This window comes from Pseudoalteromonas sp. S2721 (assembly GCF_005887425.1).
In the GTDB taxonomy this organism is placed as follows: Bacteria; Pseudomonadota; Gammaproteobacteria; order Enterobacterales; family Alteromonadaceae; genus Pseudoalteromonas; species Pseudoalteromonas simplex.
The window spans coordinates 57,672-115,342 of record NZ_PNCZ01000012.1 but is presented as its reverse complement, the minus strand read 5'-3'; the positions used below and the strand labels follow the sequence as shown (position 1 = coordinate 115,342).

Sequence of the window (57,671 nt, the reverse complement as noted above, 5' to 3'; positions counted from 1 at the left end):
TCGCATCAACAACGAATAAGGTTTCGATTGGGTTAATCGCACTGTGAAGTGCTTTGATCTCGTCCATCATGTCGTTATCGACGTGTAAACGACCTGCGGTATCAACTAATACCACATCAATGAATTTCTTCTTCGCGTGCGAAATCGCATTGTTTGCGATATCAACCGGCTTTTGTGAAATGTCACTTGGGAAGAACTCAACACCCACTTCATCAGCCAGTGTTTCAAGCTGTTTGATTGCTGCCGGACGATAAACGTCGGCACTCACAACTAATACAGACTTCTTTTTACGCTCTTTTAAGAATTTAGCTAGTTTACCAACACTGGTCGTTTTACCAGCACCTTGTAAACCCGCCATCATCACTACCGCTGGCGGCTGTGCATTAAGGCTTAGCTCTTCGTTAGCTTCACCCATGGCTTTTTCAAGTTCTTCACGAACGATCTTAATAAAGACTTGGCCAGGGCTTAAGCTTTTTGTTACCTCAACACCTACGGCGCGTTCTTTAACTTGCTTAACGAATTCACGAACAACAGGTAATGCAACGTCCGCTTCCAAAAATGCCATGCGGACTTCGCGTAATGTATCTTTTATATTGTCTTCAGTTAGGCGTCCGCGGCCACTGATATTTTTTAAGGTTTTACCTAAGCGTTCTTGGAGATTCTCAAACATGTAAAGGTTCCGATAAAACGTGTTGCACCTGCAATGTACATAAATCAAACAAGTTTGGTGACAATACAGGCAATATTAAAATTTAATTCCTAGCAGTATACCGTAAATGGTGGTCGACAATACAGTGTTCAAGTGTGCAGTTTGAGTTTCTTTTTACAAACTCTATGCTTTTGCCTTGCTATAAAATACAATGGCATCAAAGAGACAAGGATTTATCGATATAAATTAAGTGGCCAAAACACGATGATTATTAGTTTAACTATTATTGCTAGTTTGTTTTATGTGTTAGCAACGTCACATGTGCTATCACGCCTTTTCCACAAACAAGGTCCAAGCCAAAAACTCACAGTGATTCTTAGCACTGTGGCTATCCTTGCTCATATGCTATTACTGGTTAATTCAGTTTTCCGTGCTGACGGCCAAGATTTAAGTATCGTCAACGTTGCTTTATTAACCTGTTGGGTCATTGTGGTGTCGGTAACTGCTGTGTCTCTCAAATTCCCTGCGACTTTATTGTTGCCAGTTGTTTATGGTTTTGCAGCCTTACTGACTCTTGCCAGCTTGTTTATACCACATCATGTGATTTTGCAATCAATCGATGTTGAGCTTGGTTTAGTTACTCACATATCGTTATCACTGCTAGCCTATTGTGTTTTGATAATCTCAACACTTTATGCTGTACAGTTCTACTTTATTGATAAGCGCCTCAAACGCAAAGACTTGGCAATTGTACACAGCCACCTCCCTCCTTTAATGGTGGTTGAGCGTCAGCTATATCAATTACTCACGCTGGGTACTATCTTACTGACTTTTGCTCTCCTTTCTGGGTTCATCTTCTTAGAGGGAATGTTTGCCAGTGAGTTTATCCACAAAACAGTCTTATCACTAATTGCTTGGCTCATTTTCACCGTGGTCACTGTAGGTCATTTACGCCAAGGCTGGCGTGGAAAGCCTGTGGTGTTTTCGATCATGATAGCCGCTTTTATCTTGTCACTTGCTTATTTTGGCAGCCGTTTCATCCAAGAAGTGGTTCTAAATAAGTTTTAACTTGACTCAGCAAGCTGTCTCTAGCTTAATATGCACTGATTTATAAAAAAAGGATCCATCCTTGGACGACATATCGACTAGTACCCTGTTTATTATATTGGGATTATTGATACTTATTTCTGCTTATTTTTCTGGTTCTGAAACTGGAATTATGTCAATCAACCGTATTCGCCTGCGTCATCTTGCTAAAGAAGATCACCGTGCAGCGAAGCGCGTCAGCAAACTATTAAGTCGCCCTGACAGACTCATTGGTCTGATCTTAATTGGTAATAACCTTGTAAATATCGCTGCAGCACAGGTTGCAACGATTATTGGTATTCGTTTGTATGGTGATCTCGGTATCGCTATTGCAACCGGCGCGCTAACGCTGGTTGTTTTAATCTTTGCCGAAGTAACGCCAAAAACACTTGCTGCGCTCTACCCAGAGAAGGTTGCTTTTCCAAGTTCAATTGTGCTTAAAGGCCTTTTGAAAATCCTTTTCCCGTTTGTGGTTATCGTAAACTGGATGACTAACGGCATGTTACGCTTGTTTGGTATTACCACAGCACAAATTGAAGAGCACAGCTTAAGTAAAGAAGAATTAAAAACTGTGGTGAACGAATCAGGTGCACTATTACCTGCTCGCCACCAAAGTATGCTGACTTCAATTTTAGATTTAGAGCAAGTCACTGTTGAAGATATCATGATCCCACGCAACGAAATTGTTGCTATCGATATCAATGATGACTGGAAGCTTATCAGCCGCCAACTTACTCATGCGCAGCACACTCGCGTTTTGTTGTATCGTGACCAAATTGATGATGCTGTTGGCTTTATTCACTCACGTGATGCACTGCGCCTATTAACTAAAGAGCAGTTTGATAAACCATCACTACTGCGTGCGGTACGTGAAATTTACTTTATTCCTGAAGGCACATCACTGAACACGCAACTACTTAAGTTCCAGCAATCAAAAGAGCGTATTGGCTTAGTCGTGGATGAGTATGGTGATATTCAAGGTCTAGTAACACTTGAAGATATTCTTGAAGAAGTTGTGGGTGATTTCACTACAACGCAAACGCGTACACCGAGTGAAGAAGTAACAGAGCAAGATGATGGCTCAGTACTTGTTGATGGCGGTGCTAATATTCGTGATTTAAATAAAGAAATGGGTTGGGAGCTACCGATTGATGGCCCGAAAACGCTAAGTGGTTTAATTGTTGAATACTTAGAGGACATCCCTGACTCAAACCTAAGCTTGCGTATTGCCGGCTACCCTATTGAAGTTATTGAGATAAAAGAAAATATGGTGAAGTTAGTTAAAGTTATTCCAAGTAAACGCACTGACTGCTAACTAAACTTAAACAAAAGGAGTAGCTTGCTACTCCTTTTTGTTACTTATAGCTTAATTACCTCTGAAGATTCACATTTTAAAAGCTAACCCGCACAACCAAACACAAATTCCTCTACTATTATTTTCTTTTGCATATATTGATATAAAAGGGAAAATAATGGACGAAATATCAATCGAGAAAATCTATAACCAAGCTATCGAATTGCTGATGCTTTACGGGCCGAAGTTTATTCTGGCAATTTTGGTTCTAATCATAGGTTGGTGGCTAATTGGTCGTATTGCCAATATGGCTGAAAAATCAATGAATAAGGTCAAATTCGAAGTTGGCCTTACGCACTTTTTAGTCTCTTTTATCTCAGTCATTCTAAAAATACTATTACTGATCTCTGTTGCTTCGATGATTGGTATAGAAACCACGTCATTTATTGCAATGCTAGGTGCTGCTGGCCTTGCGGTGGGCATGGCACTGCAAGGTAGCCTTGCTAACTTTGCAGGTGGCGTGCTTATTTTATTCTTTAAACCTTTTAAAGTGGGTGATGTAATCGAAGCACAAGGCTATATGGGGAAAGTTGTTGAAATACAAATTTTTGTCACCGTTTTACTCACCTACGACAATGAAAAAATCATTATCCCTAATGGCACGCTATCAAACGGCTGCGTTAAGAATAAGTTCACAGAACCTCTACACCGTGTTGCAATCGAATTTGGTATTAGTTACGGAGATGATGTTCATAAAGCACGTGATGTGCTTATGAGCGTGCTTGATGATTATGATTTGGTATTAAAAGACATTGAAGATAAGAAACCATCTGTTCATGTTAGCCAGCACGGTGAAAGCCATATCGGCATGTTGGTATGGGCGTGGGTGGAGTCTGATAACTACTGGCCAGTGTATTTTGGCTTGTACGAGCGAGTTAAAATTGCCTTCGACGCTGCAGATATCACTATCCCATTCCCGCAAAGGGATGTTCATATTCACCAGTTTCCTGGTAAATAACGAAAAAAAGCCCGCTAATTGATGCGGGCTTTTTATTTATGTATTAACTAAATAAACGCTCAAACCAGTTCTTATCTAAATCTGCTTCACATTTTTTAAGTTGAGCGCCATAGCGGCTTGCTCGATGTTTAACTTTATTTGCAACACTCATTAGCCACTTCTTACTTTTGTAAGTGCCTCGCTTATAGCCGCCCCACCCTTCGTGATAATTAAGGTACTGCGCATAGGCATCCCACTTTGATATACCATTTACTTTATGGGTTTTGTAAACGAACCAAGCCATAAAATCGATTGCATCGTCAAAATCATCTCTGTCTGCACCGCTATTACCTGTTTCGCGAATGTAATCAGACCATGTTGGGGTTTTTGCTTGTGAGTAGCCATATGCCGAGCTGGCACGGCCGATTGGAATTACCCACAAGAAGTACTCCATTGGCGGCGCTGCATCATGACGAAATGAACTTTCTTGATACATCATGCTCATCAGTACATGTTTTGGCGAGCCCCATTTTTCTTGTGCATCACGGGCATCGTAATACCAATCGGGTTTTTCTTCAAAAATTTTACAAATATCATGAGGTTGCTCAGGAGGAGCCGTTGCACAACCAGCCAATGATGCGGCCAGCGATAAAATAATTATACTTTTTTTCATTTTTTTATGGATCTCGCTGAACTTTTTCTCGTCAGGTCAGTCTGAACTTATGAATGCAGCAGTATAGCATTGTTTCATCCCTGAAGAATCTTTGACGCAGCCTCCCTAGGCTGCGTTTTTTTATGCCTACAACATACTAAGCTTTAGAAAAATAGTCATCTAAAAATGCAGTGAAAGATACACTGTCTGCCGCTTTAACTTCACGCTCTTTAAGCACCGAGTCAGCCGCTTGCTCTGCCAAAAATGCTTGATCATAAAATTGGTAATCTGCATCAAGGTGACTTTGCTTGTACTGCTGTGCAAGTGCTAAAGCGAAATGACCATTATCCTGGTTTTCATTTGCAAGTGCTGCTACATATCTACCAGAAAAGGTTTTACTAGGATCCTCGACCCAGGTTACCATTTCTTTTATAGTTTCAGAGTAATAGCTCACACCGTAAGCTTTATCCATGTACTGTGCTACTGGGTGTAATTTATCAAAAATAGCATGCGCCCACTCAGTTAAGCTAGTAGCCCGCCCCTCTTTTGTTAACATTAACTCTGGATCACGACCATCATTAACGACCGCATCTAAATTTGCAGTACTTAATTTTTGCTCTTGCCAATCCATTTCTGGAGATTCGCTTAATAGGCAATAGGTTAAGAAAACATCTAAGAAGCGAATTTGCTGTAGATCAATTCCAGTTTCACTAAACGGATTAACATCCAATGCACGTACTTCTATATATTCTATACCGCCACGTAACAACGCATCAGTCGGTGTTTCACCCGAAGCTGCATTACGCTTAGGACGAATTGGCGAGTAAAACTCGTTTTCGATTTGCAGTATGTTTTTGTTTAGCTGCTTTGGTTCGGCACTTTTATAATCATCAAGATGACCATACAAATCCGAAGATAAGTGGATTGCTTCTTTTAACCCAGCCACATATTCTTCTAATGAGTTATACATAACACGTAAAGACGATTGTGCACTATTTGTGTAGCCAAGATTTCCCAGACGTAGTGCTGTACCGACTTCTAAATAAAGCGTGCCTTTACCCAATTTTTTAAAGGGTAAATCTGTTTCACGCCCTTGTAGAAACGAATTACACAAAGCCGGTGAAGCACCAAACAAATAACTGATAAGCCAAAGCTCACGCTTAAAATTGCGGATCAGACCTAAATAACCTTGTGATATAAAGTCCGACAAGCTTACTTTACTTTCATTTAGCTGATATAAGCTCTGCCATAAGGTTTCAGGAAATGAAATATTAAAGTGAACACCAGCAATCGCTTGCATCATACTGCCATAACGATTTTTAAGGCCTTCACGATAAAGTGTTTTCATACGCCCTATATTTGAATCACCAAACTGCGCCAATACAATGTCGTCTTGATGCTCAATAAAACATGGCATACTAATCGGCCATAGAAGTTCATCATTCATATGTGACAATGTGAACTTTTGTAAGTCTTTTAGCTGGGCTAGGGTTTGCTCAGCTGATGTGCTCACTGGAGTGATAAATTCTAGCAAAGATTCAGAAAAGTCAGTCGTGATATGCTCATTAGTTAACGCACTCCCCACGCCTTTTGGATGACCCAGCTTTGATATGTGACCACTTGGTTTGATCCTTAAAGCTTCTCGCTCGATACCACGTTTAATCCCATTAATTGCGTTAGGAAATTGAGCTGTTAACGCTGCTAGCGTTTTATTTAAATCATGTTTTATCAAAAATGCTTCCTCGAGCCAGGTGGCTTTAATCCTAAGTGTATGGGGGCTAAAAATAATTACTCAAGAGCCAATTATAAGTTTCTGAAAAGTCCTTACACTGAAAGTTAATCTTGCCACTGTAAGTCATATTATACAATTGCTTTAGTGACCGCTGTGACGAGTATAAATTTTATTAGTGCAAACAAAGACCGAAACAAGATAACAATTCTTTCATCCAATACTAAAGAACTAGAGCAACCATATTTTTTCTGCTTCGTTATTGTTCTAGATCAATTCTCTTAAACAATTTTTAAAAGTTTAACAAAGATCAATCTTCAAGCTCTTCCCTTACATTTTTCTGAGTTTATAATCCGCGCACCATAAAAAAGTATATTTCAAGGACTCATATGCGTCGTGGGCAAGAAATCATTAATCAGGAAGTAACATACTCTGACAATCAAGAGCTTGTCTCTACCACTGACTTACGTGGTGTTATCACATACGTAAATAAGGAATTTTGTACTATTGCTGGTTACAGCGAAGAAGAACTCCTCGGAAAAAACCATAACATAGTACGCCACCCAGATATGCCTAAAGCGGCATTTAAAGAGATGTGGGAAAAACTAAAACAAGGTCACTCTTGGCGTGGCATGGTGAAGAACCGCTGCAAAGATGGTCGCTACTATTGGGTCGATGCGTTCGTAACGCCAATTTACGAACATGGGCAGTTAGTTGGCTATCAATCTGTACGTACCAAACCAACTGAGCAATTAAAGAGTCGTGCAAAAGCGCTCTATACTAAAATTAATGATGGTAAATCAATCGCATCATTGCGTGAGAATATTTCACTAAGACAAATAGTGTCTGCGATTTTATTAGTTGCAGGTATTGTTGGTTTAGCTGTGGCCGCGTCATGGATGGTTGCTTTAGCCGCATGTGCGCTTATAGCGCTACTTTTTGCTCTAAATTATGACGAACTGGTTGTTACGCCTAGCCATTTAAAGCAGCAACGTGCAGAGTTTGATTCAGTATCAAGGTATGTCTATTCAGGATCACATCCATTTAGCATTGCTGCCTTTAATCAGCAAATGCTGTTTGCAAAGCTCAGAACGGTGCTCGGTCGTGTTAAAGACTCTACTTACTCGTTTAAAAATATTGCCACCAGCTTAGATAAACAATCGTCACTAACTGAGCAAGGCATTGCTGCACAAAGTCAACGTTTGAGTGATATTGCCACAGCAATGACGCAAATGAGCGCAACGATTGGCGAAATTTCTGCTAATACTCATCATACAGCTGATAAGGTTAAGACAACTTATCAAAGCTGTAACGATATCAAACTGCATATTGAAGACAACAGTAGCATGGTGTCTGATCTAGCTAACCAAGTAGAGCAAGCAGCCACTACCGCTAACTCTCTTGCTAGTGAAGCTGACAAAATAGGCCAAGTAATGAGTGAGATTGAAGGCATTGCTGAACAAACAAACTTATTAGCGCTGAATGCAGCAATTGAAGCAGCACGCGCAGGTGAGCATGGCCGTGGTTTTGCAGTTGTAGCAGATGAAGTACGCGCACTTTCTTCACGTACTCAAAATGCAACTTCGCAAATTCACAGCTCAATTAAAGAAATTCAAGATACTTTATTTAGCTGGTCTAAAGTAATGCAATCAACTAAAGCGCAAGCAGATAGTTGTGTTGATACGACTGCTCACACTCAAACTGAGCTAGCGAGCATCTTCGCGCAAATTGATGAAATATCAGGCCTTGCGACTGAGATATCGACGGCTGCTGAGGAACAACAAGTTGTCAGCACCGATATACGCGAAAATGTAGAAAGCATAAAAGGACACAGCGAAGAGAACTTAAAGCTTAGCTACAACGTGGCTAAAGATGCAGCGGGGCTTGTTGAAGGCTCACGCAAAGTTAACGATATGCTGTTAACCTTTAAAGTTTAAAGCTGATTAATACAAAAAAGCCGCATCATAAATGATGCGGCTTTTATTTTTTAGGCAAATTAGCGACTCGAGAAAACAAGTCCATTCTCATCAGCATCAATATGGATGATGGCACCTGGTTGGTAATCCCCACCTAATAATCGCTGTGCTAATGGGTTTTCAATGGTATGTTGAATAGCACGTTTTAAAGGCCTTGCCCCATAGACTGGATCAAAACCACTTTCAGCGATGCGGTCTAAAGCTGCATCTGTAACTTCAAGAATGTAGCCTTTTTCAGTTAATCGCTCACGTAGCTTACTTAACTGAATATCAGCAATTTCTTTAATGTGCTCATTAGCAAGTGGGTGGAATACCACGGTTTCGTCGATGCGGTTAATAAACTCAGGGCGGAACTGACTGACCAATACACCCATCACTTTTTCTTTTAACCCGGCATAATCATTTGAACCTGCTTGCTCTTGGATAATATCTGAGCCCAAGTTAGAGGTCATGATGATCACCGTATTTTTAAAATCAACGGTGCGGCCCTGACCATCCGTTAAACGGCCATCATCAAGCACTTGCAGTAAGATGTTAAATACATCAGGGTGCGCTTTTTCGACCTCATCCAATAAAATGACTGAATATGGGCGACGGCGTACAGCTTCAGTTAAATAGCCGCCCTCTTCATAGCCAACATAACCCGGAGGTGCACCCACTAAACGTGCCACCGAGTGTTTCTCCATAAACTCCGACATATCAATGCGCACCATGGCATCTTCAGTGTCAAACATAAAGCTGGCTAGTGCTTTTGTCAGCTCAGTTTTACCCACCCCTGTTGGGCCTAAGAATAGAAATGAACCGATTGGGCGATTTGGATCAGCAAGCCCAGCGCGAGAGCGACGAATTGCATTCGCAACAGCGACAACGGCTTCATCTTGACCAATCACTTTGTGATGTAATTGATCTTCCATTTGCAGTAGTTTTTCACGTTCACCTTGCAGCATTTTCGATACCGGAATGCCTGTCCAGCGCGATAAAATCTCCGCAATTTCGTCTTCACCTACTTGGTTTTTAAGCAAGCTCATTTCTTGCATTTCAGCTTGCGAAGCAAGGTCGAGTTTACGCTCAAGCTCAGGTATACGACCATATTGTAGTTCAGACATACGCTGTAAATCGCTGGCACGACGCGCCACTTCTAAATCAAGGCGCGCTTGCTCAAGCTCAGCTTTAATAACTTGCGTGCCTTGCAATGAGGCCTTCTCGGCATTCCACACTTCGTCTAGCTCGCGGTATTGCGCTTCAAGTTCAGTGATCAGCTCTTGCATTTCGGTGCGGCGCTTTTGACTCGCTTCGTCTTTTTCTTTCGCCAGCGCATTGTCTTCCAGTTTTAACTGAATAATACGACGTTCAAGCTTATCTAAAGACTCTGGTTTTGAGTCAATTTGCAAACGAATTGAAGAACCCGCTTCGTCAATTAAATCTATTGCCTTATCTGGTAATTGGCGATCGCTGATGTAACGGTGCGACAACTGCGCCGCAGCAACAATAGCCGGATCGGTAATATCAACTGAGTGATGCAGCTCATAACGCTCTTTTAAACCACGTAAAATCGCAATGGTGTCTTCAACCGATGGCTCATCAACAAACACTTTTTGGAAACGACGCTCAAGTGCCGCATCTTTTTCGATGTATTGACGATACTCATCAAGGGTTGTGGCACCCACGCAATGTAACTCACCACGGGCAAGTGCAGGCTTTAACATATTACCCGCATCCATTGCACCGTCTGTTTTACCTGCGCCTACCATAGTATGAATTTCATCAATAAAAAGGATGACTTGACCTTCTTCTTTGGCAAGTTCATTCAATACTGATTTTAAACGCTCTTCAAATTCACCACGGTATTTAGCACCCGCAACCAAAGCACCTAAATCAAGCGATAATACTCGCTTGTTTTTTAAGCCTTCAGGTACTTCTCCATTGATAATTCGTTGCGCAAGGCCTTCGGCAATTGCTGTTTTACCTACGCCCGGCTCACCAATTAATACCGGATTATTTTTAGTACGGCGTTGTAATACTTGGATCGTACGACGAATTTCGTCATCACGGCCAATAACAGGATCAAGCTTACCTTGCTCTGCTCGCTCAGTTAAATCGATGGTGAATTTTTTTAATGCCTGACGAGTTTCTTCAGCATTTGGATCTTCTACTTTTTGGCCGCCACGAATGGCTTCAATTGCAGATTCTATCTTGCTAGAAGTAATATTCAGCGCTTTAAAAATGTCGCCTAAAGGGCCTTTATCATCACACGCGGCAAGAACAAACAACTCACTCGAAATGAATTTATCTTTTCGTTTTTGAGCATATTTATCGCATAAGTTAATTAACGAAATCAGGTTATTTGACAGCTGAACATCGCCACCAATGCCTTCAACTTTAAACAGTTTTTCGATTTCTTGGGATAACTTGGTATTTAATTCGTCAGCACTGACACCTGCTTGTGCAAGTAACGCACGCACACTTGAACCATTTTGCTGAAGCAATGAATACATTAAATGCACAGGCTCAATAAATTGATGATCGCGCCCAAGTGCTAATGACTGCGCATCTGAAAGCGCAGATTGAAATTTACTTGTAAATCTATCTAAACGCATAAAGGGTTTACCTATTAAAAAATCTAATTGCTTAATTAATGGGTATGCTTAGTGATTTGTTCAAGTAAAAGAAGAAAATTTAATCGTATAAAATGCGTATAAAGGCGTATTAATTGCGCCAGATCAAGCTAGCCATACGGCCTGTTTGTCCATCTCGGCGATAAGAGAAAAACTGTGATTTATCAGTGACAGTACAGTACTCACCACCATATATTTTAACCACGCCTAATTGTGCCAGTTGCTGACGTGCCAGTAAGTAGATATCAGCCATGTATTTTTCATGTTTGGCTGTAAAGGCTTGTTGATGCACAGGGTTTTGTAAGCAAAAGCTATCTTTAACGTCTTGCCCGACTTCAAATTGCGAAGGACCAATAGCAGGGCCTAACCAAGCAATAATATCGTTTGCTGGCGCTTGAAAATGCGAAACCGTGTTTGCCAATATAGCTTGCGCTAAACCACGCCAGCCACCATGTACAGCTGCGACTTCATCCCCTGAACTCGAGCAAAGTAATACCGGCAAACAGTCTGCGGTCATTATTGCAAGAGGCTGCTTCACTAAACGGGTGTAAAGCGCATCAGCAGCGCGTACTTGGCTTAAGTCAGACTTTTCATCAATCACGATTACATCACTGCTATGTGTTTGGTTTAACCACACAGCAGGATTCGGCAGCTGATTTGTAAGTAAGGCGCGATTTGCAAGCACGGCTTGCTCATCATCACCAACATGTAAACCCACATTAAAACTATCAAAGGGTGCAACTGAAACACCGCCCTGTCGGATGGTGCTCAGTGCGCTAACTGTGTTTGGGGCTGTCCATGCTGGTGTGATCATAACGCTTAAAACTCGATATTTGGGTTTGCTTTAGTATCAGCGCGTAATGCTTCTGTCATTGCAGCCATATCATCTGGAATGGGCGCTTGCCAGGTCATTAGCTCACCCGTGATTGGGTGCGCAATTGATAACTTAACAGCATGTAATGCTTGGCGTTTAAAGTCGCGTAGCATTTGAAACAGTTCAGGTGTAGCACCTTTTGGCGGGCGCGGACGACCACCATAAAGTTGGTCGCCAACTAATGGGTGGTTTAAATAAGCCATGTGTACACGGATTTGGTGAGTACGGCCTGTTTCTAGGCGTAAACGTAAGCGTGTATGTGCTCTAAACTTTTCTGCAACACGGTAATGCGTAACCGCTGGTTTGCCCATTTCATGAACGGCCATGTGGGTACGTTTTGTTGCATGACGACCAATTGGTTTTTCAACCATGCCACCAGCAGTCATTGTGCCATTACAAATTGCTTCGTATTCACGAGTGAAGTTTTCACGCTTTTGTAACGCAGACACTAAATGTGTTTGTGCCGGAATAGTTTTCGCCACTACCATTAAACCTGTGGTGTCTTTATCTAGACGATGCACAATACCCGCACGAGGCACATTAATGATGTCTGGGTAATGGTGTAGCAACGCATTTAATACCGTGCCATCTGGGTTACCCGCACCTGGATGAACGACTAATCCCATTGGTTTATTAATTACCAAAATATCATCGTCTTCATAAACGATGTTTAATTTGATATTTTGTGCCTCATATTCACGAGGGGCTTCGATGGTTGTTTCTACACTCACCATTTCGCCACCGAGTAGTTTTTCGCGCGGCGTGTTTAATATTTCGCCGTTTACAGTGATTTTATCATCCAAAATCCACGTTTTTATACGTGATCGAGAATAATCAGGGAACAATTGCGCTAATACTTGGTCTAGACGTTTACCGCCAAGGTCAATTGGAACCTCGGCTTGGAGAGAAATTTGCTCTGACATTAGTAACTTTACCCAATTTACCAGTGCAAGCTGTGCTCGACTGGGTTAGAATCGCTTTAATATAATACGTATAGTTTACTCGGTTTTCCTCACTTGGCCTAGCCGAAGACATCGAAGGTAAGAAATAAAATGATAAATAAAATAGGGAAACGTGCGTTCGCCATAGTTTTTTCAGTATCTGTACTTGGCTTAGGTGCCTGTTCATCAGCACCCGATCAAGAAGATATCCAACGCGTTCCTAATAAATCTGCGCAAGCTTTATATGAAGATGCAAAACAAACATTAGATTCTGGCTTATATGCGCGTGCAATTGAGCTATTAAGTGCGATTGATTCTCGCTACCCTTTTGGTCCTTTATCAAAACAAGTACAAATGGACTTAGTGTATGCGCATTATCAAGCAGGTAATACTGAGCAAGCACTCGCAACAATCGACCGTTTTATTCGCTTAAACCCAAACCACAAAGATTTAGATTACATGTACTACATGCGTGGCTTGGTAAACATCAAAGCCGATGAAAACGCATTCCAAGAATATTTTGGTGTAGACCGTGCTGACAGGGATGCAAACCGCACTCGTGTTGCGTTTACTGATTTATCGACGCTTTTAAAGCGTTTTCCTAACAGTGCTTATGCACCAGAAGCAAAAAAGCGTTTAGTATGGCTACTTAATAAAATGGCGCGCTACGAGTTAAAAGTTGCAGAATACTACTATGAGCGAGAGGCGTACCTTGCTGCAGCAAACCGTGGTAAATATGTGGTTGAGCACTACTCACAAAGCAGCTACCTTGATCAAGCACTGGAGATCATGGAAAAAAGCTATAACAAGCTTGGCTTACCTGAGCTAAGTGAACACGCTAAAGCAACGCGAGAAGCTAACAAACGTTAAAATAGACTAAAAGCAAAAAAGGCGCCTTTGGCGCCTTTTTTAATGTTTGCGATCGAATATACCCAAACCAGCTCAAGGTGCGAGTTTCAGTTGGAATTAAATCGCGTCTTCATCTTCTTCAGCGGTACGAATACGTACAACACGCTCAACGTCAGTGACAAAGATTTTACCGTCACCAATTTTACCTGTTTGCGATGTTTTAACGATCACATCGATAGCACGGTCAACATCTTCGTCGCTTAATACGATATCTAGTTTTACCTTAGGTAAAAAGTCCACCATGTACTCAGCACCGCGATAAAGCTCGGTGTGTCCTTTTTGACGGCCAAAGCCTTTCACTTCGCTTACCGTCATCCCTGTGATGCCCACATCTGATAATGCTTCGCGCACATCATCAAGCTTAAATGGTTTAATAATTGCTTCGATTTTTTTCATTTTCGGGTTACTTATTATTTCTCGATTGCGTCGATTTTAGACAATCCCATTGCTGATGGCAAACAAAGCTATGAATTACGGTGATTAAATCAGCAATCATGATATTATTAAACAAAGTGATTCAAAATAGAGACAACAATGAAATCATTGCAACAGGGTTTTACATTATTGGAGTTAATGGTCACGATTGCTATTGTAGGTATTATTGCAACTATTGCGATCTGGGATAGCTCAGACCTACTAGAAAATGATAGAGCGGAAAGCTATTTGCAAGAGCTTAAACGCAATTTAAGTTTTGCCAGAGCAAAAGCTACTACTAGCGATGCTGTTGTGGTTGTTTGTAGTGGAAACACGTCAAGAATTGAAAATAATAGACGAGTCCCTTGTCTAAATGATTGGAGTCAAGGCACTTTATTCGTATTTTTCGATTCGAATCAAAATGGTATATACAACCCAAGAGTTGGCGATATCATTTTAAGGGTAATGGAAGAAATACCTGATAATAGTCAGTTAGCATTTTCAGGGGATCGCTCTTTAATATTCGATACCAGCGGTATGCTCACTTCAAACGCAGGAAAATTCACTTACTGCCCTTCTAAAGCTAATGATGATAACAATAAACAACTTGAGATTTTAAAATCTGGTACTGCTTTATATCGCGGCAGTACGACAGATGGCTGTAATTAATGTGCTAAAATTGACAACCCCTCTACTGAGCATATAGTTAAAATAACAGTCATTATTGGGAGTCTTCAAGGATGAGGACATTACATTTTATACGCTGTTGTAAAGGCGCTACTCTCATAGAAAGCATGGTTTTAATAGCGATTTTATCCTTGCTGTTGCATTTTGCGTTATTTGAATTCAAGCCAATGCTAGCAAAAAACCGACTAGACAACCGAGTCCATGAAATTAAAAGAGCATTGCACTTTGCTCGATTAAAAGCACAATCTAGTGGAAGTCGTGTTACCTTCTGTGCGCTCAACAATAATCGCTGCGAAAAGAAACTTTGGCATAAATCGCTTACCGTATTTGTTGATAGAGGAAACATTGGTATCTTTGAGAATAGCGATACTATTTTGCTTGAGCTTGAAGCAATTAACTCACTGGATATGTTTACTTATCCCCGCAACTCGGTAACCTTTGGACCAAGTGGTATACCTATGGCACTGAATAACGGCACGTTTTTATATTGTCCTGAGTATAAAAAAGAAAGCCTCAAAGGGCTTTCTATAACAATTAGTCCAATCGGCAGGGCCAGAGTAATTGATACTGATAAGTGTTGAGGCTACTTGCCCCAACACGTACTCGAATCAGCAGAGCCTTCAGACTTTTTGAGACCTGTATCTGTGATTATTAACTTTGTGCATTCTGTATCCTTTAGAGGTGGCCCTGATTCAGCAGTAGCCTCAAATTCGAAGGTACCCGCATTATTATCAACACTCGCCTTTAGCTTATAAAAATTGTTTTCTGTTCTCTCAGCGACACCAAGATCTCCTAGAGAAGTCGTGTATTCACGATTATCTACAAAATATTGCTCTTGTTTATTTGCTGCATCAAGCAAAGCAGTGATCCCCTCTGTTCTCGCTGTTCGCTTAACATGTTCAAAATAGTTTGGAATAGCAATGCTCGCGATAATCCCTAAAATTGCCACAGCAATCATAAGCTCTATTAAAGTAAAGCCCTTTTCACTAGTGTGTTGTATTTCATTCATTCTTTATAACCTTATAATCTGCTGAATCCAAACACGATTCCATCATAGGTTTAACACCTACTCAAAGCAACTGACAAGTCACTTATTTATAGCCGTGTTGCAATTAGGCTATTTTGAGCCATCATTAACTTCTCTTTTATAGATAAAGGTTTGTTGAGTTTTAAAGCCAAAACCAATAGGAACAGCGTCACTAACAAGCTTAATTTTACCGTCTTCAACAGTTATACCTGGGCCTAAGATTTCTTGAACCTTAAATGGGTTTTCTTGCCCCTTAATACCAGGTCCAATTGTTAGAAATTGACTTAACTCTTCGACTTTATCTTCAGTATCTTTAATGACATCTGGATTGTCAGGATCAGGTAAGTCATCACAATAGCCATTATTATTATTATCAACACAACTATTCCCCACGCCAAAATACAACTGAGGTGTGTCCGGAACATCATTGGAAGTAGTAAATTTCAGGCTATCGTAAACCTTTGTGCCATAGTGTAAATGAAAGGCATATACGCTTCCTGAGCCACCAGTTAACGAGCACTGGTTAGTTGTCTCGGTTGCAGAAGCAGGGGTATAGCTTGTGAAATAGGCAACCCCCCCTATAACTGTACTCGCAGCAAGTGATTTTTCTCCCACTGACGGAAGGTTATAATACCAGCCTTTATAGGCTCCAAGTTCAACTTCTAGCTTGGTAAATTTATCGACATTATCAAGCGCATTACCAAATGGATCTGAGTCCATATTCATTAAATCAGATTGAGTAATTACCTTGGGTACGTCACTACCTACAAAAGATTGAGTAACTGTATTAATATCTCGAATCATGAAAAGTTGATCCTTAGTTACTGTTGAAGTTGGCTTTGAACGATTACCACTGCCAACTAAAACTGCATCAAAGGGTGTATCTCGTCGAGAAAATATTTTTTTCCCATTAATAGTTGTTTCTGTGACCTTGCTGAACATAGTTCTTGCTATCAGCGGTTTGTAGAAAAAACGCCTATCTTGCGTACTCAAAGAACTGCCCAAACTTGCAAGTTTGAAGTGAGTCCAAGGACTATCAGAGCTATTTGGTTTTTCACTCGGCATATCTATTCGCCAAATATCACCACCTGTGTCAGTTGCATATAAACGGTCAACAAAGCCATCATAATCCGAATCAAGAACACTAACATCAGCCGCAATACTGTGCTTACCTTTAAAACCGTTTTCGGTTGGAGTTAGTGCCCAAATTTTATTTCCTGTTTGCGCATCAACAATATAGATCCCGCGGCCTTCGTTATCATCTGTTCGGATCACGTTATCCTTGTTAGTGTCGTAACCCGCACCAAAAATCAATACAGGACGTTTTTTATAGCCTTCCATATTAATATAGGTAACCGTAGGCTTAGACCAAGTTTGACCTAACTCTTTGAAGTCACCGGAACCACCTTCAATAGGTTGATTCCACAGTAAACTTGGTGAGTCGGGGTTTGTAATATCTAAGCCATAGTAATAATTACCACCACGCCTCAAACCAAAAAATGCCCAAACACGATCACTTCCATCTACCACACCATCATTATTTTTGTCATCGAAAAATACAGATATTGGACCATCAACACCATATACTTTAGTGTTCGCTTGATTCTCTCGTAGCGGCTTAATTATTTTGTACAAGCTACTTGGAATAAATGCCCAGCTTTCTTTAAGAACGTCCTTTTTATCTTGGAAAAAGTGTAAAAAGCCTGCATTTGTACCAATTAAAATGCGAATGTCATCATTACCATAATCAATTGTAACGGGTTTAGAATGTAGCGGATCACCGAAAATATCTTGTCGCTGGTCCACTGATGAAGAATCTCCATCCTCGTTATCAACATCTATCCCGCGCGCCCAATCAATTGTTTTTTGTAATTGTGACTTATCAACCCCAAACAACTTCGCGGCTTTTTCATCGCCACCTAAGGCACTCGAAACATTTTCTTTTGTAAAATCTACTAGACTAGACTTACCCGCGTCTGTGTATAACTTTCGCGATGCTAGTTTAGTTAAATGTAGATTTACGCCACCACGTTGCACTGTATTTCCATCAGCTTCTTCATTAGTTGGTAGCCAGAACGTTCTCGCTTTATTAGAAATCAAACCATCTTCATTAAGTGCTGATTTACCTGTTGAATCAACAATTTGATCACCAGACACTTTTAATTTTTTCAAATTTCCACGCCAACGCGCACCCGTTTCAGGGTAAAACATAGCGTAGTAAATCGATTCGCGGCTACGGGTTTGATCAACATTGTTACTCGCGATTGACGGTGAAGTGAAACTATCATTTACTTCACGGATTTGGGTGATTGTATTTTTCAATGCCTCGGATAATTGCTCTGACGTATTCGCATGCAGGTACTGGCCACCGCCTAATCGAGCAGTTTCCGAAAGTAGAGTTTTACCGTTATTACTCATCCCACTACCAAAGCCGATGGTATATACACGCCCTGTTTCATGGATATCCGTTGTGGTTGGCCTTAAGTCGACTTCAACATCATCAGTGCCATGTATGATCTGAGCTAACTTGTGTAGAAGAACCCCTGCAATTTTATCGTCATTTGATAATGAGCTACCAAAATACGACTTATATAATGCGCTAATATTAGAGTCTTGCTCATTATCAGATCCTGCAGATGGGTCCCCATCTGTCATGTAGATAATATTAACGGAGTTATCACAGCGCTTTACTTCATCAGGATTATCAAATGGTGAAATATATGAGAAATTAGTGATGACTTCATTTTCCCAACGACACCCCCACCAGTAACATTTACGAACTCTGTTTGTTGTAGTTGATTTATTCTCTACGGAAGTATCACGTAAAAGCTCATTGACTTTTTCACCATAGAATAAGTTTTGCCCTGTAATATATAAGTATGCTTCCCACAAAGTTTCAGTCAGCGGCGTACCACCATCAGCAGGTAAATTGGCAATCGTCGTTTTCAACGTTGACATTGGCGAGCCAATACCAGCAAGTACATAACCACCTTCAGTACTATTAAAGCGCATTATGCCAAAATCAATATCATCGTTACCATCAACCAGTTTAGTAATAGCATCTTGTGCAACGCCTAACCGACTATCTGAACACGGGATATACAAACCATTTGAGAACCCACAACTGTTACCCGAACTAGTAGAAAAGGCCATACTTCCAGAAGTATCGAATACAATTAATACGCGAGGTTTCTCATCGAGATCAACATTATGATTTACATAAAGCTCTATATCTTCTGCTGAACTAGAAAAGCTAACCGCAGCAAAGGCACAAAGAAGTATCCTGTTTACTGTTTTACTAATTTTCATTACTTCTCCCGTCACCTTAATGCTATTAATTTAGCGATTAGCTTTGTTATTGCCGAACTTCTGCTTTGTGATTTTCTGCAGCAGTTGAAAACCTTAACAGTGCGATAAATTACAACACCCTTATGTTTGAGTTGCTGCAATACTTATACAGAACCATAAAAAAGGCTAAAAAGCATTTTATAAAATTCAAACACACTATAATTATTATAATAAAAAGCTACTACTATTCCACACTTTTCTTATCTAAATTAATAATAAAAAAAATAATTAGAGCATAAAAGAGAAATAAGAAAAAACGACCGGAAAAATAATCCTGAATGGATTGGCAAAATAGTGGAAATAAAAAATAAAAGTATAAAATAAACAGCAACTTAATAGAGAGTGGAAATATTAATTTAATATAGAAAAAACACTGACAATGAGTTCACCCAAGTTAAGCTTATAAAACGGGTGACTGAGAAAATAAATACTCAAAAACTCATAAAGCCAGTGTTCAAAAAAGGATGTTATTTAATCTAGTAACTTCTGTCGTTCTCTTCTTTTTTATATATGTAAGTTTGTTGAACTTTAAAACCAAGAGGTTCATCACTCACTAATTTTATTTCTCCATTTTCAATAGTTAAACCGGGTCCATTTACCCCTTTGACTTTAAATGGGCTTTCTTCACCTATGATTTTGGGCCCAACAGTCATAAACTGACTTATCTTTGTTTGCTCAATTTTATCTTCTGAGTCATCATCATATCCATCGCAATAGCCATCGCCGTTTGTGTCTTTACAACTCTCAGTCTCACCAAAAAAGAGTTTTGGGGTATCCGGTACATCTGTGCCAGTTATAAATTTCAAGTTCTCATATACTTTTGTGCCATAGTGTAAATGAAATGCATACAGACTTCCCATTCCAGCGCTCAATGAGCATTGGTTTTCTGTGCTATCGTCAGATGCTGGAGAAAAGCTAGTATAATAAGCAACACCACCAATTACAGTGCTAGCAGCAAGCGACTTTTCACCTGCAGAAGAGAGGTTATAATACCAGCCTTTAAACTTCCCTAATTCCACTTCAAGGTCAACAAAAGCATCTATATCTTTCAAAGCGCTACCGAATGGATCTGAGTCAACATTCATTAAATTCGATTGAAAAATAACATCAGGAACATCATTACCTTTAAATGACTTAGTAACCGTATTGCTATCTCTAATCATAAATAGCTGGTCATTTGCCAATGTTGAAGTCGGTTTAGCTCTATTACCGCTACCAACCAATATTGCATCGTATGGAAAATCAATTCTAGTTGTCTCTGATTTCCCATTGACTATTGTCTTAGAAACTTTACTAAATACAGTCCGAGCTACCGTTGGTTTATAGAAAAATCTACGATCATTACTTGCAAGTTGGCTGCCTAAACTTGCGAGCTTAAAATGCGTCCATGGTTGTTCAGAGTCTTTTGGATTATCGCTTGGCATATCAATACGCCATATATTACCGCCTGTATCCGTAGCATAGAGCCGATCAATATAACCATCATAATCTGAGTCTAATAAGCTGATGTCTGAAGCAATACTATGTTCACCGGTGAAATCATTTTCATCAGGTGTTAATCCCCAAACTTTTTCGCCTGTCTCTGCATCTACAATATAAATGCCACGTCCTTTGTTATCATCACTTCGAAGCACATTATCTTTATTAGTATCATAACCTGCGCCAAAAATTAGTACTGGTCGGTCTTTAAAGCCATTCAAGTTAATATAAGCAACTTCTGGTTTAGACCAGGACTGGGCAAGTTCTTTAAAGTCACCAACCCCACCTTTTAATGGTTCTTTCCATAACAGTTTAGGTTGATTTGGGTTAGTAATATCAAGTGCATAATATTCATTCCCGCCTCGTCTTAGGCCAAAAAATGCCCATACTCTATCTGAACTATTAACAACACCATCACCGTTTTTATCATCAAAGAAAACTGAAATAGCGCCATCAACACCGTAGACTTTCGTATCTTGTGTATTATCTCTCAGTGGTTTTATAATTTTATACAAGCTCCGTGGTATGAATGCCCAGCTTTCGGCTAATACATCATTTTTATCTTGAAACATATGCAAATAGCCTGCATTAGTTCCAATTAAAATACGAACGTCATCATTACCATAATCTATAGTTACAGGTTTTGAATGCAGGGGATCACCAAAAATATCTTGACGAGAATCATCTGTTTCCCCATCGTTATCTTCATCATTAACATCCAAACCTCGCGACCAGTTTATGAGATCTTCTACCTCATCGGGTGAAGATTCAAAATCAACGGCAGCTTTGGCGATTGTATTATAGTGGAATACTACTCTATACCTTGTAAAATTAAGTAACCTTCCCCCTGAAAGGTTAGTAAGAACCTTTCTACCGGTATTTGGTAAGCTTGAAATATTTGCAAGATATGAGTTAACACCACCTAACTCAACTGCATTCCCATCTGGTAAATCGGAATTTGACCAAAAAGTTTTAGCTTCTTTTGCTATCAACCCATCACTTTGAATGGCGGACTGCCCATTAGCATCGACTATAATATCGCCCGAAACTTTCAATTTTTTCAAATTACCACGCCAACGGGCATTAGTGCTGGGATAGAACATAGTGTAATACAAACCATCTCTACTACGAGTTTGATCGGCATTATTTGAGGCTGTCGATGGAGCCGTAAAAGTTCCGGACTCATTTCTAAGAACCGCAAACGTTTCTTTCAGCTTTTCAGATAATGCTTTTCCATCACTGGCAAAAAAGTATTTCCCACCTCCAAGTTCAGCAGTTTTCTCAAGTAAATCCTTTGCAGGCTCACTTAGACCATTACCAAAACCAATTGTGTAAATAATACCTTGATCATGAATTTTAGGCGTCTTTTTATTTAAATCGACAATTACTTCGTCTGTTCCGTGTATTACTTTTGCAAGGGCCGCTAAATAGTTTAGATTATGTTCATAACCATAAAGAGGGGCAGGCTCTGAGAAGTAGAATTGATTAAGCTTTTCAATATCAGCGTCTCGCTCATTATCATTCTGAGGCTCGCCATCAGTTATTAGCAGTACATTTACAGTGTTATCGCACCTTTTATCACCGGTTAGCTTTGTATCAAATGGAGAAAGGTATTTTTTTCCAATTTCTGCTTTTGTATCTCTCTCATCTACGGCAACTAAGGAGCCAAAATCAACTTTTTGGCCAGTTAAGTACATGTAAACTTCCCAAAGTGACTCGGTGACAGGAGTCGAGCCTCCTGCTTTGATCCCACGAATCAAGTTTTTTAGGGTATTATGCTCTGTGCCTAAGCTCGCTTTTACATACCCCCCATGAGAGGGAGCAAAACGGTTAAAGCCAAAGTCCATATCAGAATTATTCTCAATTGTTTCAATTATGATATCTCTAGCAGCTGCTATTCTACTTTCAGGGCACTCAACTAAGTAACCTCCCGTAGGGTGATGGCAACGACTGCCATCAGTTGCTGAGAAAAGCATACTTCCTGATGTATCGAGTAAAAAAATAACTCTTTGTTTTTCTTTTAAGTCATGGTCATAATTGACGTACAACTCCGTATCATCCGCATACCCACTACAACCAATGAATAAAAAACTAATAACTGAGAGCTGACATAATAAGTTTAGTTTTCTCATAAAATTTTCCTTATCAACCACCCGTATTCAGGCTCGCCATTTCCTGGGCAACCCCTGTTGTAATCGTCAAAGTATGCTTACTTTTAGTGCCATAGGTAATGGTGGTATCAACTTGAACCATGTTGCAGGAGATACCTGCAGTGAAGTTAAATTTACGCGGACAAGGTAAATCAAGAACACCGTTATTTAAATTTGTCATCGTATTGGTTGCGTCGCCAACCTTTCCCATTGCATAGCCACCATCAGGAATTTCTGCCGCTTTCATTAAAAATGCACTGTCGCCACCCGCGGCAGCTTCGTTTGCAATAACTTGCTGAACAGTTCCTATTAATTCATTTTCTGCTGTTTCTCGCTCTTGGGCTGCATTAGTAATTTTAATATCTATGCTACTACTACTCATCAAAGAAACGGCAATACCTGTAACAGCTACCACCATAATCAAAGCAACGATTAATACCACCCCTTGTTGTTTCTTTTGCAAGGTTAAATGCGCCATAAATTTGCTCCAACATTATTTAAACGAATCGTTGTAGTAAACACCGCCCGACGATAATTATCTGTAAATGTTAGCTCTTTTCTGCTCGCATCTTCACCAAGCGTATATTTTTGATTTTTGACTTTTAGATTCGGGTCAGGCAATAGCGATCTAACTAATAAAAACACTTGCACTGTCAAAATACCACGGCGGTTCTCCCAGTCATTGTTCGTCATTTGACTAATACTTCTATAAGTATCTACACGGCTGTTGTTCGTAGTATCTAGACCAAATACAAAATGCATATTCTCCACGCCTTCCATCACGCTTTCAGTTCTCATCGTTTGGCTAGTAGTTAACCTTTTTCGGCGTAAAATGGGAACTTTAATTGATTGATCATTTATCGTGTATGAGTCTTCAAAGATGTAGTAAACATGATGACGGTAACGCCAAATCGTCGCATTACCATTGATAGTTGAGGCCGCGATTGGGCCTTGTCTAAATTCAGCCCGTTCTTGCTCAGCAATGAAGTAATAATAGTCATTGCTCGTCTGATTAGGTTGGATCTGCAGCCCTTCAAGAAACTTCATCTGTAAAACTTCAGTATTTTTCTTTGCATTGTTGATACAACTAAGCGCAGAACCATCTGAGGTTTCTACAGCATAAACCGAGCGAAAATTACTAGTTGCACTGTCAGCAGGGAAGCTCGCATTATTGAGGCCTTCTGAGCAGTCACCTGTAGGGTTATTTACAGCATTCGTATTGGTATTTTCGTCTGAGAATGAGTCTTCATAGAATGTCCCCCAAAAGCCAATTTGTTCTATATCACGCTGCATGATATTTAAAGCTAACCGACCTGTTTCCTGCAATTCACCAATTGTCATGGTGTCTCGTGTTGTTACTTTCATACTTAAATAAGTAAACATCACCCCACCAAGCACTATGCCGCCAATGAATAAAGCGACCATCATCTCAACAAGTGTAAATCCAGTTTGCTTTTTCATCTTATGACCTTAAGTGTATGTAGCTTTCAAGCACAACTATACGGCGCTTGTCGTTTTGTGTTCCACAATCAATAGCAGCTGTCGCATTATTTGCTTTTTGTTCCTGCCTACCTTGCCAACTGATCACCACCCTTATATTAAATTCACTCGCATTTCCTGCTGCGACTGAGGTGTTATTTATACACACAGTGGCATTATCTAAAGCACCCGTATTTTCACGAGCTTGAATTGCGCGGATCCATTGTTGTTTATCAAACTCAGCTATATTTTTTGCAGTACAAGCGGAATTAAAACATGTCTGAGCTTTGTCGGCTGCTGATTGACTACTAAACTCTCCATTGTATAAACCGGCAAAACCCGAAGAGTCGTTTGCTCTCATACGTTGGATTATGTCATTACCAAGTGCCACAGCAGCTGCACGCTGCATTGAATCAAAGCTAGCTTGTTTTGCTTTAGCTTGTAAGGCCACGGCACCTAATAAACCAAAACTCAAAATAACAAAGGCAATAAGCACTTCAATAAGCGTAAAACCTTTCTGCTCAGAATGTTTAATCATGGTGAAGTTCATTGATACTTTTACATACCATAAGAATATTACGATACAGATAAATAACAATCTGTATATGGACAAGCGGTCATAATGCGCGATAAACGGTACTGAAACTTTCTTCAGAGCAAAGTAATAAACAATAAAGAAGCTGGGACTTTAGGAGATAAGCTGCTGCATTGAGAGTTTTTTTATTTACCCATTACAGCTTTTACATTTTTAAGCTCTCGACGACTAACAGACAAAGGCTCTTTAAACTGCTTCATCGTGACTGTATGTCCACCAGAAGAAGGACTATTAAGGCTTACAATTTGTTGCTTATTGACAAGTGTATTACGATGAATTCTAAGTAGCTGCAGAGGATAGGTTTGCTCAAGTTGTTTTAAACTTTGCTCAACAAGTGCCTCACCTTCAAAAAACACCACCCGCGTGTATTTTTGCTCTGCAATACAGCAAATAACATCATCTATATTTACTCTTCTTAATACGCCTGCAAGTTGATAACAAATATAGTTATTTTCAGGTGTTAATACTTGAGTTCGGTTTAATTTACTAAGCTGCGCCATTGCTTTTGTTAAAGCTTGCTCGGATACAGGTTTAACTAAATAGCCATCTACTGCGAGCTCAAATGCAGTTAACGCATACTCAGGATGCGCTGTTAAAAACATCACTGCTGGGGGGATCGAAAACTGTTTTAGTTCAGCAGCTACTTCAAGGCCCGACTGCTTGGGCATATTAATATCCAGCATCACTAAATCAGGCTGGAGCTGCTTACAAAGTTCAATCACCTGTTCGCCGTTACTGGCTTCACCTACAACTGTGCAAAGTTCGTTGGTAGCTAATAAACGTTTAATACGCGCCCTTGCTAAAGGCTCGTCATCAGCAATTAAAATTTTTATCATGCGCTTCTCTTCTTAGGTATCACCAGTTTCACCCTAAAGATCTCATCACGAACAGTCGTAGTCAGTTGCGCTTTTTGATGATAGAAAAGTGACAAACGCTGGCGGATGTTTTCAAGTGCCATACCGTTGCCTGCTCGTGAATGGCTCCCTTGCTTCGCTACAGGGTTAGTTATAATGAAAGTATAAGCTTTGTTCGATTGATACATCTCGACAGAAATGTTGCCCTGCTCTGCTGGCTCTACGCCATAAAAAACCGCATTTTCAATAATCGGCTGTATTGTCAGACACGGAATATCTATATCTGGTAACTCATCCGGTAATTGCCAGCTTAATGCTAGGCGTTCGCCATAGCGCCAACGTTCAAGTGCCACATACTGCTGGCATAAAGTGATTTCATCAGCAAGCTTTATGGCTTTGCCGCTGCGCATTGCGGCCTGCGACAGCGCCGCCAGCGCCAAAATTGCTTGTTCAGCCGCCTCAGCATCATAATGGGTAAGCTCAGCAGCAGTGTTTAAACTATTAAACAAAAAGTGAGGGCGTATTCTTGCTTGTAATGCATCAAGTTCAGCCTGCGCTAACGCTTTCGTTTGTTGCTCTTTTTGATTATGAATAAGCAGGAATTGGCTGAACAACGCGGTGACCAAAAATATGATCAGTAAATTACTGACAATAAAGTTAGCTCTCGACTCCATAGCGAACACATCTGAAAACACAGACAAAAACAGCCAGCTAAAAACAGACGTTAATGCCAGTAAAGTGGATATCAGAATGAATAACTGTTTAGGGTGCGACAGCTTTGTAAGTAGAGCCCGGCATACATACAGTAACGACAAGCTTGAAAGAAAAATTAGATGTAAAAAGCAGCTAAATATAGCTAGACGTAACCAAACATCACCTAAGCTCATTGGTGAAAAGGCGAGTAAAATAGCAATGACTTGGCTGACGATCAGTGTGGCAAGGACACCACGAGATTGAAAAAGAGCCGCAATCAGCAAGCCGTTTGAATTAGGCTGTTTGCTCATGGGCTCCTCTTTTAACTGTTGACTACTATTTGCTTAGATTAGCGTAGCTCAACAGGAACGGCAAATACTATGTTCTCTTCTTCGCCAGGATTTTCAACAACTTGATTGCCACCCAATTCTTTTAGACGAGCAATAACTTGTTGAACTAAAACTTCTGGTGCAGATGCACCTGCAGTAACACCCACCGCATTTACATTGTTGAACCAATCAGCTTCAAGATTACTTGCATCATCAATCAAATAAGCCGTAGTGCCCATTTTATCGGCAAGCTCACGTAAACGATTAGAGTTAGAGCTATTTTTAGCCCCAACTACAAGCAATACATCCACTTTATCAGCTAAGTCACGCACTGCATCTTGACGGTTTTGCGTAGCATAACAAATGTCATCTTTACGCGGGCCATCAATTGCTGGAAACTTAGTGCGTAATGCATCAATCACATCTGCTGTATCATCTACAGATAACGTTGTTTGGCTACAGTAAAACAGGTTCTCAGGGTTTTTAACCGTTAAGTTTGCAACATCTTCTGGCGTTTCTACTAAGTAAATACCACCTGCTTCGTTATCGTACTGCCCCATTGTACCTTCTACTTCTGGATGACCATGATGGCCAATTAACACACACTCAGTACCTTTACGGCTTGCACGTGTTACTTCCATATGTACTTTTGTTACCAACGGGCAGGTTGCATCAAATACTTTAAGGTCACGTCGCTTTGCCTCGCTTCGAACAGCTTGTGATACACCATGCGCACTAAAGATAACAATGCTGTCGTCAGGAACCTGATCTAGCTCTTCAACAAAGACTGCACCGCGATTTTTCAAGCCATCAACAACATATCGGTTGTGAACGACTTCATGACGCACATAGATTGGCTTTTCAAAGATATCGAGTGCGCGCTCCACAATACTGATTGCACGATCAACGCCTGCGCAAAAACCACGTGGGTTCGCTAATAAAATATCCATTAACCTGTTACCTCTAAAATATCGACTTCAAAGGTTAAGCGTTGCCCTGCAAGTGGGTGGTTAAAGTCAATAGTAACTGACTCACCTTGCACTTCACGAACAAGACCAGGTAACTCTGTACCATCAGGCTGAGTAAAGGCAATAATATTACCTACTTCAGCAGGCGTGTCTGCACCAAACTTGCTGCGGTCAACATAGTAGATGTTATCTGGATTTGGCTGACCAAATGCATCTTCTGGCTCTAATGCAAATGACTTACTTTCACCAGCCGCTAAACCGAGTAAGCACTTTTCAAAGTTTGCTGTCAGGCTGCCATCACCCATTCGCAATTTTGCAGGTTTATTATGTACTTTAGTTGAATCGGCTGCTGAGCCATCTTCTAACTTAATTGAGAAATGAAAGATCACTTCAGAGTTTTCACCAATTACAGCTTGGCTCATGCTTGTTGCTCCTTAGGACTTTCGCCTGTGAAGGCATCAAATAAAAGTAATGCGGCACCGATACAAATCGCACAATCGGCAATATTAAAAACAGGAAAGTGCCAGTTTTCGTAATATACATGCAGGAAGTCAATAACATAGCCATACGCGATTCGGTCGTATAAATTGCCTATTGCACCGGCTAAAACTAACGCATAAGCAGAACATAATACCTTGTTAGACGCAGGTAAACGTTTCAGCCACCGCACTAAAAGCACACTGATCGACACTGCAATCAAACTAAAGAACCAGCGCTGCCAGCCACCTGAATCACTCAAAAAGCTAAATGCCGCACCATAGTTGTGTACATAGGTGAAGTTAAAGAATGGCAGAATATCTATCGACTCTTGATAGGCCATGGTATTAACGACAAGTGATTTTGTCGCATAGTCTACTACCAAAAGCAGTAGACTAAGCCATAACCAAACCAAGCCACTTTTTCCGGCTAGTTTGCTCACAAACAACTCCTATGCGAACTGACGCTGTTCACCATCGCCGTCAACATTGCTTACACAACGGCCACAGATTTCAGGGTGTGCAGGATCAGCACCTACATCATCACAGTAATGCCAACAACGCTCACATTTTTCAGCGGTTGTTGCGGCAACTTTAATGTATAAGCCATCAATTTCTGTAGCTTGCGTATCCTCTGGCTGCGTAGTCACAGTTTCGACTGTCACGCCTGAAGTTAATAGTACAAAGCGCAGTTCATCACCTAATGCAGCTAATTTCGCACTTAACTCTTCACCTGCATAGATGCTTACGTTTGCTTGTAGAGTTGCACCAATAACTTCTTCTTTACGCGCCGCTTCTAGCACACGGTTTACTTCATCACGAACGTTTAGGATTGTTAACCAATCATCGTTGCTGAACTTACCTTGTGAAGAAGCTTGTAAGCCATCGTACCACACAGAAGTGAATACAAACTTGTCACGCTCACCTGGTAATGCTTCCCAGATTTCTTGCGCAGTGAAGCTTAAGATCGGTGCCATCCAACGGGTCATTGCTTCAGCAATGTGATAAAGCGCAGTTTGACATGAACGACGCGCATGGCTGTCGCTTTTCGCTGTGTATTGACGATCTTTGATTACGTCTAGGTAGAACGAACCAAGCTCACCAGTACAGAAGTTCATTAGCTTTTGCGTTACAAGTAGCATTTGGTACTTGTCGTAAGCCGCTAAGATTTCATCTTGCAGTTCAGCTGCACGGCCCACAATCCAACGGTCAAGCTCAACCATGTCTTCAATAGCAACTTGATCTGTTTTTGGATCAAAACCACTTAAGTTCGCAAGTAAATAACGGCTCGTATTACGAATACGACGATAACGGTCTGCTGAACGTTTAAAGATTTCATCAGATACAGTCATTTCAGCTGTAAAGTCAGTTGATGCAACCCATAAACGTAAGATGTCAGCACCTAGTTTGTTCATCACGTTTTGTGGTGAAATTACGTTGCCTAATGACTTAGACATCTTACGGCCATTTTCATCAACCGTGAAACCATGTGTTAGCACTTGCTTGTATGGCGCATGACCATTGATAGCAACCGATGTCATCATTGACGACATAAACCAACCACGGTGTTGATCAGAACCCTCTAAGTAAAGATCAGCAGGACCGGTTAAATCTTCACGTGCATCAACCACACATGCGTGAGTCACACCTGAGTCAAACCATACATCTAGCGTATCTTGAACTTTCATGTATTGCTCAGCGTCATCGCCAAGTAAAGTAGCTGGATCTAAGTCATACCAAGCTTGAATACCTGATTTTTCAACTAATTTCGCCGCTTCTTCGATAAGCTCTTGTGTATTCGGGTGAAGCGCACCAGTGTCTTTATCAACGAATAATGCAATTGGCACACCCCATGTACGTTGACGTGAAATACACCAATCAGGACGGCCTTCAACCATGTTTGCAATGCGGCTCTCGCCCCACTCAGGTAACCACTCAGTCTTTTTGATTTCGTTTAATGAATCTTGACGAAGGTTAGCTTGGTCCATACTTACGAACCACTGTGGCGTAGCACGGAAGATAATAGGTGTTTTATGACGCCAGCAATGTGGGTAGCTGTGCGTAAGCGCATGATGATGCAATAACGCATTGTTTTCAGTTAATACGTCAATGACGCTCGCATTCGCTTTGAATACGTGCTGACCTGCAAACATTGGTGTGTCAGGTAAATAAACACCGTTAGCACCAACAGGGTTAGCTACTTCTAAACCATAAGCAAGACCTGCCGCGAAATCTTCTTGACCGTGACCTGGTGCAGTATGAACAACACCAGTACCAGAATCAGTCGTTACGTGATCAGCCACAATCACAGGCACTGTGAAGTCATAGAATGGGTGAGCAACCTGTAAGTTCTCAAGTGCAGCACCTTTTACATAACCGAGTACGTGGTAATGTTTGAAGCCATAACGGTCCATAGCATCTTTAACTAGCTCAGAACCTAAAATTAGACGTTGCTGTGCACCTTCGTCATCAATTTGTACAAGGGCATACTCAAGCTTTTCGTGAACGGCTACTGCACGGTTAGCTGGTAATGTCCACGGTGTTGTCGTCCAGATAACAGTACTAACTGCACCGGTACCTTCATGGCCTTCAGCAAGTTCAAACGCATTGATTACAGCATCTTGATCAGCAAACTGAAAACGTACATCGATTGCTGGAGATTGTTTATCTTGGTATTCAACTTCCGCTTCAGCAAGTGCTGAACCACAATCTGTACACCAGTGAACAGGCTTAGCACCTTTGTGTAAGTGACCATTTTTAATGATGCGACCAAGCACGCGAATTGCGTTCGCTTCAAAGTCAAAGTTCATTGTTAAGTAAGGCTTGTCCCAGTCACCAAATACACCAAGACGTTTAAAGTCTGTTTTTTGACCTTCGACTTGTTTTTTGGCGTATGCGCGACATTTTTCACGGAACTCAGCAGCAGACACTTTCACGCCTGGCTTGCCTACTTTCTTTTCAACCATTAATTCAATTGGTAAACCGTGACAGTCCCAACCCGGCACGTAAGGTGCGTCGAAGTCAGACAAGGTTTTTGACTTAACAATAATATCTTTAAGAATTTTGTTTACCGAGTGGCCTAAATGGATATCACCGTTTGCATACGGAGGGCCGTCATGCAAAATGAAGGTTTTTTTACCTTTTTTAGCGCTGCGAATTTGACCGTAAAGATCGTCTTCATACCATGTCTTAAGCATCTTTGGTTCACGTTGTGCCAAATTGCCGCGCATTGGAAACGCTGTTTCCGGTAAATTCAAAGTATGTTTGTAGTCGCTCATTAATCCTACTTTCCGTATCGGCTACCTAATTTAAACCAAAACACTGCTTAGCGGCGGTTACATCATCTGCAATCTGCGCCGTCAGTTGTGTTAATGTCTCGAATTTTTTCTCATCGCGAAGCTTTTTAATTAGCTCCACGTGCATAAATTGTCCGTAAATGTCTTGCGCAAAGTCGAAAAGATGAACCTCTAACAATGCGCGTGTCCCATTAAATGTGGGTTTGTTGCCAATATTTGCAACCCCATATAATTCTTTATCACCCACTTTTGCTCTTACCGCAAATACCCCATTTACTGGGCATACTTGGCGTTTTAGCGCTATGTTGGCCGTTCTGAACCCTAATTCACGACCTTTCGCCCAGCCATGAATAACACGCCCAGAAATCGCATAGCCATGACCTAACATGGTTTTTGCATCTTCCAATTGCCCTGCAGCAAGCGCATGGCGAATAAGGGTACTACTTACTCTATCATTGAGTCTGCGAAAACTTGCAGTACTTTTCACATCCATGTTCAGCTCAGCGCCCATGGTTTTTAGTAACGCAAAATCTCCACGACGACGTTTGCCAAAACAAAAGTCATCACCAACAGTTAATGCTTTAACGCCTAGCTTTTCAACCAGTACTTGGCTGACAAACTGTTCTGCTTCCATGTTGGCAAATTGCTGATTGAAGCTAATACAAATCACTCGTTCCACGCCTAATTTAGCAAGCAAACTGAGCTTATCACGTAGTCGAGTTAAACGCGCGGGTGCATTATCTTTGGCAAAAAACTCTTGTGGCTGAGGCTCAAATAACATCACGGTACTTGGCAATTGATGCTTTTCTGCGTCTTGCAGCAAGCCTTTAATCACTTCTGCATGACCTAAGTGCACGCCATCAAAATTACCAATGGTCAACACACAGCCATAATGCTGCGCGCGAATATTGTGAATACCTCTAATTAACTCCATGCCACCTTTTTGCCTTTATCAGCGAGCCCAAAACATTGATATCGGGCTTGAAGCGCCGATTATAATCTTTTTTTTAGTTTGATTCAGTAGTTGCAACACTTTTTATCGTATTTAGTCGCACACCTAGAATGAATAAGGCCGCAAAGTAAACAAAAACCGCCAGCACTAATAATCCACTCAACAGCAGCACTTGCTCAGTAAAGTGCCATGCTTTCCAGGCAAATTGCTGGCCCACATACCATACAGATGCGGCCATTAATAAACTTGAAAACAAACACTTAAAGGTGAAACCAAGGCTCATCGCAGAAAACTGATAAACGCCTTCTTTACGTAGTTGATGATACAACAAATAGGCATTACAACTGGCCGACATCGCGGTTGCTAACGCTAACCCCAAATAGCCAATAAATGGAGCTAGCATAATGTTAAACACCATATTTAACACCAGTGTTTTAATACCAATTTTTACGGGGGTTTTAGTATCTTGACGCGAATAAAAGCCCGGTGCTAACACCTTGATTAACATAAAGCTAACCAGTCCAACTGAGTAGGCCATGACACCGTAACTTACCGCTTTTACATGATCAATTTCACCGTCCTGAAATGCACCATGATCAAATAAAACCGTAATAATGAGCGGGCTTATCACCATTAAACCAAACATAGCAGGCAAGCCTAAGAAAATAACAAATCTCACCCCCCAATCCAGGGTTAGCTGAAAATCTTTTGTGCTTTTAGTGCTATGTAGCTTAGACAATGCGGGTAAAATTACCGTCGCGATACCGATACCGAATAAGCCAAGAGGAAACTCAATTAAACGGTCTGAGTAGTAAAGCCACGCGATAGAGCCGGTCATCAACATTGAGGCAATCATGGTGTCGAGCAACAGGTTTATTTGACTGATAGACACGCCAAACAAGGCTGGTAGCATGAGTTTTCGCACTTTTTTAACGTTTTCATCTTGCCAGCCCCATTTTGGGCGGCTCAGCATACGGGCACGGTACAAAAATGGCAACTGAAACAGTAACTGCACTACCCCCCCAACAAATACGCCAATGGCAAGGGCATAAGCCCCAACTGAAAATTTATCGTGTAATAAAACTGCGCAGCTAATAATCGATATATTCAACAGCACAGGTGTAAACGCTGCAACAGCAAAGCGATTATAGACGTTCATGACCGCACCGCTCAGGGCAACCAAACTCACGAAAAATAAATAAGGGAAAGTCAGCTTTAACAGTGCACTGGCCAGTACGAACTTTTCGGCATTTTCGCCTCCTTGCCACCAATCAATAAACCAGCCAGTTCCAAATAAGGCCGCTATAACTGGAGAAGCAATAACTCCGAACAGGGTAACAATTAATAAAATAGTTCCTAACGTACCGGCTGCTTGAGCTACAAACAACCGGACTTTGTCATCGCCTTGTTGTTCTTTTATCTCAGATAAAACCGGCACAAATGCTTGGGCAAAGGCTCCTTCAGCAAATAAGCGTCTTAGGAAATTAGGAATTCGATTGGCAAATAAAAACACATCCGCAGCAGCACTGGCACCTAGGAGATTCGCCACAACCGCATCTCTTACTAACCCTAAAATACGCGAGATCATCGTCATTGCACTAACAATCATCCCAGAACGAAATAATCCTTTTGCCACCTTAAACCCATTATCAAAAAACTTCTAAGATGGGCGATTATGCCTAAAATATCTTTAAAGCACTAGGCTCGAACCCGACCCTTTGTTACAATGGCGATATTAACTGCTAAAGCGGCAAATTGATGTTCGTTATAAGGAGCAGTTTTTCTTGAGATGTCAAAATTTCGTTGACATTCATGATAAAAACAGGCATATTCCACGGCCTTTAAATTAAGCTTATTTTAAGATTGTTAGGAGCAAACCTTGGCTAACATCAAGTCTGCAAAAAAACGCGCTATTACGAGCGAAAAAAATCGTCAACATAACGCAAGCCGTCGTTCAATGATGCGTACTTACTTCAAAAAAGTAGTTGCTGCAATTGAAGCGGGCGACAAAGAAGCTGCACAAGCGGCATTCGCTGTTGCAACACCTATCCTAGACCGTTACGCAACTAAAGGTCTAATCCACAAGAACAAAGCAGCTCGTCATAAGAGCCGTTTAGCAGCTAAAATCAAGGCGCTATAATTTGTTTTTGATGAATATGAAAAACCGGCTTTTGCCGGTTTTTTTTTTGTTTGTAATTTAACAAGGCACTTTTCTAAATGCCCCAATAGTTAATTAGCTAGACAATTTCTAGTTCTGGGTAAAACTTTTTCAGCATTGCCGCAATTTTCTTAGGTGTAAACGGTTTTACTACAAATCCTTTAGCGCCCTTTTCAATTGCTTCTTTAACGTTTTCTACTGTTGAATGAGCCGAAACCATCACGACATTGGCTTCGGGCGAAATTTCATTAATTTGCGTGATAATCTCTTTACCATCTCCATCGGGTAATTCAATATCTAGAAAAATTATATTGAACTCTTTCTCTTTACATGCGCTTAAACACTGTGCGGCTGTAGAAGCTTCACGTACATTATCGATACCAAGGTGCATTAATGTTTGATTTAGAAAACTGCGGACCGTACCTACGTCGTCCACAATTAGAATTGAAAGCTGCGTATCCATACTATTCCTCTTAAACTATGAAGATAAACACTCATTGCACTGTAGAGTGTAACGCATTTAAGCTATGAGTGATTTGAATTTGACTATTATATCAAAAACTTCGTTATAATCTCATTATAGAGACCTATATTTAAAAGGCCAGATAAGCTTTATGTCTAATAAAATAAAAAAACAATCTTTACTTGGTAAAGCTCCTGCACGAAAGAAACCAACACAAGCAAAGCGCCAAAGACCAGTAAACCAACAACAAGCGCGCGCACAAGCTGCTCAGCACAGTGCTCCTGAAGTAGAACTTAAGAAAAGCAAAACACGGTGGTATGCACTCGCAGCAGTTGTATTAATTCTGCTAATTACGCCAAAACCCGTGTTAATCACTTACGAAAAGCTAGGTATGGTCTCACAAAGTATATTTTGGCCCGGGGTTTTTGGTTATGGTGCAAACTTATTTGATTCTACTCTTAGCCCCCGTGCAGACCTAAGCCGCAACATTATTTACCTGTGCCAAGATAAGCGTAAACCAGACACCTGTCAGAAGTACCGAGTTACAGAACAAAATGGATTTTTTGCAGCGATGAAAAAGCTGATAATGGATTAAAAAATCTAATCCGAAAATTTAAAATTACTTGGTTGAAAGCTGTGTAAAAGATCACCATAATGGCGCTCCTTTTTCAACACAGACACGATCAGATACGACCATGCTAAACGAGCTAGATTGGCTTTTAAACTTAACGTTACTTGCACTAGGACTAGGTGCATTTTTTATTAACCAGCTAACATTACTGCGTTTTGCAGCGATTAGCGCGTGTAGTTTATTATTTTTATCGTTTAGTTTAAATCTGATGTCATCAAGCGTAATATCAAACATGAGCTTGGTGTTGATCAACACATTTTATTTATTCAAGGTCTACACATTTGGCCAGTTGAATATTAATCAAGGTTAATCTTCCCCTAAGATAAATTGATAGAATAGGCTATATCATCTATCAGCATTTATGCCCAAGCAGTCCCCTGCTTGGGCTTTTTTTTACTTACAAAATGGTTGAACTGAGATACCATAAACGGCGTATATAAATAATTTGGAGGTACCTTATGTCATTAAACGACTTCGACTTATTTCTCTCATCTATGGAAGACGTAAAACCTCTTAAGCATGACACTGTTCAATTTGATTCCACCAAGCAAGGCCCTTCTTTAGCGCAACAAGAAAAACGTAAAGCAGCTGAGTGTGATTTAGCAATTGATGAAAACTATTTACGCAGCGAGTTCGTCGAGCTGTTAGATCCTCATGCCATATTGGCATTTAAAAAAGATGGCGTACAAGGCCAAGTATATAAAAACTTACGCTTAGCTAAATATCAACTCGATGCCACGCTTGATTTGCATGGTCAGCCTCTTCAACGTGCACGTAGTACGTTATTTAATTTTATCGATGACTGTCATAAACGAAATATTCGTGTCGTACTTATTCGCCATGGGATTGGTATCAAAAATAAATCACAGCCCGGTATTTTAAAGAGCTATACCAATAAGTGGCTGCAAGAAATTCCAGCGGTTTTAGCCTTTCACAGTGCCCTTAAGCATCATGGTGGTAGTGGTGCAACGTATGTGATGATTAAAAAATCTGACGAGAAGAAACACGAGAACAGAGAAATCCACTCAAAAAGAAGTTAGTTGAATAAGCGATTAAAGTGCAGCATCTAAACGTGCTGCACTCGATGAGCATGCCGTGTGGTTATGATTGACTAACTTCAATGTCCTGAACTGGTTGCTCCGATGCATTAGCTTGGTTAAACCATGCTGACACACCTAAAACGATAACTGACACGACGACCAGACTAAATTTAGCTCCACTTTGATTAGATTTCATAACGCCTCTTTTATTATTGTTTTTTTATTGAGCAACTCCAGAATAGCAAAATTACAGATGTTAACAAGACGTTTATTAAACAAATTTATAATGTGTCAATAACCTTTTGTTCTATCAACCTGATTTATTAACTCTTTACCTTCAGTTAATCTTTTAGCATTACCTGCAATTTGCAACGAGACAGACTCTAAATCTGAAATTGCAGCACAGTGAGGCGTTAAGGTCACCTTTTGATGAGACCAGTAAGAGTGCGCCTGAGGTAAAGGCTCTTCGCTGAATACATCAAGGGTGGCGCCACGTAATTGCTCACTATTAAGTGCCTCGAGTAAATCTTCATCGACAACATGTTTGCCTCTGGCAACATTAATTAGCACCGCATGGCTTTGTAGTTTACCCAGCAGTGATTTATTGATAATGCCCTGAGTGTGTTGGTTAAGTGGTAGTAAGCACACGAGATAATCAATTTGACCGAGCATGTCATCTAACCCCTGCTGTGAGTAATAGGTGCTTACTTCAACGTCGTGTTTTTCACTATTAGACCAAGCACTCACTTGAAAACCATTTGCGAGTAAACGCTTTGCACAGGCTTTGCCTAATTCGCCGTAACCTAAGATACCCACATGTTGATGTGAATACGCTCGCTTTGGCTTCCAAGTACCCGCTGATTGTTTTAAATAATATTCTTTGAGTCTCAGCTTGTGCGCCAATACATGACCCAATACATACTCTGCCATATCATTAGCAAGGTTATCATCAACAATTCTAACAACAGGAATATGCGCTGCTATCTTTGTTAAGTCGATGCTATCAACGCCTGCACCAAATGAAGAAACTGCTTTTAAATTTACTAGTTTAGGCCATAAATCAGCGGGCGCATTCCAGGCCAGTACAAACTCTACGGCTTCGTAGTCTGTGCACTCAGACCAAAGCTGTACGTCAATCTCTGGTAATAACGCTTGTAATCGAGCAATTAATTGGCTGCAATCTCGGCCTGTTACAGCTACAAGTAAAATCATTGTCTTCTCCATTTTAGCCTCGAACACGAAGCGCTCTTTAAAAAGTCACACAACTGCAACCTAACTGTCACAGCGAACTCTTACCCTAACCTCATCGCTAAATGCGTTTATGTTTGAGGTTTGTATGATCAGTGTTGATAAAGTAATAGAAGCAAATTTACCACAATTAGAAAATTCGCCAAAAGTAAAAGGCTTAGTAAAGAAAGGTCTGGGTTATTTATTACATGAGCAAGAATTTGTTGCCTTTGGTGATGCATACCCACACTTACAAGGACTTGAGTTTGTAGAGCAAGTACTTGATGAGCTTGACTTTGACACGCGCTACAAGCCAAAGCAAATGGAACATATTCCTAGTGAAGGTAATGTCGTTATTGTGGCAAACCACCCTATCGGCTCTCTTGATGCATTAGCGCTGATAAAAGTCTTATCAAGTGTGCGCCCCGACTTAAAAGTCGTTGCAAACCGCATGCTGATGTCAATCACTCCGATGCACTCGTTACTCCTTCCCGTTGATAACCTCTCTGGTACGAGTAAAAAGAAAGAACTCGCTAATATCCAGCAACACTTAAAATCAGACGGTGCATTATTAATCTTTCCTGCAGGTGAGGTATCGCGCTTAAGTCCAACAGGAATTAAAGACTGTAAGTGGAACAGTGGTTTTTTACGTATGGCAAAAAAAGCCAACGCACCTATTTTGCCTATTTACATCAAAGCGAAAAACAGCCCGTTATTCTACGGCACCTCAATGATCTACAAACCCTTAGCCAGTTTGTTATTAGTCAAAGAGATGTTCAAACAACGACAAAAATCATTAGAGTTTGAAATTGGCGCGTCCATCCCACCTGAGTCATATTTAATCGAAAATTTAAAAGATAAAGAAATAGCTCAGTTGATAAGAAAACAACTGTATCGACTTATCACAAAAAAACCGCTGCCGTTAAAAACGCAAACCCCCATTGCCAGTCCTGAAGCAACAAAAGACCTTAAAAAAGCCATTGAAGAGTGTGAGCTATTAGGTGAAACCTCTGATGGTATGAAAATTTATTTATATCAATACTGTGGTAGCTCACCGATTTTCCGTGAACTAGGACGACTTCGTGAAATTGCGTTTCGGGCAGTCGGTGAAGGCAGTGGTAAACGCCGTGATATAGATAAATACGACATGGATTATCAACACCTCGTTCTGTGGGATGCTAAGCAACTTGAACTAGTCGGCGCATACCGACTTGCCTGCGCACAAGACGTTATACAAAAACATGGCCGCAAAGGTTTATATACTGACAGCCTATTTAGCTACAGCGATGATATGACACCGTATTTTGAAAAAGGCATTGAGCTCGGTCGCAGTTTTGTGCAACCCAAATACTGGGGCAGAAAGAGCCTAGATTATTTGTGGTTTGGCATTGGCGCATTTGTGAACCGCTACCCGCAATATCGCTATTTGTTTGGCGCGGTCAGTGTGTCAAACGCGCTCCCCGAGCAAGCTAAATCGCTATTGGTTCACTATTACCAGCATTATTATGGTGCTAAACAAGTATTAGCCATTCCAAACAATGAATATCGCCATACCGAATCACAAAAAGAGCAATGTGCTCAGTTATTTGCTGGGGATGATATTAAAGAAGATTTTGTTGAGCTTAAGCATGTGCTTGCCAATATTGGTGCGCAAGTCCCAACCTTATTCAAACAATACACAGAGCTTTGTGAGCCAGGAGGCGTACAGTTTTTAAGTTTTAGCATCGACCCTGAGTTCAATAATTGCATTGATGGATTAGTGCTTGTCGACTTAGATAAAGTAAAAGCGAGTAAAGCCAAACGATACTTAGGGCAGCCACGCGAATAGTCGTTATAAAATAGCTTAAAAAAGTCGGCATATTCGCCGACTTTTTTTTAACTAAATATATTTCTAAGCGCAGCTAAATATATTTGTTCAATAGCTTTTAAATCTGCGATAGGAACATGCTCATTAACTTGATGAATGGTATGGTTTCGCACGCCACATTCAATCACTTGCGTGTGCTCATTAGCAAAAAAGCGACCATCTGATGTGCCACCACTGGTACTAAGCATAGGGAAGCTGCCTGTTACTTCATGCACGGCTTGTTCAAGCTGCTGCAATAAGCAATTGCTGGCTTGATGCAGGGTATAAAATGATTCACACGGACGCTCCCAAACAAGCGTTAGCTGTGATGCTAGATCTGCCAATGCAAACTGAATTTCTTCTTTGATGTCTTTACTTTTGTAGCCATGACTATAACGTACGTTAAACGTGAGCTCACATTGAGCAGGAACAAGATTATCGACCACATTGGCAATATTAATTCCGGTCACTTGCAGTGTTGTAGCCGAACTTGTTTCATCTTTGTGCCAGCTAATTGCCGTTAAGCGCTTCACAACCTCTGCACTTAAATGTGCAGCGTTTATGGTGTTTTCTGGATAAGCAACATGCCCAGCTTTACCTTGAATAGATAATCGAGCAGACAAAGCGCCTCTTCTGCCATTTTTAATGGTATCACCCACATGCTGATGACTCGTCGGCTCGCCTACTAAGCAACCATCTAGCACAACACCTTGTTTGGCTAACCGCTCAGCAATCAGTAAGGATCCGTATTCAGCTTCGCCCTCTTCATCTGAGGTAATTAACCAGTAAAATGTGCCGCGTTTATTGCTATTTTGCGCTAAAAAGCGTTTTGTTGCGCAAAGCATAGCAGCAACGCCGCCTTTCATATCTGCTGCGCCGCGGCCATAGACACTGCCATCGACTATCTCACCACTAAAAGGATCAATTCGCCAATCACCTTCTGCAGCTGGTACCACATCAATATGGCCAGAAAAAGCAACGATAGGGCCTTCACCAAAGGTGATTTTAGCAATTAAATTAGTAACATGATTAAAGCTAAATACCTCACAATCAAAGCCGAGCTGGCTTAAGTTACCTTCAAGCCAATCAATTGCACCAGCTTGAGCGGGCGTTACCGATTTAAATCGGAGCAAGGTTTGTAATGTTTCAACCACCTCAGATTGCACCGACTGGTGCGTTACTAACTCTGCATTTGATATCAAACTCATAATAACCCTAATCAGTTAGAAAGCTTATGTTATTACAACGAGAGATTATGACCGCAGTGTGAAACTTAAATTAATGATTTCCTTCTTCAATAAGGGTTTCTTGGGTTACCTTGGCAATGTCTTTGTCTTCTTTGGTTAATTGTGTTCGTTGCCAACGACCAGCTGCGAACCAAAGATAAGTAATAATCGCCACAAGTACATTCGTAATAGCAAACGAATACCAAATTCCCTGCGGTCCAAGAGAGGTATGCTTAGACAAAATATACGCGGCAGGAAATTGAATAACACATTGTGAAAGCAGTGACACAACCATCGCATTTAGCATGTTGCCTGAAGCCCTAAATGCAGCGACTACACAAAGCTGCACGCCTATTCCGCCCCAAGTTAAGCACATAACCCGAATGAACTCTGCACCACCCGCTATCACAGACTCATCATCAGGAATGAAAAAAGCCACCAAGTATTCAGCAAACAGATAAGCAACAACACCCACTATTGTCAGGCCCAGCAGTCCCCAAAGTGAGGCTAATCGTGTTATTTGTGCTGCACGCTGTGGATTTCCCGCCCCCATGTTTTGACCAACCAAAGTCGAAACAGCCATTGAAAGACCCATTGCCGGGATCATCACCATTTGTAAAATATTAGATCCAACACCATAAGAGGCAATCGTGTGCGTACCAAAGCTAGCTACCAAAAACGACATAATAATTAAACCAAAGGCTCGCGCAGAGAGTTCAACCGAGCCTGGCGCTCCTAAAAAGAAGGCTTGCTTCATATACTGCCAGTCTGGTTTAAAACTAGAGAGTTTAAGTTGAATGCCGTGACGCCCTCGCAAAAACACCCATACCCCGATTGCAGCCGCTAAACTTTGCGTGATAAGTGTGGCTAATGCAGCGCCCATTACGCCAAAACCCGAAAAGTCACCAAAACCAAAAATCAGTAAGGGGTCAAGCACAAAATTGAGTAACACAGTACCGCTTACAATATAGAGCGGCACCTTGGTTTGCCCTATACCACGCATTAATGCTTGAAACATGGCATAAATAAATACAAACACAACGCCGATAAAAGATACATGCATAAATTTAAGGGCATCACCAAACACTTGATCTTCAACACCTAATAAAGTCAGAAAATATGGTGAAAGCATATAGCCTATTAAGCCAAGTATGGTTGCGGTAATTGTCACCATTAACATAGTTTGGGCAGCAACGTGATTAACCTTATCTTGCTGACCCGCTCCCATGTATTGAGCGGATAAAATAGCGCCCGCCATTGCCAACCCAGAGCCAATAGCAATCACTAAAAAAGTGACCGGCATACTGACAGAAACGGCAGCTACTTGCTCTGCCCCTAAGCGGCCTACCCAAAATGCATCGGTCAGTTGATAAGCCGACTGCAAAATATTGATTAAGATGATCGGGATACCTAATTTAAGTAGCGCTTTTGAAATCGAGCCATGAAGAAATAAGTGCTGAGGATCAGCCATGCAAAACACCTAATAAGCAAATAACACCGTTAGTTTACCAGCCGCAACTGAATATAGAGTCAATAAGAGTCAATCTTTTTTTGATCTTCCCATTTAAAAACTTAATCTAAATCAAAAAATGGCTTCACTTAGTTCAAACATTTTTGAAACTTTGATCTAGAACAGGTTTTGTCCGCTGCAACTTAGTAATAATAGCCTCAACCAAATAAGACAAGTAGTTCGCGGAGAACAACATGAAAACTAAATTAAGCATTGCATTACTTACTTCACTATTAGCACTCTCTCCTGTTGCAAACGCAAACTTAAGCGTGAATGTAGGTGCAATTAATGTAAACCCTGATAACGACAGCTCAAAAATCAATGAAGCGCCAACGTTAGGACTTCGTGGCGATGACAATACCCAATTAGGTATTACGATTGATTACTCTTTTAATGACAACTGGGTTCTTGAATTAGTTGCAGCGACACCATTTAGCCATGATGTTCAAGGAACTGGTGGCTTAGCGGGCAATAAAATTGCCGATATTAAGCAATTACCACCATCACTAATCGCCCAGTACCACTTCTTAGACTCAACTTATAAGTTCCGTCCTTTTGTGGGTGTAGGTATTAACTATACAACCTTCTTTGATGAGAAACCTTCTGCGGCTTTAAAAGCAACATTAGGTACTGACGATGTAGAAGTGAAACTAGATGATTCATTTGGCTTTGCAGCTCAAGCTGGTTTTAACTACATGATGAGTGAAAACTGGGGCCTACATGGCATGGTTTCACTAATCGACATCGATACAGACGCAACAGTTTATGCTGACGGCGCAAAGGCATTAACTTCAACGGTAGAAATTGACCCAGTTGTTGCTATGTTCGGTGTTAAATACAAATTCTAACTTTCATTTTGTGAAAGCCCATACGCACAAAAAGGCCATTTAATGGCCTTTTTTTTCATCTTCATTTAGTCGATTACAAATTTATTCTTTAACTCTGACAGCATATTTGTTAAACCCTAGTAAACAAATTATATTTTTGAAAAAAAACATTTTTTTGAGCTAAACTTCAATTTAAGACGTATTTATTTTGCTAAATTTCAACGGACTAAGAAATATCTGAATTTTCAGAGCCAGCGGTTATTGTTCCCGATAACCAACAAAGATACAATATAGCAATAATAATATTGACCTATACAATGTAAAAAAAATGATAACGAGGCTTGCCTTTTGAAAAAGATTATCAACTATTTACTTATAATTTCATGTTTAACCTTAACAGCATGTAAAGTGAAAGACCCTGATGAAGATAAGCCGCAAGAGCAAAAGCAAGATTCCATCAGTGCTAGAGAAACTTTACTTGCTGGTAAGGCTGATTTATCCCTATCAGTGGTGGATGAGAGTAAAGCCAATTTAAGCAATGTTGTCATAAAAGTCGCAGGACAAAGCTACACATCAGATGCCAATGGCAAAGTTAACATTAGCGATTTGCCTTATGGTAACCATGCCTTAATGGTGCAACAAAACGGTTACTTTGCAAAAGCAGGGGTTATCGTTAATCAACCAAATTATGCAACTTCTCAAGTACAATTAGAAACAAAAGCTCAAAATAGTAAAAGCCTGATTTTTGCTGGAGATACTATGTTTGGACGCCGTTATTTAGATCCAAGCTTATCGACTATGGGAACAAACATCCCCGATGTTAAAAATGCACTTATTCGCCCTGAAACAGCTGGGGCAGATAGTGTTGCAATTACTGCCGATGTTGCTGAGCTATTTTTAAATGCAGACTTTGCTTCCGTTAACTTTGAATCACCAGTAACAAGCAATCCTAGTACCGTTCATCCAACAAAAGAGTTTAGCTTTTTTTCTTTACCTGATTCACTCCAAGGACTTTCAGCCATAGGCGTTGACTATTTGGGGCTCGGTAATAACCATGTGTATGACTATTTACAATCGGGTCTTGAAGACACACTTATAGAAGTAGCAAATGCGGGGTTCTTACACAGTGGTGCTGGAATAAATGACACTGACGCTCTTGCACCTGTGAATGCTAGTCTTGGGGACATTAACTTAACACTCTTTGCTGCAACCTCTATCACTGGAGATGAGCATGAATTTAATTATGTTGCAGAGCAGAGTAAAGGAGGAGCGGCAGATCTTACCAATGCAAATGCAGTAAATGATACTCTACAAGCTCTTGATACTAATAATTTTATAATTGCACAAATGCATGGCGGTGATGAATATAGTTACTCGCCAACAAGTTATATAGACGGTCGGTTCCAAGCTCTTTCTTCGCAAAATACTGATTTATTAATAGCTCATCACCCTCACGTTGCTCAGGGTTTTGCTGTTTATAATGATATTCCTGCAGTACTCGGCTTAGGTAACTTTGTGTTTGATCAACCTAGATTAGACACTCTATTAGGTGTTGCGGTGATGATTGACCTAAACGCAGACACACAAACAGTAAATCGTGCCTTTGCTTACCCTATTTACATTGAAGACTACAAGCCTCGTTTTACCACTGGCTTTTTAAGTAACTATTTAGTGCGCCGTCTAGCAGAGTTCTCAGATGACTCGGTAACGTTAATACCGCGTGACAATTATGCTGAAGTATATTTCTCTAAAGACCAAGCAACAAAGCGTACTTCACAAGTGACCGTTACACTCGATAGTAGCAGTGACATAATTGACTTACGTCAATATGCACCATCATCCGCTGCATACTTGTCTAATATTGAAGTGACTAGTGGTGAGCTTAGCAATAGTATTTTAGGCCGAGACATCATGGTATTCGGCGATTTCGAAGACTGGGATAACGACTCAGAAGCTTTTGAGGTAAGTCGCTGGGATCATACTAGTGATAGCGTTTTTCCTTGCACCGATAAACCCTACGCTGGGATTCAAGCTCTTTGCTCTAGCCGCGATGAGTTTGACAATACCCCTTCCATCATTCCTTTTAGACACACTATGCGAGTGATGGAATTGATTGACGAAAATGGGGCGCCATTATTGAGTAAAGATTTCTCATTATATGGCTACTTACAATCTGAGAATGGTGGCAAGCTAGAAAGCTTGTTGACTTATACAACCGAAATTGATGACCTTACTTTTTCGGAAAATGAAGTTGTTATCAGCAACGGAGGTGATAACTCGTGGCAAGTATTTAGCCATGATTTCAGCTTACCTTCTGACGACTTTACCCTTGGCCCAAAAAACTTACCGCCTCGTGGTATTAAGCTTCAATTTAGACAATATGCGCCAAGTAATGGCGAAGCAATAACGCGCTTAGACAATATCGCGATGATCACTTGGCAAAACCCAATCAGTCTTGAAAATAAGCAATGGCAAACCAGTAAAATGCATGGATTTGACTTTTTAAAAGTCTCTGCAAGTAATGATACGAGTATAAAGCTCACTTTCACTTTACTTGACTAAGGAGGAGTAGTGGCTGTATTTCAACAATTGTTACGATTGAGGCACCAACGTGCGTTTTGGTTAACAGTTAGCTTATTTGCGATTGTAATGTTCAGCAATTTACTGAACCTATTTCAGGCAAGTAATGCTTTTTTATACCAAGCACTTGAGCCATTAGGTCAAACACAGCAAACTAATATCGTATTAGTCAACAGTGATAATTTGAGCAATAATCACCAGCAGCTGGTAAGTAAACTTCATGATTATAAACCAAAAGCGATTATTGTCTTAGCCGATGAACCTTTGCAGCCCTTACCGATAGACAATGTATTCTATCCGTACTCAAACAAAAGCTATTGTGTCCCTCATGTAATTGCTTGGGCAACCTATCAGATTCAAATTCCTTCTCAAGAGGGTTTGAATTGCATAAGTATTTGGCAAGAAATATTTGATTATGAAAATAATCAAATAGCCTTGATTGACTTTAAGCTCGCCGTGGCCGCTTTACCAAAATTTAGTGCTCAAAGAGTGCTTAACTTTGATGTTATGAGTGAACAATTAGAAAATAAAGTCATCATTGTGGGTCAAAAAGCTTCCTCATTTAACGTGCAAATACACGCGCCAAAACTTAACGGCTTACATGACCCACTATTACTCACGGCTTACATGGCTGACAGTATTGATAAGAACACTGTAGTAACACTGCTAAAACCAACCTACTCTATTGTTATTGAATTAATTTTAGTGGTGGTTCTGCTTTTTAGTTTTCAGAAACTATCACTCTTTTACTCATTTTTCATTGCCTTCATGAGTATTTTTGTCTGGTGCACAATTGGTTATTTTTTCGTTGAATCAATGCAGATTTATATCCCAATAGGCCAGTACATTATACTTACCTTTATCACCCTTCTCTGGATCCTAGTTGTCCGCAAAGTAACAGAGGATGCAGAGCTTAATGTTGTGGTAAATAATATCCAACAAAAGATGATGGGACGCTTCATACCACAAAGCTTTATAGATCAAGCTTCGCCTTGGGACCCTATTATTCAGTTAATTAGTCAACAATTAGACTTAGAGAAATCAATTTTCCTTGCTCGCAAAGAAGATGATCACCGAGTTGTAGAAATTCGTGCAATGAATTGTAATTTAGATGACATACAAGAAATGCGCAGAGATTATCAACGAACGCCCTACAGTAATGCGTTAAAGTCATTGGGGATAGTGCAAATAACTCGACCTTTTTTTAAACATGTTAGTGCGAATGAAATTGAATTTATGGTACCGCTTGTTTATGCCGGTGATGTACGCGGTTTCTGGGCACTTTCAGTGATCCCAAATACGCAGTTCAATCAACAAGCCTTTGAAAAGAATGTTAATAGATTTGCTGCTCAAGTCGCTGAATTGCTATTCCATTACCATATTTTTAAAGCCACTGAGAGAAAAAATAAAACTCTAATTAACCAACTACTTAACTTGAGACTGCATGAGCCTACGAGCCAGCGAGTTAAGCGCTCTATTGATGAAATGGAGCAAAAAATGACAACTTTAGAAATGGTATTCAGCCACACTCGTTCTGCTAATATTTTGTTTAACTTATTTGGCCAAGTTATTCAGACGAATGCCGCATTAGAGCAATTTGCAAAACAACATCAAATTGCTGTCTTTGAGATGACTGCATTAGATCTATTATGCCGCTGTTGCAAACTGGATACTGAGGTTGCCAAGGGCAAACTTCGTTATGTGACGTTAAACAAAGCTGAGATAAGTTTACCTGCCAAACTTAATAACCGAAACTATACGCTAAGTATTAAAGCACTGAACACCGACAGTTCGCAAACTGCCTCAGGCGAACCATTTCAAGTATCAGGTATCTTATTTGAATTTATTGATAACCATGCTGTCATAGACGAGCAAGAAGCCACTAAAGAGGACCAAAGTTAATGGACTTTGTACTCGCGCTTTTTCCTGCAGGCACAGGCTTAGGCCAGTCTGTTATTACTACCGTATGGGTAGGTACTGCGGTCGTCTGCTTGTTAAATTTGCGTTTTGGTTTCCCTCTGACGGGGCTTGTTGTACCAGGCTACCTAGTCCCTTTACTGATTATTAGCCCAACCTCAGCTGCGGTTATTATTATCGAGGCAATCGTTGTTTATGCATTAATGCGCTTTAGTGCTCATTATATGATGGAAAAGTTTGGCTATGGAGAAATGTTTGGGCGGGATCGCTTTTTCGCCATAATCTTGCTTAGTATTCTTGTGCGTGTCTGCATGGACACATTGTTTTGGCCTTTAATTGCCGCTCAGTTAAGCCAATGGGATATTACTTTTGATTATGCATCTCAGCTTTATTCTTTAGGCCTTATTATTATCGCACTAACAGCGAACGTGATGTGGAACGGAGGGTTTAAGTACGGGCTTAAAGTAACTTTCATTCAATTACTTATCACTTTCTTGCTAGTTCGTTTTGTCTTAATGCCTTTTACTAATTTTAGTATTGCTAATTTGGGTATTATGTACGAAGCCGTTGCCGCTTCAATCATCGCGGCACCAAAAGCATATATCATACTAGTCATCACTGCATTTATTGCTTCCAGAGCAAATATAAAGTACGGCTGGGAGTTCAATGGAATAATGCTACCGGCATTACTTGCACTGCAATTAACACAGCCTTCAAAGCTTTTAACTTCTTTTATAGAAACGGCCGTTATTTTAATAATTGGTAGCTCATTGGTGCATTTTACTCGGCTAAGACATGCGAACATTGAGGGTGCCAGACTATTAATGTTCTTCTTCACTATAGGCTTTGTCTATAAGTTAATACTGAATTATGTCGTTGTTTGGTATTTTCCTACGCTAAAAGTGACAGACACATTTGCATTTGGCTACATGCTTGCAACTCTACTGGCACTAAAAATATATCAAAAGAATGCGCTTGGATTAGTAATCAGAGCAACATTTCAAACTTCGGTAATTGGCGGCATTTTCGCTATAACTGTAGGTTTCTTAGTGATGTTAGTGCCCTCTTTGCTGTCTAATCAGGATGTACATTCAGATATCGACAATCCACATGTCATCACCCTAAATCAACAAGTAAGCCAATATAAGAGCTACTTATACACAACTAGGACAGATAAAGTAACAGTCAGTAGTTATAAAGCTAATCAAGCAATTAATGATTTCAAGTATGCTGTTTACCAGTTAAATCAAGCACTTGAGAACAAGCAATCCATAGCAAAGTTTGGTTATTTATTTAGCGAGCTGGGTTTTTCGCTTGAAAGTGATGAGCAATATGTTTACTTGGTAGATACCTACGAAAGTCAGCAAAGAGGGCTATTTATTTTTAATAAAACGCCAAAGTCTCCTTTGTTGATAACTATTCCCTATCCAATTACAGAAAGTCTAGCGAGTGACTCTGCAAGCTTGATTTTTCAACATATGAATAATAAAGCAATGTTATTTGGCACTGCTAAAACGCCACAAAAGACGATTGCAACGGAAGATCAACAAAGCTTTTATTATCAAGCTTTCATTGACGCACTACAAAGTGACGAAATCTTACAAATTCGAGAAGCTAATCGCTTCACGGCAGCACTAGTTGAAAAGCCTTCTAATAAATTCGACAGCCAATATTGGATATATAACCAACTACCAACTTCAATTAGCCAAAGAGACATTCACCAATTTATAGGCAGTGAGGCAACTTATTTTGGTGCAGCAACACAAAGCAGTTTGCCAACAGCGAATTACTCGGGCTCTATGCTTGAACTATTTTTAGATAGTGCTAACTATACTAATATTTTGGCTAACATTTATCGCGATAACTATAAGTACAATACCCCCCAAATTAGCGTTATCAATGAAGAAATAAATACTATTGTTGACGAGTTTGCTTATCAAATTAGTAAAAAAGGTAGTTTTGAGTATCAACCTCTATCAGAAAGCCAAATAGCGCTGTGGGAGTATGAAGTTTTAAAGCCACTCTATAAATTAATTACACAGATAGGTAATGCCCCACTGACAGAAGACAAGCTTAATCAGTTAAAGCAAATCAATGGCACAACCGAACTACTTAACTATCAATTGCAACTAATCAACAATAGCAGTGGTCGATATCTATTGTTAAGCCCACTTAAAAATAATGAAGCACGCTCACAAGGACAAGGGCTTTACGCTTTTAAATTGACTGCTCATGAAGCTATCACACTCAGTGTACCAAGGCCTTTATTTGAAAGTAATACGCTGAGTTTTGCAGCTGAATTATTCTCCGAGGCAAACACTGCCAATTTATTAATTGCGGGGGCTCACCCTTATGCGCACCCTAAAGCTAATGTACTTGGGGCTGATAATATTGACTCTTTATTTAATGTTATTCATCAAAGCTATTTGCGCTTTACAGCTAATCAGCCTAGTTTACACATTCAAATCCGCAGCCATAGCGCGCCGTCATGGGTACGCCCAAATGCAATTGCATTCTCAGCTACGCGCATCAGCGATGTGGCCTCGCCACTAATGAAACAAATCGACGGAAAACTGAATAACTTAGGGGTTGAATATCAAGTAGTATCAGGACAAAAATCAACGCGAGGTCTTGAAATAGGCAGCTCACCTCAATCAGGATACCAACAATTTAATAGCAATAGTGAGCTGGCAACATTATGGCTGGCATCAGACTTTAAAGAACAATTTTCAATCGACCAAAACAGCGTATTGCAACGATTATTGGCAATATCTACCAATACAAAGGTAAAAACTATAAATCTGGCTACCTTGTCGCCACTAAACTGGCAAGCAATCTCGACTAAAGAAAAGCAACGAATTCAAACTCTCGTTAAAAACTATATAGCTCATCAGCGTTTAACATCATTAAGCGGTTTCTGCGAGCAAATTAAAGATTGCTCTTTACACACCATTAAGCTGGAAAATGCAGACAAGTACGCGCTTATGATTAAGTACAATAACGATATTGTGGCAATCTACAATCCAACCAATAACCAGCTTATTGATCTGAGCTTATTTAATAGCATTATGGCTGGAGGCGCATATGTACTTAATTAAACGCCTACTTGCTATTTTAGCAATCACAATTGCTTTAGTGGCACTTTTTTATTTCTCACGAAACATAATGGTATGGATCAACTCCGCTGAACCCATTGATGCGCGTACTAGTCAAGAAACACGTTCAAATGTTCAGTGGCTTAGTAGTCAAAAGCCACTACAGTTTACGTTTTCAAATCAACGTACTCACTCACTACGCATTTTATCAAATGCCGTGTTTGATCAGTCAGTTGTACTTGATCAACCGGTTAATTATGCAATTAAATATGTGCTATATGATCAAGAAGGAGATGTCATTTTAGACAAGGTTTACCATCATGCATCTAAATTGGTTACAAACTCGCAAGAGCAACAAGTAAAACAAATAATTGAAAACAAACAATCATTGAACGTCGCATCTGGTCAATCTTTTTATTTACCTATTAAAGATTACCCTAATGCTGCGAGCCTAGATTTAACCCTTATTCCTGAACAAACTAACCTACAGGGTGTGGTTGTTAGGGTCCACGCTAAAACTCCTGAGCAAAGTATTGATCCGCTTAACAGCTGGCTAAAGCGTCCTTTAGAAAGACGCAGACGAGCAACTGATTACCTTACTATGGGAGAAAATACTTTAACTGATGGAGAGATTAGAAATGCGATGGCCTTTTGGTGGCAAAAGATTGCACCACAGGGAATTCCTGACATAGATTTTAAATCAGACATATTGTATGAAAGTTTACCCTACAATGTAGTCACATATGACTTTAGTGAACAGCAACATGATCTAGGCTCTTATTTCACGAAACCGGGTCTTTGCGCGAGTATTCGCTTAGAGGAAACCGATAGCCTGATATTCAAAACAGACAAACAAGGGCTGCTTCCTTCGTTAATTTGGTATGACAAACTACAGTTTTCCCCTCCTTTACCTGTAAACTTTAGTGCAATAGACGAAGCTAATAGTTATCAAACTGAGCCTCTTAATCCGGGCTTAGTCACAATCTGCAGCGAAGATAATTTATTAACGCAATGGCGAACATTATCTGGTAATGCAATCTTAACTAGTTACTCAGGCAGTTACTTGGCTAACAGCCAATCCTCTGTCAGTTTTGATATTGAATCGCAAAGCCATTTAAATATTGAAGTTCGAGCTCTTGAGACAAGCCAACTAAATGTCACCTTGTTTGATGAAAGTAACGAGCAAATCGAGAGCTATTCTGTGACATTGAAAGGACAAGCTTCAGAGTTTGATCGTTTGATTGCCGAAAACACGCAACGTCAAGATGTTGGTATGTTAGTAACTTACTATTTGCGCTCGCCAAAGAATGCAAGGCGAGTCGAAGTCAAGGCAGATAAAGATGTCTATGTTCGTCTGAAATCCCGCTTTGCTGATTTTAACTACCAAAGAACCTTAACTCACGGCTTGGTGACAGAATCAACTACAAACTTTCATGATATCGCTGCGTGGTATGAACAGCGCGCCAATAATCATTATGAACTTACATTGATGGGGCACTTTTCGAATATTCGGACTTTCACGCCACCAGCAGAGTTAGATCCACAAGTCACATACTATCAATCTAGGGAACTATTTGATCAGCTACCAATTTCAAATGTAGCACTGACACTAAGCCCCAATAAGTACTATTTACCTAAACAACCCGCTCAGGTTTTTAACTACGGTATTTATAATAAGAATAATTATACGCCGTATATTAACTCTGAAGATAACAGCCTAATTTATCGTTTAAAGGGTAATAGTGCTAAAGAAGCTAATATGGCGGATTTATCTGTTTCACAACTACAGCAAATCCAAGACAGTTCTCGCTCAATGTATCAAAATTGGTATGGTAATCGGCCTTGGGTTAAACAACGCCTGTACCAACTAAATAAAAAGACTCCTCTAACACTCAGATTTGATAAGTATCAGCGCCCTATTAGTCTTGTTTTCAAAGTTGCTAAATCAAATAATAAGGCTCCCGTTGAACTTAGTGTCAAACAAAGAGCAAAATACAAGTCAGGACTCACAAGCGAATACAGTATTAAAAAGCAAAAATATCAGCTTTATCCATCTGAACTAATTAATGCTTTTTTGATTCACCCAAAGAATAGCCGACTGAATAGCTATCCAAGTGTCACGCACTTAGTATCAAGTGATATAGATACTTTACACTCAATAACAATCGAGTCATCAGAAACAATCTGGCTGTCTATTCTCGATGAATACCCTGCTCAAGAGCAAAAAGTAAGGTGGTGGAATAATGAAAATTAATGCTATGTTACTGGTTTTTTGCACTTTTATGGCGGCATGCAGTGCCGAGGAAATTAGCTTGTATGATTTAACAGAAGATTTTCATGCTTGGCTATTAAAACCGAACACTGAACTAACACACTTCAATTACAAGGATGGTGTTTTTAAAGCAAAAAAAACAATTACCTCCGGTGGCGAGATTCATTATAAGAAGACTGGTAATAACTGTATTGCTTATGCACCTCATCGCTATTTTGATAAACACACGCTAAAAATAGCCAAGGCAGTGTTTGCTGAATGTCAGGTGTTACTCACAAATTCAAAACATAGAAATACCCTTGATCAAAGTAATAATAAACTCGATTTTGGCAAATACAAAGTTAGTAGTGCGAATGCATTTATTCTTGCCTATGCTAAGACTGTAGAGTCTTTTTCTATTTATCAGGTACATGGGTTTGCAAAGGAAAAGCGAAAAACTTTACAAGGGCGTAATGCAGATATCATTGTTAGCAATGGCTCTAAAACACCGTCAAAAGCAACTGTAAAAATATCTGAATGTTTAAATAATCAAGTAGGCTCTAATGTTATGCTATTTGGTCGTGATGTTTTTGAGCTCGGAGGGACAAAAAATATACTTACCGACATGGCGCCTGTTAATAGCCAGTTTTTTCATATCGAGTTAAGCCGTCAAATGCGTGAGCGTTTAATAACTAATAGCCAACTTTTAAAGCAGTTTAGCCAATGCCTTATATCATAATAGCCTTAGTCACTTTTACATTATTCAGCATCAACATGGTGTATGCTGCTAAGCCTGAGCATGCGGTTCTTGAGCCCCCTATTTGGTTACAAACCACGCCAAAACTGGCCCCTTTAACGTCTACTCAAGAGTTGCAATTTGATGCCAAGCAGCATCAGTATTTATGGCTACCAGAAGGCCATTGGCTTGAGATAAATCCCGATTTATTAAATCAATTTATTATCAGCGCCGGAAACACACAATACATTCAGCAGCGTTTACAAGTTCATCGGGATCTACTTTGTAATTCGAAACGATGCCAGCTTCCGGCAACAGGCCATAATCGTATAATTGCCATTCAGAATCACCTTGACGAAAGCGCTAGCTTTAGGGCTCTTGTCGGTCACTATCAAGCAAAAAGAGATAGTTTTCGACGTGCACTCAAGCTAGCAAAACCATCTGTTTTATTGACCACACAGCAAGGCAATGAGCGTTATTATCAACTGCAAAAAGATGAAGAAGTTACGCTGTTTTTTCCTGCAGCAAAAAAATTAAAGCTATCTGTTAGGCAGAATATGCAACTTCCTGATCGAAACGGTGTTGTGTACGCCTATGTTGATAACGTTTTAACAGCAAAAGTGAATACGATTAATAGTCTTGCTGTTGAATATTCAGATAAGAATGTTGGTTTAGTTAACTCAGATTATTTGGCTATCGACGCAGGCCAATACCTAACCATTAAAAGCGCAACAAATTCACTGGTTAAAATAGAGCAAAGCCACCGCGCAATTTATGATGATGGTGCAGCCGCAAAAGAACAAGAAAAGCAACTAATGCCATATTGGCTAAATACTGCCAATGATCATTTAAAATCAATTTACCAAGAGCACTCGTTGGGGCCGTTAAGTAACACTGTTTTTTCTGAAAATGACCCGCTTAACGTAAAGCGATACTATAATTTGCTTTCGATGATGAGCATCGATTCACAACTTGTTGGCAGCTATCGAAACCAATTGCCTGTAGAAAGTAAAAGTGAAACCATAACCGAGCTTGCTGAGCTGCGTTTAGTCGATCACCATTTTTACCCTCGTATCAATCATCAGACTAGACTTTTAACATCTCTGTCTCAATCTGCACAAGTGTTTGACTTAACAGTAAAAGAACGAGCTACGCCTTGGCTTACCCTAATTGCAAAAAGTAACAATGACACACAATTAAAATTCACCGCAGGTGAGCAAAGCTGGCTAGTTAACCTGAAAGCGACAGAACACTTTCAAACATTAACACTCTCTGTGCCTTTAAAAGAAAAATCACTTTCTATACAAGCACTTAAAAACACAACGGAACATGTTGATTTTGCACTATACGCAAGAACTCTAGCTGATATCCCCATGGATGAAGTACTCTACCAGCAGCCGAACAAGTTAAGTGCAAAGAGCCCTACCACAGAGCTGATTATTAAAAACTACTTGCACAAGCAGCATGCAGACTATTTAGCATCAATTGAACCTTATACACCCGCACAGCAGCAATTAAACATAACAGATTGGGAACAGCTGCTAATGACTGCTAATGATTTAGCAGAATCTGCGCCATTGGATGCCCTTCGCTTTTTGAAAAAGCTAAGCCAGCATAGTAACCATCAAGTAGCGGAAAAAGCATGGCAAGCAAGAATTGATATTTTGAGGCAGCAAAAACAATTCCATTTAGCAAATAGCTATCTAGAAGGTTTATACAAAAGTGCAAAACAGGCTCAATTGCAGCATTTTGCAAGTTTAGAGTTGATTAAAATTTACCAAGAGCAGCATCAAGACTACAAGCTATTTGCCTTGTGCGCTGGTAATTTATCGTCAATTTCCAATTGTAGAAAAATCTTGATCAGGCTTGCTGTTAAACAGCAGAAAAATCGTTTAGCGACGTGGCTAGCTCATCAGTCTGATCAGCAAAACATCGCAGAACCAAGTTTCGCAGCACTAAATTTTCAAAGTTTGGTTTCAAATACTAAACAAAATGACCCTTTATACCACTTAGTAACAGCAGAGCAAGCTGTACTTATTGATGGACAAGGCAAAATACAAAATACCGTGCTAAGTGATAAGAAACCGTGGAAATTTACTGCTACGCACCCTATTCATTTAGCGATCAAAGCTCGGGTAGCTGCGAAACAAAATGGTGAATATCAAACGGCTTGGCTAAAAGCCGATAGCCAATATCAGCATAAATTGATGCCAATTTTTAGTGATATTCCAGCAAATATTCAGTTTATAGATAATCAGCAACTAGCATCTATATCGGCAACCTTAATTATAAGCTTGCAAGTCGGAGAAACTCTGACTTTGAGCGCTGATCATATGACATATCTTGATGTAAGCCTGCTCCCTAATGATTTAGTTTCTCAATTTGACTACCAGTCTGATGCTGCCAATAACCTGACTGCAATAGACTTTATGTCATTAGTTTATTCACCTACCGCATCACAGTATGACTTATTAATTAATGGCTTATACCAATTAAGCAAAAGGCGTTTAAACGACAATCAATACACTCAGCTACTGCAACGTCTAGAGACCTTACCAGCAACAGCTAGATCGACCTTCATTCAGAATAGAATTGAAAGTTTTGGTCAGTGGCAACCTATTGAAAGCATGCTAGATTATGCTGGAACTCGACTATTTAAAATGCAAGCTCCTGCACAAAGTAGCTTTGCTGATCGTTTTACCTTGCTTAACACCCAGTCTGCGTCAGAGCAAGGGTTACAGTTACGACCATTCCATACTTTGCATATTGATCTAGCTCAAACTGCTGGACAACAAATCCGTTTTAAATTTCACTTCTCTACTGCAGAGTTAGCACGAGACAATGTCGCAAATGTTTCACTTCGCCTAGCTAATGAACTGAAAACCTGGTCAGTTTCACAACAACAAAGTGTGCCATTTACTTTTACTAAGCAAGAGCTCGATAACAACATAATCAGTATTAGATGGCTCAACCCTTACCTATCACAATACTTAACAATAGAAGCAGAACAATATCTAGCCGGAAAATGGCAGCACTTAGAGCTACCAACCAAGTTATTATTCTACACGGTAATACCGGACACACCGCTAATTGCAACTTTATCGGCCGACAGGCTAATCAAGTTGGAAGAAATCGACGAACAAAGACGAACAGAACGTCGCTTTTTCCATCCTGCAGGAAAAATCGAAGTTAAAGCTGAAAAGTTGGAATATGTCCGCCTATACAGTTGGCAGTTAAGCGAACATAACAATAAAATTTCTGCTTACTCGCAGACTAAAGCTGCCCTGCCAGAGTTGATCACCTATCAAGCGCCTGAAAAAGTAGAAATCGTTAAGGAGCAAACAGAACTACACGCAGATGAACTCAACTGGCAAGTTTTTGCTCGTTATGATCAACAGCAAATTTTTCAAAGCGCTGAAGATATTCCCACCCGCGAAGAAACTGATATTGGCGCTAGAATTCGGATAAATGATGATAATCAATGGTATCAGTTAGAGGGATATTACTCATTCAGTGATACGCAAACTGATATTATTAATTTAAATGGATATTACTCTTGGGAGGATGAAACAACGCCTTGGTATATTGATAGCCAAATTAATAGTCGCTGGCAAATGAGCCGAGAGCAATTTGATAGTCAATACGCGATTGATGCCAGCATTAGTATTGGCCAAATATGGCGACAAGACTCAGTG

Annotated in this window: 45 protein-coding genes (2 of these 45 cut by a window edge); 19 read left to right on the top strand and 26 right to left on the bottom strand. The window is 40.2% G+C overall.

Annotation, left to right across the window (positions count from 1 at the left end; genetic code table 11):
- On the bottom strand, positions 1-670 hold the start of the coding sequence (gene ffh, locus CWC02_RS05780) for a signal recognition particle protein (protein ID WP_054551737.1). Its footprint begins 707 nt before the window's first position; only the first 670 of its 1,377 coding nucleotides appear in the window; its start codon is at positions 668-670; its stop codon lies beyond the left edge, outside the window.
- A gap of 243 nt (positions 671-913) precedes the next feature.
- Between ffh and CWC02_RS05775 the strand changes: the two genes are divergently transcribed.
- From CWC02_RS05775 to CWC02_RS05765, 3 genes are all read left to right on the top strand, one after another.
- Positions 914-1,717 (top strand): cytochrome C assembly family protein, encoded by an 804-nt coding sequence (locus tag CWC02_RS05775; RefSeq protein ID WP_054551738.1) that lies wholly within the window; start codon positions 914-916, stop codon positions 1,715-1,717.
- Positions 1,718-1,778: 61 nt separating this feature from the next.
- Positions 1,779-3,050: an HlyC/CorC family transporter gene (locus CWC02_RS05770; protein ID WP_138616973.1), complete on the top strand. Its 1,272-nt coding sequence runs from the start codon at positions 1,779-1,781 to the stop codon at positions 3,048-3,050.
- A gap of 157 nt (positions 3,051-3,207) precedes the next feature.
- Positions 3,208-4,047 (top strand): mechanosensitive ion channel family protein, encoded by an 840-nt coding sequence (locus CWC02_RS05765; RefSeq protein ID WP_138616971.1) that lies wholly within the window; start codon positions 3,208-3,210, stop codon positions 4,045-4,047.
- A 43-nt stretch (positions 4,048-4,090) separates the two neighbouring features.
- Here the strand turns inward: CWC02_RS05765 and CWC02_RS05760 are convergent, their stop codons facing one another.
- Together CWC02_RS05760 and gshA are read right to left on the bottom strand one after the other, a co-directional pair.
- Positions 4,091-4,699 carry a transglycosylase SLT domain-containing protein gene (locus CWC02_RS05760; RefSeq protein ID WP_054551741.1) on the bottom strand — a complete coding sequence of 203 codons (609 nt, stop codon included), beginning with the start codon at positions 4,697-4,699 and terminating at the stop codon, positions 4,091-4,093.
- 136 nt (positions 4,700-4,835) lie between these two features.
- Positions 4,836-6,410 carry a glutamate--cysteine ligase gene (gene gshA / locus CWC02_RS05755; protein WP_054551742.1) on the bottom strand — a complete coding sequence of 525 codons (1,575 nt, stop codon included), beginning with the start codon at positions 6,408-6,410 and terminating at the stop codon, positions 4,836-4,838.
- 386 nt (positions 6,411-6,796) lie between these two features.
- Between gshA and CWC02_RS05750 the strand changes: the two genes are divergently transcribed.
- Positions 6,797-8,344, top strand: coding sequence for a methyl-accepting chemotaxis protein (locus CWC02_RS05750; RefSeq protein WP_138616969.1), 1,548 nt, complete (start codon positions 6,797-6,799; stop codon positions 8,342-8,344).
- A 59-nt stretch (positions 8,345-8,403) separates the two neighbouring features.
- On the opposite strand, the gene clpB is transcribed toward CWC02_RS05750, so the two are convergent.
- From clpB to rluD, 3 genes are all read right to left on the bottom strand, one after another.
- Positions 8,404-10,980, bottom strand: coding sequence for an ATP-dependent chaperone ClpB (gene clpB / locus CWC02_RS05745; RefSeq protein ID WP_138616967.1), 2,577 nt, complete (start codon positions 10,978-10,980; stop codon positions 8,404-8,406).
- Positions 10,981-11,089: 109 nt separating this feature from the next.
- The gene (gene pgeF, locus CWC02_RS05740) at positions 11,090-11,812 is read right to left on the bottom strand and encodes a peptidoglycan editing factor PgeF (RefSeq protein ID WP_138616965.1); all 723 of its coding nucleotides are present in this window, start codon (positions 11,810-11,812) and stop codon (positions 11,090-11,092) included.
- 5 nt (positions 11,813-11,817) lie between these two features.
- Positions 11,818-12,795 carry a 23S rRNA pseudouridine(1911/1915/1917) synthase RluD gene (gene rluD, locus CWC02_RS05735; RefSeq protein ID WP_054551746.1) on the bottom strand — a complete coding sequence of 326 codons (978 nt, stop codon included), beginning with the start codon at positions 12,793-12,795 and terminating at the stop codon, positions 11,818-11,820.
- A gap of 129 nt (positions 12,796-12,924) precedes the next feature.
- On the opposite strand from rluD, the gene CWC02_RS05730 reads away from it, so the two are divergent.
- Entirely contained in the window at positions 12,925-13,683 is a 759-nt protein-coding gene (locus tag CWC02_RS05730) for an outer membrane protein assembly factor BamD (protein ID WP_054551747.1), read from the top strand.
- Between the two features lie 96 nt (positions 13,684-13,779).
- On the opposite strand, the gene CWC02_RS05725 is transcribed toward CWC02_RS05730, so the two are convergent.
- A complete protein-coding gene (locus CWC02_RS05725; RefSeq protein ID WP_054551748.1) occupies positions 13,780-14,118 on the bottom strand; it encodes a P-II family nitrogen regulator in 339 nt (112 codons plus the stop codon).
- 138 nt (positions 14,119-14,256) lie between these two features.
- Between CWC02_RS05725 and CWC02_RS05720 the strand changes: the two genes are divergently transcribed.
- Together CWC02_RS05720 and CWC02_RS05715 are read left to right on the top strand one after the other, a co-directional pair.
- Positions 14,257-14,805 (top strand): GspH/FimT family pseudopilin, encoded by a 549-nt coding sequence (locus CWC02_RS05720; protein ID WP_054551749.1) that lies wholly within the window; start codon positions 14,257-14,259, stop codon positions 14,803-14,805.
- A 71-nt stretch (positions 14,806-14,876) separates the two neighbouring features.
- Positions 14,877-15,404 (top strand): GspH/FimT family pseudopilin, encoded by a 528-nt coding sequence (locus CWC02_RS05715; RefSeq protein ID WP_082389185.1) that lies wholly within the window; start codon positions 14,877-14,879, stop codon positions 15,402-15,404.
- Positions 15,405-15,406: 2 nt separating this feature from the next.
- On the opposite strand, the gene CWC02_RS05710 is transcribed toward CWC02_RS05715, so the two are convergent.
- From CWC02_RS05710 to murJ, 14 genes are all read right to left on the bottom strand, one after another.
- Positions 15,407-15,832: a type IV pilin protein gene (locus CWC02_RS05710; RefSeq protein ID WP_054551751.1), complete on the bottom strand. Its 426-nt coding sequence runs from the start codon at positions 15,830-15,832 to the stop codon at positions 15,407-15,409.
- Between the two features lie 108 nt (positions 15,833-15,940).
- The gene (locus tag CWC02_RS05705; RefSeq protein WP_138616963.1) at positions 15,941-19,159 is read right to left on the bottom strand and encodes a pilus assembly protein; all 3,219 of its coding nucleotides are present in this window, start codon (positions 19,157-19,159) and stop codon (positions 15,941-15,943) included.
- 515 nt (positions 19,160-19,674) lie between these two features.
- Positions 19,675-22,809, bottom strand: coding sequence for a PilC/PilY family type IV pilus protein (locus tag CWC02_RS05700; RefSeq protein WP_138616961.1), 3,135 nt, complete (start codon positions 22,807-22,809; stop codon positions 19,675-19,677).
- 13 nt (positions 22,810-22,822) lie between these two features.
- Positions 22,823-23,305 (bottom strand): hypothetical protein, encoded by a 483-nt coding sequence (locus CWC02_RS05695; protein ID WP_054561904.1) that lies wholly within the window; start codon positions 23,303-23,305, stop codon positions 22,823-22,825.
- Positions 23,293-24,288, bottom strand: a complete 996-nt coding sequence (locus CWC02_RS05690) for a PilW family protein (protein ID WP_138616959.1) — start codon at positions 24,286-24,288, stop codon at positions 23,293-23,295. Before CWC02_RS05690 ends, CWC02_RS05695 begins: the two co-directional genes overlap by 13 nt.
- A 1-nt stretch (position 24,289) precedes the next feature.
- Positions 24,290-24,844, bottom strand: coding sequence for a type IV pilus modification protein PilV (gene pilV / locus CWC02_RS05685; protein WP_138616957.1), 555 nt, complete (start codon positions 24,842-24,844; stop codon positions 24,290-24,292).
- Positions 24,845-25,026: 182 nt separating this feature from the next.
- Positions 25,027-25,737 carry a LytR/AlgR family response regulator transcription factor gene (locus CWC02_RS05680; protein WP_349304105.1) on the bottom strand — a complete coding sequence of 237 codons (711 nt, stop codon included), beginning with the start codon at positions 25,735-25,737 and terminating at the stop codon, positions 25,027-25,029.
- A complete protein-coding gene (locus CWC02_RS05675; RefSeq protein WP_138616955.1) occupies positions 25,734-26,759 on the bottom strand; it encodes a sensor histidine kinase in 1,026 nt (341 codons plus the stop codon). The genes CWC02_RS05680 and CWC02_RS05675 overlap by 4 nt, the downstream gene beginning before the upstream one ends.
- A gap of 38 nt (positions 26,760-26,797) precedes the next feature.
- Positions 26,798-27,727 carry a 4-hydroxy-3-methylbut-2-enyl diphosphate reductase gene (gene ispH / locus CWC02_RS05670; protein WP_138601501.1) on the bottom strand — a complete coding sequence of 310 codons (930 nt, stop codon included), beginning with the start codon at positions 27,725-27,727 and terminating at the stop codon, positions 26,798-26,800.
- Positions 27,727-28,167: an FKBP-type peptidyl-prolyl cis-trans isomerase gene (gene fkpB / locus CWC02_RS05665; protein WP_054551758.1), complete on the bottom strand. Its 441-nt coding sequence runs from the start codon at positions 28,165-28,167 to the stop codon at positions 27,727-27,729. Before fkpB ends, ispH begins: the two co-directional genes overlap by 1 nt.
- On the bottom strand, positions 28,164-28,664 hold the full coding sequence (gene lspA / locus CWC02_RS05660) for a signal peptidase II (RefSeq protein ID WP_138616953.1): 501 nt from the start codon (positions 28,662-28,664) through the stop codon (positions 28,164-28,166). Before lspA ends, fkpB begins: the two co-directional genes overlap by 4 nt.
- 9 nt (positions 28,665-28,673) lie before the next feature.
- Complete coding sequence (gene ileS / locus CWC02_RS05655) at positions 28,674-31,499, bottom strand: isoleucine--tRNA ligase (protein ID WP_054551760.1); 2,826 nt, start codon at positions 31,497-31,499, stop codon at positions 28,674-28,676.
- Between the two features lie 25 nt (positions 31,500-31,524).
- Complete coding sequence (gene ribF / locus CWC02_RS05650) at positions 31,525-32,451, bottom strand: bifunctional riboflavin kinase/FAD synthetase (protein WP_062564282.1); 927 nt, start codon at positions 32,449-32,451, stop codon at positions 31,525-31,527.
- A gap of 73 nt (positions 32,452-32,524) precedes the next feature.
- Complete coding sequence (gene murJ, locus CWC02_RS05645) at positions 32,525-34,105, bottom strand: murein biosynthesis integral membrane protein MurJ (protein WP_268795023.1); 1,581 nt, start codon at positions 34,103-34,105, stop codon at positions 32,525-32,527.
- A gap of 243 nt (positions 34,106-34,348) precedes the next feature.
- Between murJ and rpsT the strand changes: the two genes are divergently transcribed.
- Positions 34,349-34,609 carry a 30S ribosomal protein S20 gene (rpsT, locus tag CWC02_RS05640; RefSeq protein ID WP_036967030.1) on the top strand — a complete coding sequence of 87 codons (261 nt, stop codon included), beginning with the start codon at positions 34,349-34,351 and terminating at the stop codon, positions 34,607-34,609.
- Between the two features lie 97 nt (positions 34,610-34,706).
- On the opposite strand, the gene CWC02_RS05635 is transcribed toward rpsT, so the two are convergent.
- Positions 34,707-35,090: a response regulator gene (locus CWC02_RS05635; protein ID WP_054551762.1), complete on the bottom strand. Its 384-nt coding sequence runs from the start codon at positions 35,088-35,090 to the stop codon at positions 34,707-34,709.
- Positions 35,091-35,241: 151 nt separating this feature from the next.
- Here CWC02_RS05635 and CWC02_RS05630 point away from each other — a divergent pair, with 151 nt between their 5' ends.
- The 3 genes from CWC02_RS05630 to smrA all read left to right on the top strand — a co-directional run bounded on the left by CWC02_RS05630 (position 35,242) and on the right by smrA (position 36,761).
- The gene (locus CWC02_RS05630) at positions 35,242-35,685 is read left to right on the top strand and encodes a hypothetical protein (protein WP_054551763.1); all 444 of its coding nucleotides are present in this window, start codon (positions 35,242-35,244) and stop codon (positions 35,683-35,685) included.
- 100 nt (positions 35,686-35,785) lie between these two features.
- On the top strand, positions 35,786-36,031 hold the full coding sequence (locus CWC02_RS05625) for a hypothetical protein (RefSeq protein WP_138616951.1): 246 nt from the start codon (positions 35,786-35,788) through the stop codon (positions 36,029-36,031).
- Positions 36,032-36,179: 148 nt separating this feature from the next.
- Positions 36,180-36,761 (top strand): DNA endonuclease SmrA, encoded by a 582-nt coding sequence (smrA, locus tag CWC02_RS05620; RefSeq protein ID WP_054551764.1) that lies wholly within the window; start codon positions 36,180-36,182, stop codon positions 36,759-36,761.
- A 61-nt stretch (positions 36,762-36,822) separates the two neighbouring features.
- On the opposite strand, the gene CWC02_RS21055 is transcribed toward smrA, so the two are convergent.
- Both CWC02_RS21055 and CWC02_RS05615 read right to left on the bottom strand, forming a co-directional pair.
- Positions 36,823-36,957 (bottom strand): hypothetical protein, encoded by a 135-nt coding sequence (locus CWC02_RS21055; RefSeq protein ID WP_262387613.1) that lies wholly within the window; start codon positions 36,955-36,957, stop codon positions 36,823-36,825.
- Positions 36,958-37,052: 95 nt separating this feature from the next.
- Entirely contained in the window at positions 37,053-37,973 is a 921-nt protein-coding gene (locus tag CWC02_RS05615; protein ID WP_138616949.1) for a 2-hydroxyacid dehydrogenase, read from the bottom strand.
- Between the two features lie 124 nt (positions 37,974-38,097).
- Here CWC02_RS05615 and olsF point away from each other — a divergent pair, with 124 nt between their 5' ends.
- A complete protein-coding gene (gene olsF / locus CWC02_RS05610; RefSeq protein WP_138616947.1) occupies positions 38,098-39,816 on the top strand; it encodes a bifunctional ornithine lipid synthase OlsF in 1,719 nt (572 codons plus the stop codon).
- Between the two features lie 47 nt (positions 39,817-39,863).
- Here olsF and dapE read toward each other — a convergent pair whose 3' ends face one another.
- On the bottom strand, positions 39,864-41,042 hold the full coding sequence (gene dapE / locus CWC02_RS05605; RefSeq protein ID WP_138616945.1) for a succinyl-diaminopimelate desuccinylase: 1,179 nt from the start codon (positions 41,040-41,042) through the stop codon (positions 39,864-39,866).
- 70 nt (positions 41,043-41,112) lie between these two features.
- Positions 41,113-42,531 carry an MATE family efflux transporter gene (locus CWC02_RS05600; RefSeq protein ID WP_054551768.1) on the bottom strand — a complete coding sequence of 473 codons (1,419 nt, stop codon included), beginning with the start codon at positions 42,529-42,531 and terminating at the stop codon, positions 41,113-41,115.
- Positions 42,532-42,764: 233 nt separating this feature from the next.
- On the opposite strand from CWC02_RS05600, the gene CWC02_RS05595 reads away from it, so the two are divergent.
- The 7 genes from CWC02_RS05595 to CWC02_RS05565 form a co-directional block, all read left to right on the top strand.
- Positions 42,765-43,418 carry an OmpW/AlkL family protein gene (locus CWC02_RS05595; RefSeq protein WP_054551769.1) on the top strand — a complete coding sequence of 218 codons (654 nt, stop codon included), beginning with the start codon at positions 42,765-42,767 and terminating at the stop codon, positions 43,416-43,418.
- 327 nt (positions 43,419-43,745) lie between these two features.
- Entirely contained in the window at positions 43,746-45,959 is a 2,214-nt protein-coding gene (locus CWC02_RS05590) for a CapA family protein (RefSeq protein ID WP_138616943.1), read from the top strand.
- A 9-nt stretch (positions 45,960-45,968) separates the two neighbouring features.
- Positions 45,969-47,879, top strand: coding sequence for a hypothetical protein (locus CWC02_RS05585; RefSeq protein WP_138601489.1), 1,911 nt, complete (start codon positions 45,969-45,971; stop codon positions 47,877-47,879).
- Positions 47,879-50,992 carry a poly-gamma-glutamate biosynthesis protein PgsC/CapC gene (locus CWC02_RS05580; protein ID WP_138616941.1) on the top strand — a complete coding sequence of 1,038 codons (3,114 nt, stop codon included), beginning with the start codon at positions 47,879-47,881 and terminating at the stop codon, positions 50,990-50,992. The genes CWC02_RS05585 and CWC02_RS05580 overlap by 1 nt, the downstream gene beginning before the upstream one ends.
- Entirely contained in the window at positions 50,979-53,243 is a 2,265-nt protein-coding gene (locus CWC02_RS05575; protein ID WP_138616939.1) for a hypothetical protein, read from the top strand. Before CWC02_RS05580 ends, CWC02_RS05575 begins: the two co-directional genes overlap by 14 nt.
- The gene (locus CWC02_RS05570; protein WP_138616937.1) at positions 53,233-53,979 is read left to right on the top strand and encodes a hypothetical protein; all 747 of its coding nucleotides are present in this window, start codon (positions 53,233-53,235) and stop codon (positions 53,977-53,979) included. The genes CWC02_RS05575 and CWC02_RS05570 overlap by 11 nt, the downstream gene beginning before the upstream one ends.
- Positions 53,964-57,671, top strand: the 5' portion of a protein-coding gene (locus CWC02_RS05565; protein ID WP_138616935.1) for a hypothetical protein. Its footprint extends 570 nt past the window's final position; the window shows 3,708 of its 4,278 coding nt (coding positions 1-3,708); the start codon lies at positions 53,964-53,966; its stop codon lies beyond the right edge, outside the window. Before CWC02_RS05570 ends, CWC02_RS05565 begins: the two co-directional genes overlap by 16 nt.

Excerpts from the sequence above, each read along its gene's own strand:
- CWC02_RS05775 (WP_054551738.1), top strand. The coding sequence starts at position 914 with ATGATTATTAGTTTAACTATTATTGCTAGTTTGTTTTATGTGTTAGCA.
- CWC02_RS05765 (WP_138616971.1), top strand. The coding sequence starts at position 3,208 with ATGGACGAAATATCAATCGAGAAAATCTATAACCAAGCTATCGAATTG.
- CWC02_RS05760 (WP_054551741.1), bottom strand. The coding sequence starts at position 4,699 with ATGAAAAAAAGTATAATTATTTTATCGCTGGCCGCATCATTGGCTGGT.
- CWC02_RS05750 (WP_138616969.1), top strand. The coding sequence starts at position 6,797 with ATGCGTCGTGGGCAAGAAATCATTAATCAGGAAGTAACATACTCTGAC.
- clpB (WP_138616967.1), bottom strand. The coding sequence starts at position 10,980 with ATGCGTTTAGATAGATTTACAAGTAAATTTCAATCTGCGCTTTCAGAT.
- pgeF (WP_138616965.1), bottom strand. The coding sequence starts at position 11,812 with ATGATCACACCAGCATGGACAGCCCCAAACACAGTTAGCGCACTGAGC.
- rluD (WP_054551746.1), bottom strand. The coding sequence starts at position 12,795 with ATGTCAGAGCAAATTTCTCTCCAAGCCGAGGTTCCAATTGACCTTGGC.
- CWC02_RS05730 (WP_054551747.1), top strand. The coding sequence starts at position 12,925 with ATGATAAATAAAATAGGGAAACGTGCGTTCGCCATAGTTTTTTCAGTA.
- CWC02_RS05725 (WP_054551748.1), bottom strand. The coding sequence starts at position 14,118 with ATGAAAAAAATCGAAGCAATTATTAAACCATTTAAGCTTGATGATGTG.
- CWC02_RS05720 (WP_054551749.1), top strand. The coding sequence starts at position 14,257 with ATGAAATCATTGCAACAGGGTTTTACATTATTGGAGTTAATGGTCACG.
- CWC02_RS05715 (WP_082389185.1), top strand. The coding sequence starts at position 14,877 with ATGAGGACATTACATTTTATACGCTGTTGTAAAGGCGCTACTCTCATA.
- CWC02_RS05710 (WP_054551751.1), bottom strand. The coding sequence starts at position 15,832 with ATGAATGAAATACAACACACTAGTGAAAAGGGCTTTACTTTAATAGAG.
- CWC02_RS05705 (WP_138616963.1), bottom strand. The coding sequence starts at position 19,159 with ATGAAAATTAGTAAAACAGTAAACAGGATACTTCTTTGTGCCTTTGCT.
- CWC02_RS05700 (WP_138616961.1), bottom strand. The coding sequence starts at position 22,809 with ATGAGAAAACTAAACTTATTATGTCAGCTCTCAGTTATTAGTTTTTTA.
- CWC02_RS05695 (WP_054561904.1), bottom strand. The coding sequence starts at position 23,305 with ATGGCGCATTTAACCTTGCAAAAGAAACAACAAGGGGTGGTATTAATC.
- CWC02_RS05690 (WP_138616959.1), bottom strand. The coding sequence starts at position 24,288 with ATGAAAAAGCAAACTGGATTTACACTTGTTGAGATGATGGTCGCTTTA.
- pilV (WP_138616957.1), bottom strand. The coding sequence starts at position 24,844 with ATGATTAAACATTCTGAGCAGAAAGGTTTTACGCTTATTGAAGTGCTT.
- CWC02_RS05680 (WP_349304105.1), bottom strand. The coding sequence starts at position 25,737 with ATGATAAAAATTTTAATTGCTGATGACGAGCCTTTAGCAAGGGCGCGT.
- CWC02_RS05675 (WP_138616955.1), bottom strand. The coding sequence starts at position 26,759 with ATGAGCAAACAGCCTAATTCAAACGGCTTGCTGATTGCGGCTCTTTTT.
- ispH (WP_138601501.1), bottom strand. The coding sequence starts at position 27,727 with ATGGATATTTTATTAGCGAACCCACGTGGTTTTTGCGCAGGCGTTGAT.
- fkpB (WP_054551758.1), bottom strand. The coding sequence starts at position 28,167 with ATGAGCCAAGCTGTAATTGGTGAAAACTCTGAAGTGATCTTTCATTTC.
- ileS (WP_054551760.1), bottom strand. The coding sequence starts at position 31,499 with ATGAGCGACTACAAACATACTTTGAATTTACCGGAAACAGCGTTTCCA.
- ribF (WP_062564282.1), bottom strand. The coding sequence starts at position 32,451 with ATGGAGTTAATTAGAGGTATTCACAATATTCGCGCGCAGCATTATGGC.
- CWC02_RS05635 (WP_054551762.1), bottom strand. The coding sequence starts at position 35,090 with ATGGATACGCAGCTTTCAATTCTAATTGTGGACGACGTAGGTACGGTC.
- CWC02_RS05630 (WP_054551763.1), top strand. The coding sequence starts at position 35,242 with ATGTCTAATAAAATAAAAAAACAATCTTTACTTGGTAAAGCTCCTGCA.
- CWC02_RS05625 (WP_138616951.1), top strand. The coding sequence starts at position 35,786 with ATGCTAAACGAGCTAGATTGGCTTTTAAACTTAACGTTACTTGCACTA.
- smrA (WP_054551764.1), top strand. The coding sequence starts at position 36,180 with ATGTCATTAAACGACTTCGACTTATTTCTCTCATCTATGGAAGACGTA.
- CWC02_RS21055 (WP_262387613.1), bottom strand. The coding sequence starts at position 36,957 with ATGAAATCTAATCAAAGTGGAGCTAAATTTAGTCTGGTCGTCGTGTCA.
- CWC02_RS05615 (WP_138616949.1), bottom strand. The coding sequence starts at position 37,973 with ATGATTTTACTTGTAGCTGTAACAGGCCGAGATTGCAGCCAATTAATT.
- olsF (WP_138616947.1), top strand. The coding sequence starts at position 38,098 with ATGATCAGTGTTGATAAAGTAATAGAAGCAAATTTACCACAATTAGAA.
- dapE (WP_138616945.1), bottom strand. The coding sequence starts at position 41,042 with ATGAGTTTGATATCAAATGCAGAGTTAGTAACGCACCAGTCGGTGCAA.
- CWC02_RS05600 (WP_054551768.1), bottom strand. The coding sequence starts at position 42,531 with ATGGCTGATCCTCAGCACTTATTTCTTCATGGCTCGATTTCAAAAGCG.
- CWC02_RS05595 (WP_054551769.1), top strand. The coding sequence starts at position 42,765 with ATGAAAACTAAATTAAGCATTGCATTACTTACTTCACTATTAGCACTC.
- CWC02_RS05580 (WP_138616941.1), top strand. The coding sequence starts at position 47,879 with ATGGACTTTGTACTCGCGCTTTTTCCTGCAGGCACAGGCTTAGGCCAG.
- CWC02_RS05575 (WP_138616939.1), top strand. The coding sequence starts at position 50,979 with ATGTACTTAATTAAACGCCTACTTGCTATTTTAGCAATCACAATTGCT.
- CWC02_RS05570 (WP_138616937.1), top strand. The coding sequence starts at position 53,233 with ATGAAAATTAATGCTATGTTACTGGTTTTTTGCACTTTTATGGCGGCA.